The organism is Mycobacterium sp. ELW1 (assembly GCF_008329905.1).
Lineage (GTDB): Bacteria > Actinomycetota > Actinomycetes > Mycobacteriales > Mycobacteriaceae > Mycobacterium.
The window spans coordinates 4,742,781-4,800,035 of record NZ_CP032155.1; the positions used below are offsets into that span (position 1 = coordinate 4,742,781).

Below are 57,255 nucleotides of genomic sequence, written 5' to 3' on the forward strand. Positions count from 1 at the left end.
TGCCGGTTCCACACCCCCGGCGTACACAGCACATTGACCATGCCGGTCTCGTCCTCGATGTTCATGAACGTCACGCCCTGCGCGGTGGCCGGCCGCTGCCGGTGTGTCACCGCGCCCGCGATCAGCACCCGGCTGCCGTCGGGTACGTCCAACAGCCGGTCGGCAGTGACCACACCCATCGCGTCGAGGTCTTCGCGCAGGAACTGGGTGGGATAGCTGTCCGGTGAGATCCCGGTGGCCCACACGTCGGAAGCGGCCAATTCCACCTCGGTCATGCCGGGCAGGGCCGGCACGTGTGACGACGAGCCGACGCCGGGCAGCCGGTCTGGGCGCTGGGACGCCGCCGCCCCGGCCGCCCACAGCCCCTCCCGTCGGGTCATCGCGAAACAGCCCAGCGCGCCGGCGGTGGCCAGCGCCTCGGTCTGCGGAACCGAAAGCTGCACCCGCCCAGTCAGGTCCAGCAATGAGGAGTACGGTCCACCGGCATCGCGCTCCACGACGATCCGCTGAGCCAGCTCGTCACCGATGTGCCGCACCGCGCCCAATCCCAGCCGCACCTCCATCCCGGAGTTCTCCAGCGTGGGATGCGCCAAGCTGGCATTGATGTCGGGCCCGTGCACAGTCACCCCGTGTCTGCGGGCGTCGGCGACCAGTGACTGCGGCGAATAGAAACCCATCGGCTGGGCACGCAGCAGCGCGGCGCAGAACGCCGCGGGGTGGTGCAACTTGAACCACGAGGAGTAGTACACCAGCGAGGCGAAGCTCAGCGAATGGCTTTCCGGGAAGCCGAAATTGGCAAACGCTTCCAGCTTGTCGTAGATCCGTTCGGCGATCTCGCCGGTGATGCCGTGGCGCTGCGCCATCCCGGCATAGAACCGGTCTCGCAGCCGTCGCATCTTCTCGGTGGAACGCTTGGACCCCATGGCCCGGCGCAACTGGTCGGCCTCGGCGGCCGAAAAGCCCGCACAATCCACCGCCAGCTGCATGAGCTGCTCCTGGAACAGCGGAACCCCCAACGTCTTTCGCAGCGCAGGTTCCATCGACGGATGGTCGTAGGTGACCTCCTCGAGCCCGTTGCGCCGTTTGATGTAGGGATGCACCGAGCCGCCCTGGATGGGTCCGGGACGGATCAGTGCCACCTCCACCACCAGGTCGTAGAACACCCGCGGCTTCAGCCGCGGCAGGGTGGCCATCTGGGCGCGCGACTCCACCTGGAACACCCCGACCGAATCCGCCTTCTGCAGCATCTCGTACACCGCGGGTTCGGACAGATCCAGGCGGGCCAGGTCGACCTCGATGCCTTTGTGTTCGGCCACCAGATCGATGCAGTAGTGCAGCGCCGAGAGCATGCCGAGGCCGAGCATGTCGAACTTCACCAATCCGATTGCCGCGCAGTCATCTTTGTCCCACTGCAACACGCTGCGGTTCTCCATGCGCGCCCACTCCACCGGGCAGACGTCGGCGATCGGGCGGTCGCAGATCACCATGCCGCCGGAGTGGATACCCATGTGCCGGGGCAGGTTCTTGATCTGGACCGCCAAGTCGACCACCGGCTCGGGGATGCCCTCGAGGTCAGCCGAGTCGGCCCCGGAGTGCCAGTGACTGATCTGTTTACTCCAGGCATCCTGCTGCCCCTGCGAAAAACCGAGTGCACGTGCCATGTCGCGCACCGCACTCTTGCCCCGGTAGGTGATGACGTTGGCGACCTGCGCGGCATAGTCACGGCCGTAGCGGTCGTAGACGTACTGGATGGCCTTCTCCCGAAGGTCCGACTCGATGTCGATGTCGATGTCGGGCGGACCGTCGCGAGCCGGGGACAGGAACCGCTCGAAGAGCAGTTCGTTGGCGATCGGGTCGACGGCGGTGACACCCAGCGCGTAACACACCGCAGAATTGGCTGCTGATCCCCTTCCCTGACAGAGGATGTCGTTCTCCCGGCAGAACCGGGTGATGTCGTGAACCACCAGGAAGTACCCCGGGAACTTCAACGCGGCGATGACCTCGAGTTCACGCTCGAGTTGGGCGTAGGCCTCCGGCGCACCCGTGCGCGGCCCATAGCGCCGGGCGGCGCCGACCATCACCAGCTCGCGCAACCAGCTGTCCTCGGTGTGCCCGTCGGGCACGTCGAACGGGGGCAGCTGCGGGGCGATCAGCGCCAGCCCGAAAGCGCACTGCTCACCGAGATCGGCTGCGGCGCTGACGACTTCGGGATACTGAGCAAAGAGCCGGGCCATCTCGTCACCAGACCGCAGATGCGCACCACCCAGCGGTGCCAGCCAGCCGGCCGCCTCGTCCAGCGACTGGCGTGCCCGGATCGCTCCCATCGCCATGGCCAGCCGGCCGCGACTCGGCTCGGCGAAGTGCGCCCCGGTGGTGGCGACGATCCCCACCCCGAACCGGGGAGCCAGCGCGGCCAGCGCGGCATTGCGCTCGTCGTCGAACGGATCACCGTGGTGGCTCAACTCGATGCTGACCCGGTCCCGGCCGAAACGGTCCACCAGATCGGCCAGCGCCGCTTCCGCAGCCTGCGGGCCACCTTCGGAAAGAGCTTGCCGGACATGACCTTTACGGCATCCCGTCAGAATGTGCCAATGGCCGCCGGCAGCCTCGGTGAGCGAGTCGTAGTCGTAGCGCGGTTTGCCCTTCTCGCCGCCGGCCAGATGCGCGACGGACAACTGACGAGACAGCCGACGGTAGCCTTCCGGCCCGCGGGCCAGCACCAGCAGGTGCGGACCCGGCGGATCGGGCACCTCGGTGCGGGCGGTATTGCTCAACGACAGTTCGGCTCCGAAGACGGTGCGCATGTCCAGTTCTTTCGCAGCCTCGGCGAATCGCACCACACCATAGAGTCCGTCGTGGTCGGTCAGCGCGATGGCCCGCAGGTCCAGCCGCGACGCCTCCTCCACGAGTTCCTCGGGGGTACTGGCTCCGTCGAGGAAGCTGTAGGCCGAATGCGCATGCAGCTCGGCGTAGGGCACCGCCGAACGCAACGGTCGGTCGCCGATCGGTTCGTAGGGTTCCCGTCGACGCGACCACGCCGGGCTGTCTCCACCGTCCGCGTGCGGTTCGCCCAGCGACAGGCCGGGGCGGCGGGGCTTGCCGTTGAGCACCCGCTCCATCTCGCCCCAACTCGGCGGCCCGTTGAACCAGCGCACCCGACCCAGGGTAATCGAACATGTGTTCTATGTCTGGGCTGCCGGGAAAAGTAGACGAAGATGGTGGTCGATCCAAAGAAATGAGAGGCATGACGACGCAGGCACACGACCATGAGCTGGAGTCCGAGCGCGAATACCTGGCCGATCTCCATGACCGGCTCGACGCCAAGCGCAGGCGGGTCAAAGCCCAATACCGCGACGCACTCGCGGGACCGATCGACATCCAGGACGGCGGAACCCTGGTGGCCCGCGATGCCGAGGTGCGGGCACTGGCCCAATCGATGGCCCGATTGGACGTGGCTGACCACGGTCTGTGTTTCGGGCGGCTGGACGCTGTATCGGGCGAGCGACTCTACGTCGGCCGCATCGGCATCTTCGATGAGCACAACGACCACGAACCGCTGCTGATCGACTGGCGGGCACCGGCCGCCCGGGCTTTCTATGTAGCCACCGCCGCAAGCCCGGAGGGGATGCGGCGGCGGCGGCAGTTCCACTCCCTCGGGCGACGACTGGTCGATTTCACCGATGAAGTGTTCGGCCGCCCCGACCCCAACGCCGGTGACAACAGCCCGTTCAGCAGCGACGCGGCACTGCTCGCGGCAGTCAACGCTCCCCGCGGCGAGGGCATGCGCGACATCGTGGCCACAATCCAGGCCGAACAGGACGAGATCATCCGGCTCGATCACCCTGGCGTGCTGGTGATCGAGGGCGGCCCCGGCACCGGCAAGACCGTGGTGGCACTGCACCGCGTCGCGTACCTGCTCTACACCCAACGGCAGCGGATCGAACGCCACGGGGTGCTCGTCGTCGGGCCCAACCAGGCGTTCATGAACCACATCGGGCGCGTGCTGCCATCACTGGGCGAGTCGGAGGTGGTGTTCATGACGGTCGGCGATCTCCTCCCCGGTCTGCACGTCACCGCAGAGGACACCCCGGACATCGCCCGCATCAAGGGTTCTCGCGCGATGCTGACCGTCCTTGCGGCGGCGATCGCAGACCGCCAACGTGTGCCCGAGCACCCGTTGGAGATCCCGCTGGGCGATGTCACGATGCAGATCGCCGCCGACACCGCGGGGTGGGCCATCGACGAGGCGCGCGCAAGCGGACTGCCGCACAACGCGGCCCGTGCGGTGTTCCGAGACATCGTCACCTACGTACTGACCGAGCGCGGAATCGCCCGGATCGGCCGCGGCTGGCTGACCCGCGACAATCGCGACGCCTGGGAGAAGGTGCGTGCGGATCTGCTCACCGACCTCGAAGACAACGAGCGGTTCCTCGCGGCCCTCGACCAACTCTGGCCGGTCCTCGAGCCGCACGAACTGCTGGCCGAGCTGTATACCTCGCCCGAGCGGCTACGCGCCGCCGGCGCCGACCCGACGCTACTGCGAGAAGTCGGTGACGCCTGGACAACCTCGGATGTGCCGCTGCTCGACGAGTTGGTCGACCTGCTGGGCCGCGACAAGGCGGCCGACGATGCCGCCGCACAGGCACTCAAGGAGGAAACCGACTACGCCAGAGGCGTTTTGGAGAACATGGTCGCCCACGAAGACCTGATGGACGACGAAGACCACCTGCTCGCGCAGGACCTGATCGACGCCGAGGGCCTGGCCGAACGCTTCACCGAGGGCGACTACCGAGATCTGGCCGAACGCGCGGCCGCCGACCGGGACTGGACCTATCGGCACGTCGTCGTCGACGAGGCCCAGGAGCTCTCCGAGATGGACTGGCGGGTGCTGATGCGCCGCTGCCCGAGTCGGTCGTTCACGGTCGTCGGCGATCTCGCGCAGCGCCGCTCGATGGCCGGTGCGAGGTCGTGGGCGCAGATGCTGGAGCCGTACGTGCCCGGCCGGTGGGTGTACCGGTCGCTGTCGGTGAACTACCGCACCCCCGCCGAGATCATGACCGTCGCCGCCGCGGTGTTGGCCGATTTCGCGCCCGACGTCCGGCCCCCGGAGTCGGTGCGCGCGTGCGGTGTTCGCCCTTGGTCCCGGCGGGTCACCGCAGAGCAGATGCCGGGCGCCATCGAAGAATTCGTCGCGGCCGAGGCCGGTCACGACGGGACCAGCATCGTGATCGGACCGCCGGGCATGCCGGGTGTGGTGGCGCCGTCGGAAACCAAGGGCCTCGAATTCGACGCGGTGCTGGTCGTGGAGCCGGAACGCATTCTTGCCGACGGTCCGCGCGGCGCGGCCGAGCTCTACGTGGCGCTCACCCGGGCCACCCAGCGATTGGGTGTGCTGCATCAAGACCCATTGCCGCCGGCACTGGCCGGTCTGGTCGAGTACGACGGCTGATGCGCTCGGCGGATACTCGCTCGTGAGCCGGGCAACCGGCCCTTGTGGCAATTGACCCCATTCGGCATTCGGCTCATTACCGCAAATAATCGTGCGGCGACTGCATGGGACTGGGAAGCTGTTTCACGGCGGATTCCCAGCCGCGGAATTGAAGTCGACGAGCCTCGTCGACGCCGCCCCTGCGAGGGAGACACTCTCTGATGGAATTCGCCGCCCCGAGCCGCTCACTGCGTACCGTCGCCACCTTGACCACCGTCGGCGCGCTGGCGCTGACGCCCATCGCGGCCGCACCGCCCGAACTGCACTCAGCAGGCGTCGCGGCCGCCCGCGTTTCCACCCAAGCCGTCCAGCTCACCGACGCCTGGTCGGATCTACTGACCAACACTGTCAGTAACACGGTCCAGCTCGCCGGGCTGTTCCTCGGTCTGAACAGCGGCTCTACACTGCCGAATCCGACCATTCCACTCGCACCGGTCGCCACCCAGTTGGTGCTCAACCAACTGATCTACACCGTTCAACTGTTCACCGGCAACGGCGCCGACATCCCGGGTGAGATCGCCACCCATCTCGACAAGCTCGGCAACGTCGCCCAGGCCCTCGCCAACGACCTGCCGGGGATCGTGCTCGATCAGGTTCGGACACCGATCAAGGCGTTCGAGCTGACTGTCGATTCCGTGACCACCAGCGGCAACGTGCTCCTTGCGTTGCTAGAGGCGCCCGCAGTGTTCCTGGACGTCGCCCTCAACAGCCAATACGGCCTGCTCGGTCTCGCCGGTCCGATCGCGGTACCGATCATCGTCCGAAATTTCGTGGCCACGGCGCTCGAGACTCCGCTGCCCACGATCGTGCTGCCCTTCAAGAAACCGGCGGCTGCGGTGGCACCGAAGCCCGCGACCTCCGCTGCCGCAGTGTCGGACCCGTCGGATACAGCCTCCTCGGCCCGGTCGAAGAGCAAGTCCCCCTCGGCCGGCAGCAAGCGCAAGTCCACGCCGGCCAAGGCAGCCACCAAGCCGGCAGGAGTCGGACACGGCAAGCGTTAGGAGTCGCGGGCGCGCACAGCGCTACAGCAATGAATTCAATATTGCGATGTGCGCGTTTCCGCAAATAATGCTGCGCTGATGCAAGGTGCCTGGAAAACTAACCTCACAGCGGATTCCCAGTCAGGGAAGAGAAGCCGACGAGGCCTCGCCGGTGCCGCGTCATGAGGGAGAACTTTCCGATGGAATTCGCCGCCCGTCGCTGCGCACTCGCCGCCACCACACTCGCCGCTGCCGGTGCGCTCACGTTGACACCCGTCACGGTCGCGCCACCACAGCTGACCGCGACTCATATCTCCGCGCCCGCGGTTCAGCTGACCAATGTGTGGTCCGACCTGGCCGCTCACACCGTCACCAACGTGACCCAGCTCGCCGAACTGTTCCTGGGAACGGGCAATGCCGCTCCCCTGCCCTCACCGACACTTCCGCTCGCGCCGGTCGCCACCCAACTGGTGCTGAACCAATTGATTTATGTGGCGCAGGTATTCACCGGCCAGGGCGGGAAGATTCCGGGCGAAATCAGCACGCATCTCACCGAGGTCGGCACGCTGGCCGGCCAGGTATTCAATGCGGTGCCCGCGATCGTCGTCCAGCAGCTTTTGGTGCCGCTCTACGCCGCCCAAAAGACGGTCGAGTACGTCGCAGGCAGCGCGAACCCGGTCGGCGCGTTATTCGAAGCCCCGGCATTGTTTCTCGACCTCGCCCTGAACAGTGACGCCGGACTGCTCGGCTCCTACGGGCCGATCGGGCTACCCCTGTACATCCGAAACCTGTTGGCCGAGGCGATCTACACACCGCCGCCCACGATCGTGCTGCCGTTCAAGAAGCCCGCTGCGGCCTTGACACCGAAAGTCGCAGCCACCAAGACCGCCGCACCGAAGGCGCCGTCGGGAACCGCATCCTCGGCCAGGTCGAAGCCGAAGGCGGCGGCCAGCAGCAGCCGCAAGGCCGGCGCCGCAAAAACGAGCGGCACGAGCGGCGCCCACAGTAAGCGCGGATAACCAACGGGACCAACACATTTCAACAAGGAGCACATTCTGATGGACCACCCCGCTCGTCGCAGGATGCTCACCATCGCCGCGGTGACCGCCGGCACGCTGGCGCTTTCGCCGGTGATCGTCACGCCACACGAGGCGCCGGTACCGATTCGCGTGTCCGGCACCTCGGTTCAGCTCACTGACGCCTGGTCGCAGCTCGTCAACGACACCATCGTCAGCGCGTACCTGCTCGGCCAGCTGGCCGTCGGGGCGAACAGCACCTACCCGTTGCCGAATCCGATCTTCGTCGCACCCGTGGCGGCTCAACTCGTGATCAACCCGTTGATCTACGCCGTACAACTGCTCACCGGCCAGGGCGCACAGGTCCCCACGGAGATCATCGCTCATATCAACAATCTCGCCAATGTGGCGAAGGCTATCGGCAAGGACGTACCGCCCGCCATCGTCAAAGAGATCCAGGCACCACTGGTCGCCGCCAAGGATGCGATCGACTCGATTGCCGCAAGCGGCAATCCGCTGCTCGGCTTGTTGGAAGCGCCCGCCGTGTTCCTCAATGGGGCTTTGAACAGCCAATACGGGCTCATCGGAGTGAACGGTCCGATCGCACTGGGTTTCATCATCCGCAACGTGCTGGCGACCGCGCTCTACACCCCACCGCCCACGATCGTGCTGCCGTTCAAGAAGCCTGCCGCGGCCGTGACACCGAAAGTCGCAGCCACCGGGACGGCCGCACCGAAGGCGCCGTCGGGAACCGCGTCCTCGGCCCGGTCGAAGCCGAAGGCGGCGCCCAGCAGCAGCCGCAAGGCCGGCGCCGCGAAAACGAGCGGCACGAGCGGCGCCCACAGTAAGCGGGGCTGACACCACCGATGACTATCGGGGGCGGGACGAGTCCATCCTTGTGACGGAACCCGACAGCAAGGAGTCCCCATGTCCGCACTCCCTCCGGTGGTCGATCAGCAGGCCTGGCGCACCGCACTCGACGAACTGCGCGCCAGGGAGAAGGCCGCCACCCGTGAGCTCGACGCGATCGCCGCGCAACGCCGGCGGCTGCCGATGGTCGAGATGCCGAACTATGTCCTGACCGGACCACACGGCCCCGTCACGCTGGCCGAGGTGTTCGACGGACGTTCACAGCTGATCGTCTACAACCACATGTGGACCGACGGCGAAGAGTGGCAGTGCCCCGGCTGCACCGGATTCACCTCCCAGTTCACCCGGCTGGAATTTCTCGACAATTACGACGCCCGCTTCGTCATCGTCACCAATGGGCCGATCAGCGAAGCCTTGGCTTACAAGGCCAAGGTGGGCAACAAGATGGATTGGTATTCGTCAGCGGGCAGCTCGTTCGGCGCCGACGTCGACGCCGCCCCCGGCGAGGGCTTCGGAGTGAATGTCTTTCTGCGGGAGGGCGATACGGTGTACCGCACCTGGCACACCAACGGCCGTGGCACCGAGCAACTCAGCCACTCCTTCGCCCTTATCGACCTCTTGCCGTGGGGACGCCAGGAAGAGTGGCAGGACTCCCCCGACGGCTGGCCGCAGCGCCCGACATACTCCGGTTGGGCGGGCTCGGAAGACATCGCGCGCGCCTACGGCGAAAGTCCTACGCTGCACAGGTGACAAGCCCTCAGCTTCATCCGTCCGAACCCCACCACGACGCGTTCGGCAGCCGCCTGAACTGGTTGCGTGCCGGGGTCCTCGGCGCCAACGACGGCATCGTGTCGACCGCGGGCATCGTCGTCGGCGTCGCCGCGGCGACCGTCGAGCGCGCTCCCATCTTCACCGCAGGCATCGCGGCCCTGGCCGCCGGTGCCCTGTCGATGGCGGTCGGTGAATACGTGTCGGTCAGCACCCAACGCGATTCCGAGAAAGCGATGCTGAGCAAGGAGCGCCGCGAACTGGACACCGAGCCCGCCGCCGAGCTCGACGAGCTGGCCGCGCTCTACGAAGCCAAGGGCCTGTCCCCCGCCACCGCGCGCACAGTGGCCGAGGAGCTCACTGATCACGACGCATTCGCCGCCCACGTCGACATCGAACTGCGCATCGACCCCGACGAACTGACCAACCCGTGGCAGGCCGCGTTCTCTTCAGCCGTGTCGTTCACCGTCGGCGCGGTGCTGCCGCTGCTGGCAATCCTGTTGCCGCCGGCATCGATTCGCGTTCCGATCACATTCGTCGCCGTGCTGATCGCCCTGGGGGTCACCGGCTGGGTCAGCGCGCGCCTCGGCGGCGCCAATCCGCGGCGGGCGATCTACCGGGTGGTCATCGGGGGTGCGCTAGCGATGGCCATCACGTTCGGCATCGGCCACCTCGTCGGTGGCGCGGTCGGTTGACCGTCGGCGCGATGGCGCCGCGAAATCAGTCGACGTATTCGGCCGAGCCGTCGTCGAGCACCACCCGCGTGTTGGAACCGTCCGGCCCACTGGCCTCGGTGCGATACACCGCCCGACCCGGTTCGGTGCGCCAGATCGACGTCGTCAGGGTCTCACCCGGGAAAACCGGCGAGGTGAACCGTGCGCTGACCGCGGTCAGCTTCGCCGCGTCGTTGCCTGCGAGCTCGGCCAGCAGCGCCCGGCCGGCGAACCCATAGGTGCACAGCCCGTGCAGGATCGGCCTGTCGAAGCCGGCCATCTCGCGGGCGAACCACGGGTCGCTGTGCAACGGATTGCGGTCGCCCGACAGCCGGTAGATCAACGCCTGATCAGCGCGGGTCGAATAGGCGATACGGGCGTCCGGTTCGCGGTCGGGGACCGCAGGGGCCTGCGGACGCTGTCCCGGCTGCCCGCCGAACCCGCCCTCGCCGCGGATGACCGCGGTCGACAAGGTCTCGGCGATCAGCTCGCCGGTGGCCGGATCAGTGCCCTTGCCCCGCATCACGATGATGGCGTTCTTGCCCTCGCCCTTGTCCTGGATGTCGGCCACCTCGGAGACCACCGACAGCTGACCGGAGGCGGGCAGCGGTGCGTGCAAGCGGATCTCCTGCGAACCGTGCAGCAGCATGCCCCAGTTGAACGACCCGACCTTGGTGGCGGCGCCGAACGCCGGGCAGCAGATGACCGCGAACGTTGGCAACACCTGCTGTGTGATGTCGTGGCTGTTGTCGGTGGTGAAGGCCAAATCATCGGTACCCGCACCGACACCGAGCGCATACAGCATCGTGTCGCGATCGGTCCACTGGTAGGGCTGGGGGTCGGTGACCGCTCCGATTGCCGTGGGGTCGATGGCCATTGCCGCACTCCTGAGGTCGTGGATGGAGAAACTCCATAGTCGCACTGGCCAGAATCGCGCCCACCACAGCGGTGGACAAGGCACGCTAGGAGGATGCATCTTCTGCGCGCCCGGACCCTCGTCTCGCTGATCGCCGCATTCCTGGCGGCCGTGCTCCTCGCCAGCTGCAGTTCCGACACCCCGCACGATCGCACGATCACCCTGACGTTCATCCGTCATGCCGAGTCGGAAGCCAACGCGGCCGGGGTGATCGACACCTCCGTGCCCGGACCGTCGCTGACCGAGGCCGGCGAGCAACAGGCCACCGCGGCGGCCAACCGGTTGAAGAGCAATGGGTACGACGGCGTCTACGCCTCGGACATGGTGCGCACCCAGCAGACCGCCGCGCCGATGGCCAAGGCCCTCGGCAAGCAGGTCACCGTGCTGCCGGGCCTCAACGAAATCTCGGCAGGGTGGTTCAACGGCGGCAACGTGAAGAACGCCGCCGCGACGTACATGGTCGCCCCGGCCGACTGGCTGCGTGGCGACACCGACTTCAGCATCCCCGGCTCGGTCAGCGGGGCCGAGTTCAACGGCAAGTTCACCGGCGCAGTGCAGCGCATCTACGAGAGCGGCAACAACAAGCCCGTCGCATTCTCCAGCGCCGCGTCAATCATGTTGTGGACGTTGATGAATGCGCGTAACGCCAAGAACAGCCTGGCCACGGATCATCCGCTGCCCAACACCGGCCGGGTGGTGGTGACCGGCAATCCGGTGATGGGCTGGACGCTGGTGGACTGGGACGGCATCACCTCGTTCTGAGATCACCCAGATGAGGTTCGGCATGCCACTGCGCGTGCGGTACGTCGAATGCGACATGCAGGGCCGGGTTTTCAACGGCCACTATCTGACCTGGTTCGACATGGCCATCAACGAGGCCGTCCGCGAGATCTTCGGCGACTACCAGGTGCTGCTCGACGGGGGCATCGACTTCGTGGTGGCCGCGGCGGAGTTGCAGTTTCGCCAGCCCGCGCGGTTCGACGACGAGCTGGTGGTCGGCGTCGGCTTCGAACCCGTCGGCCGTACCTCGCTGAGCAGCCGCTACGCCATCCACCGCGATGAGGACCTGATCGCCGAAGCGACGATGATCCACGTCTGCGTCGACGCGGTGACGTTCGAGAAGCGGCCCTGGCCGGACTGGTTCCGCCAGCGAATGTCGTCAGCTGGTTGACCGCGACATGATCGGCGATCAATGATGACCCATGCGCTATGTCGTTACCGGCGGTACCGGGTTCATCGGGCGCCGGGTCGTAGCCCGACTGCTCGACAGTCGCGATGACGCTCAGGTGTGGCTGACCGTCGACGATCCGTCAGCCCAGGCCCGAGTGGCACTGCTCGCAGCGCAGTGGGGTGAGCGGGTGCACGCCCTGACGGGAGATACCCCGCCGGCCGCCGACCACATCGTCAACCTGCGCACAGCCGACACCGAATCGGCCGTGAGGCTCAGCCGGGACCTGAACGCCACGCTGCATCATCTGTCCTCGGTCGCGGTGGCCGGCGACTTCAGGGGCGAATTCACCGAGGACGATGTCGACGTCGGCCAGCAGCTGCCCACCCGCCGCCACCGGGCGGCCTTCGAGGCGGAGCAACTGGTGCGGTCCTCGGATGCGCGGTTCCGCATCTACCGGGCGGGAGTGGTGGTCGGCGACTCGCGCACCGGCGAGATCGACCGGATCACCGGCCCGTATCACCTCTTCGGGCTGCTGGCCCGGCTGGCGGCACTGCCGCCATTCACGCCGATACTTCTTCCGGACCTCGGCCGGATCAACATCGTCCCGGTCGACTATGTCGCCGCCGCGATGGTGGAACTCATCCACGCCGACGACCGCGACGGTCAGACGTTCCACCTGACCGCGGCCGAGTCGGTCGGCCTGCGCCAGATCTACCGAAGCGTGGCCCGCTGCGCCGGACTGCCGCCACTGCGCGGCGGTCTGCCCCGCCAAGTGGCGGAGCCGCTGCTCGCGGTGCACGGACGGGCGAAAGTGTTGCGGGACATGGCGGTAACACAAATCGGTGTGCCGCCGGAAGCCATCGACACATTGCAGACCAAGGCCGTGTTCGGTTCGGACACGACCCGAAAAGCGTTGCTCCCCAGCGGGATCGAGCCGCCGCCGTTCTCCGCCTATGCCCCGGTGTTGTGGCGGTACTGGGCTGCGCACCTCGACCCCGAGCGCACCGGCCCCGATTCCGGCGGTCCGCTGGCCGGCAGGCACGTGATCATCACCGGCGCATCCAGCGGCATCGGCCGCGCGTCGGCACTGGCGGTGGCTGCCCGCGGCGCCACTGTGTTCGCGTTGGCGCGCAACGGCGAAGCGCTCCAAGAGTTGGTCGACGACATCACCGCCGACGGCGGCCAGGCCTTCGCCTTCAGCTGCGACGTCACCGACACCGAGTCCGTCGACACCACGATCGCGGAGATACTGGGCCGATTCGGCCACGTCGACTATCTGGTGAACAACGCGGGCCGCTCGATCCGCCGGTCGGTGAACGCGTCGACCGACCGGCTCCACGACTACGAGCGGGTGATGGCGGTCAACTATTTCGGCTCGGTGCGAATGGTGTTGGCGCTGCTGCCGCACTGGCGGGCACGCCGGTTCGGCCACGTGGTCAACGTGTCCAGCGCCGGTGTGCAGGCCCGCAACCCCAAGTACAGCTCGTACCTGCCGACCAAAGCGGCCCTCGACGCGTTCACCGACGTGGTGGCCTCGGAGACGTTGTCGGACAACATCACCTTCACCACGATCCACATGCCGCTGGTGAAGACGCCGATGATCGCACCGTCGGGCCGGCTGAACCCGGTTCCGCCGATCAGCGCCGACCACGCGGCGGCGATGGTGGTGCGCGCACTGGTGGACAAGCCGGTCCGTATCGACACGCCGCTGGGGACGCTGGCCGACGCCGGCCAGTACTTCACCCCGAAGCTGGCCCGCCGGGTTCTGCACCAGCTTTATCTGGGCTACCCCGACTCGCCCGCCGCCCGAGGTGAGGGTCGGCGCCCGTCGGCCCCGGGCCCGCGCCTGCCGGTGATCCGGCTTCGCGCTCCGCGCCCGGTCAAACAAGTCGTGCGCCTGGTACCCGGCGTGCACTGGTGAACTCAGCCAGTTCATAGCGACATCCGGCGCCGGGCGCGGTGGGCACTTAGGCTGGCCGCATGCGGACGGGCTGGCAGCTACTGGAGCGGCCGGCCAAGCACGAGGTCATCAGGGCGGCGCTGGCCGACAGCGAAGCTTCCGGTGTGGTGATCACCGGTGCGGCCGGTGTCGGCAAGACGACATTGGCCCGGTCGGTCACCTCCTCACTGCCGGGCCGCGCCCGATGGGCCGCCTGCACCACATCGTCGAGCAGCATCCCGCTGGGCGCGTTCGCGCAATGGGTGACACCCACCGAAGCGCGAGACCCAATCGAGCTGCTGGTCTCGGCACGGCAGTCCCTGCTGGCCGACGGTCCTGCGGTGATCGGTGTGGACGACGCTCACCTGCTCGACCAGCTGTCGGCCACGCTGCTGCACCAGATCGCCGTCGAACGCTCCGGGTCGATCGTCGCGACGGTCCGCAGCGGAGAACCCGTCCCCGATTCGGTGATGACGCTGTGGAAGGACGGCTATCTGCATCGCGTCGATCTGGAACCGTTCAGCAGGCAGGAGTGCATCGCCCTGGTCGAGTCGGTGCTCGGCGGCACTCTGGAGGAGCTCAGCGCCAACGTCATCTGGTCACAGTCGGGCGGCAACCCGCTGTTCCTGCGCCACATGGTGGAGGCGGCGCTGGAGGCCGGCACCCTGAGCGAGGTCAAAGGCGTGTGGCAGTTGCGCGGGGCGACGACGGTGTCGTCCGGTCTCGCGACCCTGCTGGAAAGCCGCTTCGACCATGCCGACCCCGATGCGGTCACCGCGCTGCGACTGCTGTCGCTGTGCGAGCCGCTGGACCTCGACGCGCTGGTCGAACTGGCCGGTGAGCAGGCGATCGACGCGGCCGAAAAGGCGCAGCTGATCCGGATCGACCGGGACGGCCCGACACTTGCCGCACGCATCAGCCATCCGCTGTACGGGGATGTCATCCGTCGGCAGATCGGCACGGCATCGGCCCGTATGCTGCGCGGCCAGATCGTCACCGTGCTGAACCGGCGGAAGCCGACATCGGTGGCCGCGCGAATCAGGCTCGCGGAGCTGTATCTGGACAGCGACCAGACCGCCGATATCGGACTGTTGGTCGCCGCTGCCAAGGACGCGGTATCGCTGGCCAATGCGCCGCTGGGAGAACGCTTGGCGCGCAACGCATTCGAGCGCGAAGTCGGCATGCGACCCGCACACCTGCTGTCCCGGGCACTGATGTGGCAGGGCCGGCCCGCCGAGGCCGACGAGATCTTGGCCCGGTTCGACCCCGACGACCTCGACGAAGGTCAGCTGCTGCTGTGGGGTGTTCCGCGGGCGTCGATCGTGTTCTGGTCACTCGGTGAGGTCACGCGCGCCTACGAGGTGATGGAGTTGCTGCGGCGCCGGGTCACCCATCCGGTGCTGCGGCCGATGGTCGACGCGGCCGACGCCGCGTTCACGATCTTCGAGAACAAGCTGCCCGAGGGTCTGGCCAAAGCCGAGGCGGTGTTGTCCGATCCCGCGGCTCCCGAACAAGCGGTCGAGACCGCCGCCTTCGCGGCCGGGATGGCGATGCCGCTGGCCGGACGCGGCGATGAGTTCACCGCGATCGTGGCGCGCTGCTTCGACACCCAGAAGTCGACCGATGGTCTGATCCGCATGCTCGCCCGGTACGGCGAGGTGCTGGCGTTGGTGCACACCGGCGAACTCGACAAGGCCGAAACGCACGCCGCGAACTACGCCGAATTCTCTTCGTCGGGAGAGTTTCTCGGGTGGGCGATCGCCAAGACGATGGCCGGTTTGGTGGCGACCCACCGGGGCCGGTTCGCCGATGCGATTCCGACACTCGAGCAGGCGCTGGCTGCGTTCAATGCGGAGAACTCGCTGCCGTGGCGGTTGCCCGGCCGGCTGTTGCTGGCCCGCGCCTATGCCGGCCTGGGCAGAGCCGATGACGCCGAGCGGGTGCTGACCGAGGCCGCCGAGCACGTCGGCCCCTCGGTGGCACTGTTCGATCCTCAGGTGTTGGTGACCAAGGCATGGATCGCCGCGGCCCGCGGCGGGGGGCGGCGCGCCGTCGAACTGTCCCGCGCCGCCGCCGACGCCGCGCACCGCAGCGGGCAGCTGGCGGTGGAGGCCGAGGCATTGCACGACGCAGCCCGCTTCGGCGACCGCAGGCTGGCGAATCGGTTGCAGTCGCTGGTGGCGGGTGTCGATGGTCCACTGCCGCAGCTGTATGCCCGTCACGCCGCCGCGGTGGCGGACTCCGACGGCGATGCGCTGGACGCGGTCAGTCTCGAGTTCGAACGCGCCGGGCTGTTGCTGTCGGCCGCCGACGCCGCCGCGCAGGCGGCCGCGAGCCATCAGCAGCGCCATGACCGCCGCAGGGAGATCGAATCAGTAACGCGGGCAATGCGTCTGGTCGCCTTGTGCGGTGGCGCCTCCTCCCCCGCGATCCGGGCCGCGGCGCGACCACTGCCGGTGACCGCGCGTGAACTCGAGGTCGCCGAGCTGGTTGCGGCCGGGCTGTCCAACCGCGAAATCGCCCAGCAGCTGTCAGTTTCGGTGCGGACCGTGGAGGGACACGTCTACCGGGCGTGCCTGAAACTCGGTGTGTCCGATCGCGATGGGCTCGCCGCCATCATCCGCCCCCGCGGTACGCGCGGTCCGCAGAGTTGACGCCCGGGCAGGTATCGTTACCGCGGTGAGCGTCGGGGAAGACCAGCCTACGGCCCTGCCCGTTTTCGCCGATGTGGACACCGGCGTCGACGATGCGATGGCACTGGTATACCTGCTGGCAAGTGCCGATGCGGACCTCGTCGGCATCGCCTCCACCGGTGGCAATGTCGACGTGGATCAGGTGTGCCGCAACAACCTCGGGTTACTCGAGTTGTGCGGAGCGCCCGCGATCCCGGTGTCCCGTGGCGCGGATCAACCGCTGAGCGCCGCGATGCGCACCGCCGAAGACACCCATGGCCCGGCCGGCTTGGGCTATGCCGAATTGCCCCTGCATCAACGCGAACTCACCAGTTATGACGCGGCCGAGGCCTGGGTGCGCGCCGCGCACGCACGACCCGGCGAGCTCATCGGTCTGGTCACCGGGCCGATGACCAACCTCGCACTGGCTGTGCGTGATGAACCGAACCTGCCGTCGCTGTTGCGCCGGCTGGTGATCATGGGCGGGTCGTTCGACTACCGCGGCAACACCACTGCGGTTGCCGAGTGGAACATCAGCGTTGACCCGGAGGCCGCAGCCGAGGTGTTCGACGCCTGGGGCGGGCCGCGGATGCCGATACGATTGCCCCGCACCAGCTTCCGATCGTGTGCGGGCTGAACCTGACCGAGAACATCGCGCTGACACCGAAGATCCTGAGCCGCCTGGCCACCGCGGCGGACACCGCCACCACCGCGATGAGCGTGCTCGATGCGCGAGGCACCCGGTCGACGGCCGACAACGGTGTGATCCGCGCGCTCGAGGATGCGATGCGGTTCTACTTCGAGTTCCACTTCGACCAGGGCGAGGGCTATCTGGCGCATCTGCACGACCCACTGGCCGCGGCGGTGGCACTGGATCCCGGGCTGATCCAAACACGCGCGACAACCGTGGATGTCGAGCTCACCGGAACGCTGACCCGCGGCATGACCATCGCCGACTGGAGCCGACGCTGGGGCCGGGAGCCCAACGCGCACGTCGGCGTCGGGGTTGATCCCGAGGCGTTCTTCGACCGGTTCATCGACCGGGTGGGTCCGTTCGCCCGTCGGCTTGCTCATTCGTAGACGCCCTCCACATACCACCGGCGCTGCCGGTAACACAGCAGCAGCGCGGTTTCCGGCGCACCGGGTCGGCTGTCCACCAGCACCTGAGCGCGCGCAGTGCGGCCGACCCTGGACTGTTGGCTGTGATCCCACCACCGTTCGTCCACCGACCACGGGCCGGCCCACCAGCTCAGCGCACCCTGATAGTGGTGGCCCGCACCGTCCAATCGTGCAGGCTCGGCCGTGAACATCCCGCGGACGGTGACTCGGACCGGATTACCTTGGGCGTCAAGCAATTCCACCGGATCATCCAAGATCACCACCGGCGCGGGCTCAGGGAGCCGGCCTGGCCACGGCCGGTCGGGGGCGGCCCTGGGCACCAGCTCGTCGCCGAGCGGGGTCAACGTGATGCGCTCGGCGGGACCACGGCCACCGGACAACACCGGCAGCTGGACGGCTTCCTGGCCCAGCAAGCCCTGCACCCGAACCAGCGCCCGGCGCGCCCGCAGTCGGTCTTCTTCGCCGACGCCGCCCCATAGGGGTAGCTGAAGCGCTTCTGCGGAAACAACTTCCACCGGATGCAGTCGCAGCATCGTCACCGGCGAGTTCGGTCGATCGTCAGGTCGGCGTTGGTTGAGCCAGCCGTCGAGCTGCCAGCGCACCCGATCGGCGGTGGCGTCCTCGGTCAGCGGTTCGGCGCATCGCCACACCCGGGTCAGCTCACCGCCATTCGCAGTGACGGCATGGATGGCGAGCCTGGTGCATCCCACACCGGCCGCCTCCAGGCTGCGATGCAGGTCGCCGGCCAGCATCCGGCCGGCGAATGCCGCTGCATCAACCCGGTCGACCGGCGGGTCGCAATTCAGTACCGCATCCAGGTCGGCAGCCGGCTCACGACCGGATGGACCGCGTACCGGTTCCCGCGGGCGAAGCGGTGCGCGGCCACCGCATCGGCACCGAACCGGGAAGCCACGTCGCTGCGCGACAATGCCGCGAACTGACCGAGGTTGCGAATACCCATGCGCCACAACAGGTCGGCCAGCTCCTCCCGGCCAGGACCAGACAGGCTGGGCTCACCGGACAGCTGACGGATGGACAACGCCGACAGGAATCTGGCATCCCCACCGGGCTCGAGCACCCGGCCGGCACGGGCGGCGAAGACCGCCGTCGGCAGCTGATCGGCGATCCCCACCTGACATTCGGCACCGGCCGCGGCGACGGCGTCGACCAAGCGCTCAGCGGCGGCGGGTTCGGAGCCGAAGTAGCGGGCCGCGCCGCGAACCGGCAACACCAGCAGCCCCGGCCGCAGCACCTCGGCACGGGGCACCACCTCGTCGACCGCAGCCGTCACCCCTTCGAAGTAGCGGGCGTCGCGGGCCGGGTCGGCGGTGACCACATGCAGTTGCGGGCACCGGGCTTGCACCTCGCGCCGGCGCAGCGTGCGCCGCACCCCGGCGGCACGGGCGGCGGCCGAGCAGGCGATGACCCGGTTGGCCAGGGTGACCGCGACCGGGGCCGTCGCCGGCAGTCCGGCCGCCGCGGCCGCTGCGACCGCCGGCCAATCCATGCACCAGATCGCCAGCACCCGGCCGGCCATGTCAGCCCACCCTGGACCGGGCAGCGCGACCGTGCGCCCTGACCGACAGCCGCACCCGACCGATTCGGCCACAGCCCGACACCGGGGCCTCGCCGCGACCCGCAGTGATCTCATAACCGCGCACCCGCGCGTCAAGACGCATCGTCGCGCCGTGCCAGTCCCCCCGGGCCACCAGCAGGGTGCACCCTTTTTGCCTGGCCCGGGCCACCACCGCCCGCGCCCGGGTGGCGGTCACCGTCCGGCCGGCCAGCCCGAGCACAACCAGATCCATCCCGTCCATCAACACCGCGGCCACCTCGACGGGGTCGGTCCCCGGGTCCGGGATCATCGCGAGCCGGCTCAGGTCGGCACCCATCTCCACCGCGGCCAGCAGACCGAAATCCGGCAGTCCGACGACGGCCACATGTCCCCCACCTGCCGTGACCGCCGCCGCCATACTCACCGGAAGGGACAGCGCTCCCGACGCCACTGCGACAGCGCCGCGCGGCAACCCCGCCGGCAGCTGTTCGGCCAGCGATTCGGGGACCGGCAGCAAACTTTCAGAGGCAGGAATGACCTCATCCGCCACATCCGTAACAGGTCGGGTGACGCCCACCTTCCCGGACACGGCCGCCATCTTGCGCCGCAGCTGTTCTAGCTGCTCAACACGGTTAAGCTGATGTTTCTCCAGGGCAATAGCCGCTGTCATCGGCCACCTCCAACCGCGATCCCGATTCACTGTGTTCGAATGTATGTTCGATAGTCCGAGTAAACACCCACCCACCGACAGCGTCAAGCGCTGAATCTGCCGGCTGTGCACCCAAGCCGACGTTGGTGACGCGGCCGAAATCGCACCTGGCACGATGCAGGGCATGACGATCAACCGCGAACAAGCTGACAAGGTGGCCAACGGAGCCGGCTTCATTGCCGCGCTCGACCAGAGCGGCGGCAGCACCCCCAAGGCGCTCAAGCTCTATGGCATCGCCGAGGACGCCTACTCCGGTGACGAGCAGATGTTCGACCTGGTGCACGAGATGCGCACCCGGATCATCACCAGCCCGAGCTTCAACGGCGACCGGATCATCGCGGCCATCCTGTTCGAGATGACGATGGACCGCGAGGTCGAAGGCCGCCCCACGGCCGACTACCTGTGGAACGTCAAAAACGTCGTGCCGATCCTCAAGGTCGACAAGGGTCTGGCCGCCGAAGAGGACGGCGCCCAGGTGATGAAGCCCATCGACGGCCTGGACGCGCTGCTGTCCCGGGCGAGGAACAAGGGCATCTTCGGCACCAAGATGCGCTCCGTCATCAAGCTGCCCGGCGGCGGCCTGGACGCGGTGGTCGAGCAGCAGTTCGCGATCGCTCGCCAGATCCTGGACGCCGGACTCGTGCCGATCATCGAACCCGAGGTCGACATCCACAGCCCGGAGAAGTCCGCGGCCGAAAAGCAGCTCAAGTCCGCGATCATCAGCCACCTCGGCGCCCTCGGCGACGACCAGCAGGTGATGCTCAAGCTCACCCTGCCCGACACCGACGATCTCTACCACGAGTTGGTCGAGCACCCCAAGGTGATGCGGGTTGTCGCACTGTCCGGCGGCTACAACCGCACCGATGCCTGCGAGCGCCTGGCCCGCAACCACGGTGTCATCGCCAGCTTCTCCCGGGCGCTGACCGAGGGCCTGACCGCCCAGCAGAGCGACGACGAATTCGACAAGACCCTCGATGAGGCGATCGCCGAAATCGCCGCCGCCTCAAGGACTTAGTCGGACAACAGGGCCCGACGGAGTTACTCCCACTCGATGGTGCCGGGAGGCTTGCTCGTCACATCGAGCACCACCCGGTTCACCTCGGGCACCTCATTGGTGATGCGCGTCGAGATGCGCTCCAGCACCTCATAGGGCACCCGGGTCCAGTCCGCGGTCATCGCGTCCTCGCTGGACACCGGCCGCAGCACGATCGGGTGGCCGTAGGTACGTCCGTCGCCCTGCACGCCGACCGAGCGGACATCGGCCAGCAGCACCACCGGGCACTGCCAGATCTGGCCGTCCAGACCGGCCGACGTCAGCTCCTCGCGGGCGATCAGGTCGGCCCGGCGCAGGGTGTCCAGCCGGGACGCCGTCACCTCACCGACGATGCGGATACCCAGTCCCGGGCCCGGGAAAGGTTGGCGGCCAACGATGTCCTCCGGCAGGCCGAGCTCGCGACCCACCGCGCGCACCTCGTCCTTGAACAGCAGCCGCAGCGGCTCGACGAGCTTGAACTTCAGGTCGGCGGGCAGGCCGCCGACATTGTGGTGGCTCTTGATGTTTGCCGTTCCCGTTCCACCCCCGGACTCGACGACGTCGGGGTACAGCGTGCCCTGGACGAGGAAGTCGACCTCAGATCCACTATCCCCCACGATGTCTCGGACCGCGCCCTCAAAGGCGCGGATGAACTCGCGGCCGATGATCTTGCGCTTGCCTTCGGGGTCGGTCACGCCGGACAGCGCCGCCAGGAACCGATCGGCGACATCGACGGTGACCAGATTGGCACCGGTTGCGGCCACGAAATCCCTTTGCACCTGCGCTCGTTCGCCGGCTCGCAGCAATCCGTGATCGACGAACACGCACGTGAGCCGGTCACCGATGGCGCGTTGCACCAGTGCGGCGGCCACCGCGGAATCCACCCCGCCGGACAGACCGCAGATGGCGTGGGCGTCACCGACCTGCTCGCGCACCCGCTCGATCAGGCTCTCGGCGATGTTGGCCGGGGTCCAGCTCGCGCCGATGCCCGCGAAGTCGTGCAGGAAACGGCTGAGCACCTGCTGGCCGTGGGGGGTGTGCATGACCTCCGGGTGGTATTGCACCCCGGCCAGCCGACGGGCACGGTTCTCGAATGCGGCGACCGGCGCACCGGAGCTGACGGCCACCACCTCGAAGCCCTCCGGCGCCGAGGTGACCGCATCGCCGTGACTCATCCACACCGGCTGCGAACCGGGCAGGCCCGAATGCAGTTCCCCGCCAAGCACTTCCATCTCGGTGCGACCGTACTCACTGGTGCCCGTGTGAGCCACGGTGCCGCCGAGCACCTGGGCCATGGCCTGGAAGCCGTAGCAGATCCCGAATACCGGCACATCGAGGTCGAAGACAGCCGGATCGAGTTGCGGGGCTCCATCGGCATACACGCTGGCCGGTCCGCCGGAGAGCACGATGGCCTGGGGATCCCTGGCCTTGATCTCCTCGACGGTCGCGGTGTGCGGGATGACCTCGGAGAAAACCCGGGCTTCCCGGACCCGACGGGCGATCAGCTGGGCGTACTGGGCGCCGAAATCGATCACCAACACGGGACGAGGCGAGGGGGATGTCACGCATAGAGTCTAGTGCGCCGGATCGCCCGACCCGCTCGGCAGGCGCAGGTAGCGTTCCGCAGATGAAAGCCCTGCCGGCAGCACTGGCCGTCGCCGCCGCCGCGCTTGCGCTGCGGCGCTTCCGGTCGGTGCGTGGTGACCTCGCCGCGGTCCCCGCCGAGCTGCGCAGTCCACTCCTACCGCTGCTGACTCGTGACACCACCGCACGCTCATTGAAGGCCACGAGGCTTGCCGCCCGCGTCACCATTCCCCCAGGTCATGGGGTCACGCTGGCCAAACGCCGGGTCGAGGGGCGGCTGGTGCTCGTTCTGACACCACCGAACCGCGGCACGGCAGCCGTGCTCTACATCCACGGCGGGGGCATGGTGGTCGGCTCCCCGCACTCGGAGGTCAGAGGCAGCGCTGCGCTGGCTCGGGGGTTGGGCGTGCTCGTGGCATCGCCCGATTACCGGCTCGCGCCCGAGCATCCGTACCCGGCCGCCCTGGACGACTGCATGGCAACGCTGTACTGGATGCGCGACAACGCCGACGAACTCGGCATCGACGCCGACCGCATCGCGGTGACCGGGTCGAGCGCCGGCGGCGGGCTGGCCGCTGCCGTCGCCCAACGTGCGCACGACGAGGGCATCCGGTTGGTCGCGCAGGCGCTGGCGTATCCGATGCTCGACGACCGCACCGTGCTGCGAGACGAGCACAACGGTCACGGCCGGTTCCTGTGGACGCCCGAATCCAACCGGTTCGGCTGGACGGCCTACCTCGGCAGGCCACCGCAGACGACGGCGGCACCGCAGTACGCCGCGCCGGCCCGGCGCGAATCCCTGTCCGGCCTGGCGCCGGCCTGGATCGGGGTGGGTGACCTGGACTTGTTCTACGACGAGTCCGTCGACTACGCCAATCGGCTGCGCGCCGCCGGCGTGCCCTGCGAACTCGTGACGGTGCCGGGGATGTACCACGGCGCCGACGGGCTGGCCGCCAAAGTACCTGCAATGCAGGAGTTCCGCAGCAGCCTCGCGGATCACCTCCGGCGCCACCTCTAGCAGCATCGGACCGGGCCAGGAATGTTCTCGGGTAAGAACGGGAATGGACAGCGGGGGGATCAACAAAGGAGACCACGAGTGCTGGGACTGCCAGACGAGGTACATGCATGCTTGTTCGACCTCGACGGCGTCTTGACCGACACGGCCCGGGTACACACTCGCGCGTGGAAGGCGATGTTCGACAGCTACCTCGAGCGCCGGGCGCAGCGCGCTCACACCGCCTTCGTCCCGTTCGACCCTGCACAGGACTACCGCACCTACATCGACGGCAAGAAACGCCAGGACGGCGTGCGTTCATTCTTGGAGAGTCGCAACATCGATCTGCCCGACGGCGACGAGTCCGACCCGACCACCGCCGAGACGATCAACGGGTTGGGCAACCGCAAGAACGCGCTGTTCCAGCAGATCCTGCAGAAACAGGGTGTGGAGGTGTTCGACGGGTCGCGGCGCTACCTCGAGGCCGTACATGCGGCGGGGATTCCAGCGGCGGTGGTGTCGTCGAGCGCCAACACCGAACAGGTACTGCAGATGACCGGTCTGGACCGCTTTGTCCAGCAGCGGGTCGACGGAGTCACGATCCGTGACGAGAACCTGCGCGGCAAGCCCGCGCCCGATTCGTTCCTGCGCGGAGCCGAACTTCTCGACGTCAAACCGGCGAACGCGGCGGTATTCGAAGACGCCCAGGCCGGTGTCGCGGCCGGACGGGCCGGGAACTTCGGGTTCGTCGTCGGCGTCGACCGGCTGGGGCAGGCAGATGCGTTGCGGCGCAACGGTGCCGACATCGTCGTCACCGACCTCGCACAGTTGCTCGACTCGAAATGATCAGCGGCGAAGCGTTCCCGATCGAGCCTTGGCAGGTCCGGGAAACCCATCTGGATCTCGACCAATTGGCGCAATCGGAGTCACTGTTCGCATTGTCGAACGGACACATCGGGTTTCGCGGCAATCTCGACGAGGGTGAGCCGTTCGGGATCCCCGGGACGTATCTGAACTCGTTCTACGAGACCCGGCCGCTGCCCTATGCCGAATCCGGCTTCGGTTACCCCGAGGACGGCCAGACGATCGTCGATGTCACCAACGGCAAGATTCTGCGACTCTTGGTCGACGACGAGCCCCTCGACGTCCGATACGGCGACCTCGACGAGCATGAGCGGATCCTCGATCTGCGCGCGGGGACGCTGACTCGTCGGGTGCTCTGGCGATCACCGGCGGGCAAGCAGATCCGAATCGTCTCGACGCGGCTGGTGTCCCTGGTCCAGCGCTCGGTGGCGGCGATCGAGTACGTGGTCGAGGCGGTCGACGAATTCACCCGTGTCACTGTGCAATCCGAGCTGGTGGCCAACGAGGATCAACCGGAACAATCGGACGATCCGCGGGTGTCGGCGGTGTTGAAGCATCCGCTGGAGGCGATTCAGCACGAGGTCACCGAAGAGGGTTCGCTGCTGGTGCACCGCACCAAAGCGAGCAAGTTGATGATGGCTGCCGCGATGGATCATCTGGTCGAAGTCCCCGGCCGGGTGGAGATCGACTCCATCGCGCACCAGGACATCGCGCGCACCACCGTCATCTGCGGGCTCCGTCCCGGCCAAAAGCTGCGGATCGTGAAGTTCCTGGCCTACGGCTGGTCGAGTCTGCGGTCTCGCCCCGCGCTGCGCGACCAGGTGGCCGGCGCACTGGCCGGGGCGCGCTACACCGGCTGGGAAGGTCTGGTGGAGGCTCAGCGGGAGTATCTCGACGAGTTCTGGGACTGCGCCGATGTCGAAGTCGAGGGCGATCCCGACGTTCAGCAGGCGGTGCGGTTCGGCCTGTTCCACGTGATCCAGGCCAGCGCCCGCGCCGAACGCCGGGCGATCCCCGGTAAGGGCCTGACCGGTCCGGGCTACGACGGCCACGCATTCTGGGACACAGAGGGTTTCGTGCTGCCCGTGCTGACCTACACCAAACCCGAGGCTGCCGCCGACGCGCTGCGCTGGCGTTCCTCGATCCTCGGTCTGGCCAAGAAGCGTGCCGAACAGCTCGAACTCCGGGGTGCGGCATTCCCGTGGCGGACGATTCGCGGGGAGGAGTGTTCGGCCTACTGGCCTGCCGGTACCGCGGCGTGGCACGTCAACGCCGACATCGCCATGGCGTTCGAACGATATCGGACGGTCACCGGGGACAACTCACTCGAAAATGATTGCGGACTGGCGGTTCTCGTCGAGACCGCCCGGCTCTGGATGTCCCTCGGACATCACGACCGCGACGGTGTCTGGCACCTCGACGGCGTCACCGGCCCCGACGAGTACACCGCGGTGGTGCGCGACAACGTGTTCACCAATCTCATGGCCGCACACAACCTTCGGACTGCCGCCGACGCCTGCAACCGCAATGCCGAAACCGCGTACGAGATGGGTGTCAGCACCGAGGAGACGGCGGCGTGGCGAAATGCCGCCGACAGCGCCCACATTCCGTACGACGACCATCTGGGCGTACACCAGCAATGCGAAGGTTTCACCCGGCTGCGGGAGTGGGACTTCACCGACGACACCGTCTACCCGCTGCTGCTGCACCAACCGTACGTCCGGTTGTACCCGTCCCAGGTGATCAAGCAGGCCGACCTGGTGCTGGCCATGCAGTGGCAGAGCCACGCGTTCACCGATGCTCAAAAGGCCCGCAACGTAGACTATTACGAGCGGCGCACGGTGCGCGACTCGTCACTGTCGGCCTGCACTCAAGCCGTCATGTGCGCCGAGGTCGGCCACCTGGAGCTGGCCCACGATTACACCCAGGAAGCGGCGCTGATCGATCTTCGGGATCTGCACCACAACACCCGCGACGGTCTGCACATGGCGTCGCTGGCCGGAACCTGGACCGCGCTGGTCGCGGGGTTCGGCGGTCTTCGCGATGACGAACACATCTTGTCGCTGGATCCTGCTCTGCCGGATGAGATCTCCCGGCTGAAGTTCGGGTTGCATTGGCGCAAGTACCGGCTCACCGCCGATGTCAGCCACGACGAGGTCACCTATACGCTGCGCGACGGGCCCGACGGGCAACTCACCATCCGGCATGCCGGTGACGAGTTGACGTTGAACACCCGCAATACGACGACGGTGCCATTGCGGGCTCGTCGCGCCCTGCTGCCGACTCCTGAGCAGCCACCGGGCCGGGCGCCGCGCAGGCACATCACGGAATGAGCGCTACGCCCCGGTGTTGATCGGCTCGATCGGCAGGTTGCGCAGACCGCCGGGCGCATGGGTCGGCACCACCGGATTCTTCGGTGCGATCGGTGCGAGGCGCCGGTAGGGCTGTCCCTGCGCGGGGCGCAGGTCCTCTTCACCCTTGTTGGGCCACAACGACGTTGCCCGCTCGGCCTGAGCGGTGATGGACAGCGACGGGTTGACGCCGAGGTTGGCCGACACCGAGGCGCCGTCCATCACGTGCAGCGTCGGATAGTTGTACACCCGCTGATAGGGGTCGATGACACCGTTCTCGGGGCTTTCACTGATGGCCGCACCGCCGAGGAAGTGTGCGGTCAGCGGGATGTTGAACAACTCGCCCCAGGTGCCGCCGGCCACCCCGTCGATCTTCTCCGCGACGCGGCGAGTCACCTTGTTGCCCACCGGAATCCAGGTGGGGTTCGGCTCGCCGTGACCCTGCTTGCTGGTCATCCGCCGTCTGCCGAACGCACCGCGCTTGGTGTAGGTGGTGATCGAGTTGTCCAGGTGCTGCATGACCAACGAGATCATGGTGCGTTCGCTCCAGCGGCGCGGGCTGAGCATCCGGATCATGCCCTTCGGGTCCTCGCCGGCGTTGTCGAGCAACTGCTTCCAGCGGGGGACGTCGCTGCCTTCGGGTCCCGGACCCTCGGTCATCAAGGTCTGCAGCAGACCCATCGCGTTGGAGCCCTTGCCATACCGGCACGGCTCGACGTGGGTGTCGGGACTGGGATGGATCGAGGACGTGATCGCCACCCCGTGAGTGAGGTCGAGATCGGGCCGGGCCTCCAAACGTCCTGCGCCGACGATCGATTCGGAGTTGGTCCGGGTCAGCACCCCGAGCTTGTCCGAGAGCTTGGGCAGGGTACCGGTGTCGCGCATCTTGAACAGCAGTTTCTGGGTGCCCCAGGTGCCTGCCGCCAGGATGACCTGGTTGGCGGTGAACGTGCGGCGACCCTTGCGGGCCACCCGCCCGGTGCGCACGGTCTTGATCTCCCAGACACCGTCGGGGCGCTGAGCGAACCCGGTGACGGTCGTCATCGGGAAGACCTGGGCGCCAGCCCTTTCCGCCAAACCGAGGTAATTCTTGACCAGGGTGTTCTTGGCGCCGTGGCGGCAGCCGGTCATGCATTCGCCGCACTCGATGCACCCGGTGCGCGCCGGGCCGACGCCACCGAAGTACGGGTCGGGCACGGTCTTGCCCGGGGTCTTCTCGCCGTCGACCCCGAAGAACACCCCGACCGGGGTGGGCGTGAACGTGTCGCCGACTCCCATCTCGTCGGCCACTTCCTTCATGATCCGGTCGGCGTCGGTGAAGGTCGGGTTCTTGACCACGCCCAGCATCCGCTGCGCCTGGTCATAGTGCGGCATGAGCTCGGCGCGCCAGTCGGTGATGTTCTTCCACTGCGGGTCGTTGAAGAACGGGTCCGGCGGCACGTACAGGGTGTTGGCGTAGTTCAGCGATCCGCCGCCGACGCCGGCACCGGCCAGGATCATCACGTTGCGCAACAGGTGGATGCGCTGGATCCCGTAGCAGCCCAGCCGCGGCGCCCACAGGAACTCCCGCAGTCGCCATGATGTCTTGGCGAACTCGTGGTCGGCGTAGCGGCGGCCCGCCTCCAGGACGCCGACCTTGTAGCCCTTCTCGGTGAGGCGCAGCGCGCTGACGCTGCCGCCAAAACCCGAGCCGATGATGAGAATGTCGAAATCCGGCGCCATACAAACCAGTATGAACTTACCGGCGGGTAACAAGCTAGCGAGGTGCGCCTAAATCTTTGAGCGTCACCCTCGCGTCACGTTCGGCGCCGAGCGCGTCACTGGTGTGACGCTCGGCGCGACGAAGCTCAGCGGCCGACCGTCAGGCCGACCTTCTGGAACTCCTTGAGATCGCAATATCCGGCCTTGGCCATCGACCGGCGCAGGCCGCCGACCAGGTTGAGCGAACCGAACGGGTCGTCGGAGGGCCCGTTGAGCACCCGGTCCAGCGACGGCCGCTCCCCCGCGGCGATCTGCAGCAGGGCGCCGCGCGGCAGCGACGGGTGCGCCGCGGCCACCGGCCAGAACCAGCCGTCGCCCAGGGCCTCGGCGGACTCAGCCAGCGGGGTGCCGAGCACGACGGCGTCGGCGCCGCAGGCGATGGCCTTGGCGAGGTCGCCGGAGGTGTGGATGTCGCCGTCGGCCAGCACGTGGACGTAGCGTCCACCGGTTTCGTCGAGGTACTCGCGCCGAGCGGCGGCCGCGTCGGCGATGGCCGTCGCCATCGGCACGCTGATGCCCAGCACCTCGTCGCTGGTGGTCACCCCCAACGTCGAGCCGTAGCCCACGATCACGCCGGCCGCGCCGGTGCGCATCAGGTGCAGCGCCGTGCGGTGATCCAGCACACCGCCGGCCACCACCGGGATGTCCAGCTCGGAGATGAAGGTCTTGAGGTTCAGCGGCTCACCGTGGGAGTCGACCCGCTCGGCGGAGATGATCGTGCCCTGGATGACCAGGAGGTCGATACCGGCCTGCACCAGCGCCGGCGTCAGCGCCTGCGCGTTCTGCGGGCTCACCCGGACCGCGGTGGTGACGCCGGCGTCGCGGATGCGCGACACCGCCGCACCGAGCAGCTCAGGGTCCAGCGGCGCGGCGTGCAGCTGCTGCAGCAGGCGGATCGCCGCGGACGGCTCGGGCTCCTTGTCGGCGGCCTCGATCAGCTCCCTGATCTTGGACTCGACGTCGGCGTGGCGGCCGATCAGTCCTTCACCGTTGAGCACACCCAGCCCGCCGAGGCGGCCGAGTTCGATGGCGAACTCCACCGACACCAGCGCGTCGGTCGGATGGGCCACGACGGGGATCTCGAACCGGTAGGCGTCGAGCTGCCAGGCCGTCGAGACGTCCTGCGACGAGCGCGTCCGGCGGGACGGAACGATGTTGATCTCGTCGAGTTCGTAGGTCCGGCGGGCAGTTCTGCCCATGCCGATTTCAACCATGTCGCGCACAGTTTGACCCCTAGCGGGCGTAGTAGTTGGGGGCTTCGACCGTCATGGTGACGTCGTGCGGGTGGCTCTCCTTGAGACCCGCGGCGGTGATCCGCACGAACTGTGCTTGCTGCAGTCCTTCGATGCCGGACGCGCCCGTGTAGCCCATGGCGGCGCGCAGGCCACCGGTGAGCTGGTGGATGACGGTGGCCAGCGGACCACGGAACGGCACCCGCCCCTCGATGCCCTCGGGCACCAGCTTGTCCTCGGACAGCACGTCGTCCTGGAAGTAGCGGTCCTTGGAATAGCTGCGTCCAGTCGACCCGGCCGCACCCCGGCCCTGCATGGCGCCCAGCGACCCCATGCCGCGGTAGCTCTTGAACTGCTTGCCGTTGACGAAGATCAGATCGCCGGGGGCCTCGGCGGTGCCGGCCAGCAGGGAACCGAGCATGGCCGTCGACGCGCCCGCCGCCAGCGCTTTGGCGATGTCACCGGAGTACTGCAGACCGCCGTCGGCGATCACGGGCACGCCGGCCGGCCGGCACACCGCGGTGGCTTCCAGAATCGCCGTGATCTGTGGTGCTCCGACGCCGGCCACCACGCGGGTGGTGCAGATCGATCCGGGGCCGACACCGACCTTGACCGCGTCGGCGCCGGCCTCGACCAGCGCCGCGGCACCGCTGCGGGTGGCGACATTGCCGCCGACGATCTCGACCCGATGGCCCACCTCGGCCTTGAGCTTGCCGACGGTATCGAGCACCCGGCGGTTGTGGGCGTGCGCGGTATCGACGATCAGCACGTCCACTCCGGCGTCGACCAGGGCCATCGCCCGATCCCACGCGTCGTCACCGACGCCGACGGCCGCACCGACCAGCAGCCGGCCATCGCTGTCCTTGGTGGCAAGCGGGTGCTGCTCGGTCTTCACGAAGTCCTTGACGGTGATCAGCCCGGTCAGCCGGCCGTGCCCGTCGACGATCGGCAGCTTCTCAATCTTGTTGCGCCGCAACAGACCCAGTGCGGCGTCAGCGGTCACACCCTCCTGGGCGGTGATCAACGGGGTCTTGGTCATCACTTCGGCGACCGGCTTGTTCATGTCGACTTCGAAGCGCATGTCGCGGTTGGTGATGATGCCGACCAGCGAGCCCTTCGCGTCGACGACCGGCAGGCCCGAGATACGGAACCGGGCGCACATCGCGTCGACTTCGGCGAGCGTGTTGTCCGGCGAGCACGTCACCGGGTCGGTCACCATGCCGGCCTCGGACCGCTTGACCATCTCCACCTGTCCGGCCTGCTCGGTGATGGACAGGTTGCGGTGCAGCACGCCCATGCCGCCCTGGCGCGCCATCGCGATCGCCATCCGGGCCTCGGTCACGGTGTCCATCGCGGAGCTGACCAGCGGCACCTTGAGCCGGATCTTCTTGGTCAGCTGGCTCGACGTGTCGGCGGTGGCCGGCACCACGTCGGAGGCGGCGGGCAGCAGCAGCACATCGTCGAATGTCAGACCCAGCATCGCGATCTTGTTGGGGTCGTCGCCGCCGGTGGGAACCGATTCCCCCAGCAGGGCATTCAGATGCGCGGTCAAGCCGTCGATGCGGCCGGCGCTGCCTTCGGCAATGGTCATCGGTGGGGCCCCCATCAGTGGCGGATTGTGGACACCATCCTATCGGCTCACGGTCACGTTCCCTGGCGCGATACCCGCCGGGTTACGTAGTGTGGAGCCGTGCGCGACCACCTCCCACCAGGCCTGCCACCAGATCCGTTCGCCGACGACCCCGCCGACCCGTCGGCCGCGTTGGATGCGCTGGAACCGGGACAACCCTTGGATCCACAGGAGCGCGCCGCGGTCGAGGCCGATCTGGCAGATCTGGCTGTGTACGAGGCGCTGTTGGCGCACCGCGGCATCCGCGGCCTGGTCGTCTGCTGCGACGAATGCCAGCAGGACCACTACCACGACTGGGATATGTTGCGCGCCAACCTACTTCAGTTGTTGGTCGACGGAACCGTCCGCCCCCACGAGCCCGCATACGATCCCGAGCCGGACGCCTACGTCACGTGGGATTACTGCCGCGGCTACGCCGACGCCTCACTCAACGAGGCGACATCGGACTACGACGGGTTCCGCTGAACGCGGCGTCCAGTTCCGCCGAGCGCGAAAACCTCTGATCTAGCCGCCGAAGCTGGGCAGCTTCGGCAATTGCGGTAGCGCAGGCGCCTGCGGCATCGGGAACATCATCGTGGTGGTCATCACACCACCCGGTGACTGCATCCGCGGGGTCTGGATGACCGTCGACGGAATCGACGCAATGGTCTGAGGCACCGTCGCGGTCGCGGTCGCCGTCGCGGTCGCCGCTACGGACGGGGCCGTCGACGCCGAGGACTGCTCCACGACGGCCGACGACGTCGCCGCCGCGGCCGGAGACTGCGGGGCTGCCGGGGTCGTCGTCGCCGCCGGCGACTGGGCAGCCGAACTGGGGCTGGACGTCGTACCGGCCAACGTGGTGGTGGTTGTGGTCGTCGTCGGCAACCTGGTCGTGGTCGTCGTCGCGCTCGTCGGTGTCGTGGGTTCCGTCGTCGTCGGTTGCGTCGTCGTTGTCGGTGCGACGGTCGTCGTCGAGGGGACCGTGGTGGTGGTCGCCGGATCGGTCTGCTCGACCGGCGAGGTCGGGGTCTCCGATGTCGAGGGGCCGACCGTGCCGGTTCCGTCGGGTGTCGTCGAGATCGTGATCGACGGCAGCCCCGGAACGCTGGTCGGCGGCACCTCGGGTCCGTCGGTCGGGGTGATCACCGCCGGGACGAGATCAGTGGCCGACGCCGGAACCGTGTAGGTGATGCCCGGTGGCACGGTGGCCTCCGGATCCTTCTGCACGACCTTCGCCGACAGCTGGTTCCACTGGTCCAGGACCTGCTGCTTCTCCGGCTGGTCAGCCACTGCGCTGACCTGGCTGTTGACCTCGACCAGCTTGGCCTGGGCCTGCTGCCAGTCGCCCTGGGCGACCAACTGCTGCACTTGCTGGAGCTGCTCCTTGGCCGACGCCAGGGCCACCTGATCGTCGCGGACCTGGGTGGGGGCACCGAACAGCCAGGTGCGTAGTCCGTACAGGGCGTCGCCCGGTCCGGCACCGGCCACAACCGCGCCGAAACCGCCGAGGGCCAGCACACCGGCGGCTGCGGCACCCACGATGCTCAAACCGCGCCGGCTGCGTCCGCTGCTCTGCTTTTCCGCCAGCCCGGCGCGCAGTGCGGTCACCGCGTCCCGCTCGGTGATCAGTCCGGTCGCCGGCGGCCAGCGCATCTCGTCGCGCCACCCGCCCAGCAGGTCGGCCAGCTCGGCGTCGGCACGATCGTGCGGGGCCACCGGATGACCGGACGCCAGGGCGTCGATGAAGCGCTCGCTGGCCAGGATGGCGTCCAGCGACGGGTCGTCGTTGCGGGAAGAACGTCCGAAGTCAGGCATAGCCGTTACCTGCCGCGGTGATCTCGGTCTTGAGCTTGGCCAACGCGCGGTGCTGGGCGACTCGCACTGCCCCGGGTGTGCTGCCGACGGCGTCGGCGGTCTCCTCCGCGGACAACCCGACCACGATGCGCAGCATGAGGATTTCGCGCTGCTTCTCGGGCAGGATCTCCAGCAACTTGGTCATCCGCGCGGCGGAATCCGACTGCATCGCCATCTGCTCGGGCCCTGCGTCGAGCGAGAACCGCTCCGGCACCACATCGGTGGGATCGGATCGGTTACGGGCCGCGGCGCGATGCGCGTCGGCGACCTTATGGGCAGCGATGCCGTACACGAAGGCCAGGAAGGGGCGACCCTGATCCTGGTAGCGCGGCAGCGCCTGGATGGCGGCCAAGCAAACCTCCTGAGCGACGTCGTCGGCGGAGAGACCGACCCGCTCCGTGGCGCCCAGGCGAGCCCGGACATAACGGACCACGATGGGGCGGATGGTCTCCACAACTTCCCGGAGGGCATCCCGGCTGCCGGCCACTGCCTCAGCAACGGCGGCGTCGAGACGTTCTCCTGGAATTGTCATCGACGGCGATATCTCCAACGTTACGTACGGGACGCTTCCCGGCAGCCATTCAGCTAGACAATATCGGCCCAAACTGCCGATCGGGCGTTAGCGGCCGCTCCATCGGCCGCCGCGCCGTGTGATAAGGCCAGCACAATCGTCTCGGATGGCTGAGACCTGCTGTGACGTAAGCGATGCACAACCGATATCGGCCAGCAGACACGCCAGCGCCCAGCGCAGCGGAACCAGACCGTAGGTCTCGGTGTCGCGCAAGGCGGCATCGGCGACCGCACGGGCGGGCTCGATGGCCCCGGCGCAACACAGCGCCGCGGCGAGCACCACGTCGCTCTTGACCCGATGGCGTCGCAAGGCGGGCGTCGCGCTCTCGGCAATCTCGACCCCGCGCCGCGCGTGCATCACGGCTTCCTCGCCACGGCCGCCGGCCATCGCCAGTTCCGCGCTCACCCACTCCAGGCGGATGGCCAGGCGCGGGACCCCGGACCCGCGCGTCAGCTCGCCGGCCCGCTCGAGCAGTCGCGCCGAGGCGGCAAGCCGACCGACACCGAGCGCGTCGGCGGCCAAACCTACGACCGCGTCGGCACGGGCCTGCACGGCCATCGAATGATCGCCGGAGGTCTGCGTCAGCGCCAGCGCGCGGCCATCCCAGCCGGCCGCCGGCCGGTGTCCCCCGAGCTGGCGCAGCAACGACGCCTCGGTACTCAGCGACAGCGATGCGAACGTCCCGGCGGGGTCCCGTCGGCGCAGCGCCGCAAGGTCGGCGCGGGCACTGCTGTATCGGCCCTGGCCGGCGGCGGCGACTGCCCGATGCCAGAGCTGTTCGGGCGTGTGTGCGGCGGGCAGGGGCCAGCAGCCGGGGTGGTCGCCGAAGGCGGCGGCGGTCAGTGCGGAGACGTCCATCTGACCCGGCACGCTATCAACCGCGGACGAAAAAGATCTCAGTTAACAGTTGATGGTCGCCGTGTTACGGCTGTGTTTACTACCTATTGAGCACCAGAAATTCTGGTGCCGCTGCGAGGGGCGCCGTACTGCGCAAATCACGAAACCATCACGATCGACGCGCGCCGAATAGCACGCCACCCGGCGGCGGTGGGTCGCAATGATGAACGTGATGTAAATTCTCGAGCTGCGATTATGTGATTCCGCACATGGCACGGCTATTGACGCGCTTTGCGACGCGCCCCTAATTTGTGAGCACGAGTAGTCACCGGCGACAGTGCTCAGATCGGTTCCACAACTCACGCATATTGAAAGATGTGCGGAGAGAGGGGTTTTCCAATGCCACAGCCGCAGCAGCTACCTGGCCCGAACGCAGACATCTGGGATTGGCAGATGCAAGGCCTTTGCCGAGGTGTCGATTCGTCGATGTTCTTCCACCCCGACGGGGAACGTGGCCGCGCCCGCGCCCAGCGTGAGATGCGCGCCAAGGAAATGTGCCGGAGTTGCCCGGTGATCGCCCAATGCCGTTCACACGCTCTGGCTGTCGCCGAGCCCTACGGCATCTGGGGCGGATTGAGCGAAGCGGAACGCGAGTTGTTGCTCAAGCGCGGAATTCGCCGGACCGCCTGATTCCCAGCAAACGTGTGAAGAGGCCCACCCCGATCCGGGGCGGGCCTCTTTCTCACTGAGCGCCCGCTGCCAGCCACTGTTCGAACGTCGTCGGGGCGATCCGCGCACCGTCGCCAGGCAGCAGGACATTGCCGGCGAACTCGACTCCCTGCGGTCCGTCCCACGTCGGCACCAACGTCACCGACTTGCCTTGCACGGCGTGCGTCCGCCGCGCCATGTCAACCAGGTCCTGGGTCTCGGGGCCGGCCACGTCGACGTATCTGCCCTGCGGCGCGCCGACCGCGATCTCGGCCAGTACGTCGGCGATGTCGTTGGGTGCGATCGGTTGCAGCAGCAACGGCGGGATGAGCGCGACGCCGCCCTGCTCGGTCCAGCCGGCGACCGTGGCCGCGAAGTCGTGGAACTGCGTGGCCGGGACGATCGTCCACGGCACCGGACCTGCCTCGATGAGGCTTTCCTGTGCCACTTTGCCTACGTGGTGGGCGGTTCCGGCGTCGAGCCGGTGAATACCGACGATCGACAGCAGAACGTGATGGCGGACGCCGGCGCGTTGCTCGGCTGCAAGCAAGTTTGTCGTCGTCGTTGCGAAGTACTCACGGGTCTCGTCCACGCCCATCGGCGGCGCGCTGATGGCGTCGACCACGGCGTCGACACCCGTGAGCGCCGCATCCAAGCCATCCCCGCTGATCAGGTCGACACCCGCCGAGCGGCTGATCCGCACGACCTCGTGCCCGTCGCGCTCGAGAGCCGCGACGGTGCGAGCACCGATGTTGCCGGTTGCGCCTGCTACCGCGATACGCATGGAAGACCTCCACATTCAAGAACGGATACCTGTTGGCTCGAACGCCGCCGTGTTCGCATCCTCATCCCGCTATCACCGGAACCGTGAGCGCCGAGGCGCCCGGCCCCCAATGCACGACCGCACTCCCCCGCCGGCTCGGTGTATATCGCGCGGGAAGGTGGCCGAACAGAGGGTTGAACGGTTCGAGATACCGCCCGGCTATCAGCAACCGCAGCTCGTCGCCGGCCCGAAACAGCGTCGAGGAGGCGCTCAACGTGATGTCGGCGTCGACAACCTCGCCCGGTTGCAGCGGCGTGAGCGCGTCCAGGGAGTCCCGCAGAGCCAGCCGCAGCCGCCCGTCGGCGATCCGGTCCCGGCCATAACCGTAGGACCCCTCGAACGGCACGTACTGCCCGTCGCTCCACTTTTCGACGCCGACGAACAGGTGCGCGTCGTCGGCGCCGTCCAGCGAGATCCGCAGCCGCAGGCTCATCGGACCGGTGAGTTCGACGTCACGGTCGAAGCGGTGGGAGAACGCTACCGCTTGTCGACGCAGCCGAAACGTCGCGGCTCCGCGCGTGCTCGGCGCCCGCTCGGCCAGCGATCCACTATCGCCGAGATACAGTGCGGTCCAGCGTGTCCGGTCCAGCGGCCACTCGTTCTCGGTGCGCACCGCGACCACGGCGTCACGGCGTTCGCGGACTTCCAGGCGTACCCGCGGCAGCGCGGGTACGTCGAGGTTGCGCAGATGACGGTCGAAGAACGCCGTCTGCGCACGCTGGGCCTCGTCGCTGTAGAAGACGGCCCATTTCCCGCCGCGGTGCGTGTAGGCGCTGCGTTCGGGCGAGCCCGCCTGTTCGATCAGTCGCCAGGAGCCCTGGCTGTGCAGATTGTGGTCGGAGAAGCTGGCGCAGGCCAGGATTGGCACCTCGATGCGCGCGAGGTCGGGGGTGATGGATTGCCACCACGCGTCGCGCAGCGGATGCCGGCGGCGCTGCTCGCCGATGTCGACTGACAGGCGGGCGACCCGGCGAGTCAGGGTCTGCCAGATCACCGAGAAGCCGCGCTCGGGGACTCCGCCCGGTGTCATGAAGTCGCGGTATGCGTCAGTGAACCCTTCCCAGGGGCAGATCGCCGCGAGGTGCGGCGGACGCAAGGCTGCCGACTTATATTGCGAGAGAGCCAGATACGAGACGCCTAGCATTCCCACCCGACCGTTGGACCATGGCTGCGTCCCGGCCCACTCGATCAGGTCATAGGTGTCGCGGGCCTCGTCGTCGGACAGCAGCGAACCGGTCCCGCCGGAGGTGCCCGCACCGCGCGCATCGGCGTTGATCACGACGTAGCCCCGCGCGACCCAGGCCACCGGGTCCGGCGCCTCCCACCCGGTTTCACTCGAAATCTGAAAGGGTGCAGGTTGATTCATGATCCGGAACTGCAAGTTGAGCCGCCACCCTCGGCGCGTCCGGCGCGGCAGGGCATCCTTGCCGTAGGGATGCACCGAGAGGATGACCGGGAACGGACCCTCCCCGGGAGGACGATAGACGTTGACGCGCAACGTGACTCCGTCACGCATCCGGACGGCCACGTCGCGGTCCTTGATCAGGTCGTCCGGCGCGGGCACAACGGTGACCGGAGGACGCAGGAAGGCCCGGATCCGGCGGCAGGCATAGGCCGCTGCGCCGGGCCGTCGCCAGGGCCGGTCGTATCGGGGGGCCATGTCAGCTGGGCGGGGCTTCGTCCTGCTCGGGAGCGCCGACCGTCGCGGGTTGTGGAGGCAGCCCGGGTTGAGGCTGCGGCTGGCGGGCTTTCGCGAAGCGCACGATGAGGTAGACGATCACACCGGCGACCGCCAGTACAGCCAGCCAGGGCAGCAGCAGACCGAACAGCAGCACCAGGTTGCCGGCCACGGAAACCATTGTGTCCCAACCACGTTCGATCTGACCGAAGAATCCCCGATACTCGGTGGGCGCGGGCCCGCCGATCTCCTGGGCGATGAAGGTGACGTCGACGGTGCTGTAGTCGATCTGGTCGCCGAGCGCCTGCCGTTGGGCCCGCAGACTGTCGAGGTCGGCCTGGCGTTCCGACAGAGCACTTTCGGCTTTGATGAGTGAGTCGGGATCCTTGGCGTCGCGCATGATGCCGAGCAGCCGGTCGACCGATGTCTGTAATGCCGTGATCCGGGCGTCGAGGTCGACGCGCTGGGCGGTGACGTCGTCGGCGCTGACCTGGACGTGCTCGACGGTGCCCAGCGTCTTGAGTTCCCGCAGCGTCTCGTCGAGCTTGGCGGCGGGTACCCGCAAAACCACCGTCGAGCGAGCTCGTCCGGTACCGGATCCCGCGTCCTCGGAGCGGCTGTCGACGCGGCCCTTCGCGTCCTCGACGATGACCGCGGCTTTGTCCGCGGCCTCCGCCGGGTGGGCCACCGAGATGGACATCGATGCTGTCTTGACCACATCCCGCTTGGCCATCGGCGGTTGGCCCGGCGCGTCCTGCGGCATCGGCGCCCCAGCACCCTCCGCCGAACCGACCGCCGGTGCAGGCGCGGTCGGAGAGTGCGGATTGGATCCGGCACACGCCGTCAGCGGGCTCAGCGCGACAATGCCCGCGACGGCCAGGACCACCAGGCGACCTCTCGAGGTACGCACCGGCTAGGCCGGCCCTGATTGCATGGACCCGAGGAAGTACGTCTCGCGCCCGGTCGGGTAGCCGCCGCCGTCGGTGGCGATGTGAACGTGGTCGAAGTGGTTGGCGGTTTCGTTGCCGTAATCGGCGGTCCAGCTGGGTGCCCCGATCCCGGGGTAGAAGCCTTGGCGCCAGATCACGTGCAGCACGCCCCATCGCTTGGCGTTCGCCAGGGCGAAGCCGGCGATCTGGTTGCCGAGCTCGATGCCCTCCGGCGTGTGGTAGTTCGGGATCATCACGTCAATGGCCAAGCCGTTGGGATGCCACTTCAGCGGATCCTGCCGGTAGCCGCCGATCGTCTTGATCTCCAGGAACATCACGCTGATGGCGCGAGCCACCCAGATGGTGTGGATCTGCAGACCTTGCTCGGGTGCGATCCCGCGTGGCATGGCCAACTGGAAGTTGCCACCGGTGACCGGGGCGCTGGCCGCCAGCAGCTCTGCTTCGGTGGGCTGGGCGATGCGGGGCACGTCGGCAGCGGGTGCCGTCTGGGCGGCCGGCGAAACCGTCGGCGCCGCAACACAACACTTGGTTTCGGTGCTTTGGGCATAAAACATCGCCCCGGCAACGGTCACCGAGGCCACCACGGCCAGCCAGCGACCTCGAGCGCCGGCGAACACGTTGACCACGAGCAGCACTTTACTGCGGCCTGCGCTGCGATGGGGCAACCTTCGCCGACCCGTTATGTCAGGGCGCGATCAGCACCTTGAGCGCTTCGCGATCGGCCATCGCACGGTAGCCGTCGGGTGTCTCGTCGAGTCCGATCACGCGATCGAAAACCCGGCCGGGCTCGATGACGCCCTCGAGGATGTCGGGCATCAGCTCCTCGATGTAGGCGCGGGCGGGTGCGGCACCACCGGTGAGGGTGATGTTGCGCATCATGGTGTCGAATCCCAGTGGGACGTTGCGGTATTGGGAGACACCGAGTCTGCTGACGGCGCCACCGGCCCGGACGGCGCCGAGGGCGGTGACGAGCGACTGTTCGGTACCGACGCATTCGATGACGGCATGGGTGCCGTCACCACCGGTGAGTTCCCGAATCTTCTCGACGGCCTCGTCGCCGCGTTCGGCCACGACATCGGTGGCGCCGAAGTCGCGACCCAGATCGGTGCGGGTGGTGTGGCGGCCGTTGAGGATGATCTGCTCGGCGCCGAGGCGCTTGGCGGCCAGCACCGCGCACAGCCCGACGGCACCGTCGCCGATGACCGTCACCGACGATCCGGGCCGCACCCGGGCGGTCACCACGCCGTGGTGGCCGGTGCAGAACACGTCGGACAACGTCAGCAGCGATGGCATCAGCGAAGAGTCCTCGGCGACGGGAAGCTTCACCAGCGTGCCCTGCGCCTGGGGAACACGCACCGCCTCGCCCTGCCCGGCGTCGACCCCGCGAGCGCCCCAACCACCACCATGGCGACACGACGTCTGCAGGCCCTCGCGACAAAAATCGCAGGTGTTGTCCGCCCAGACGAACGGCGCGACGACCAGATCACCGCGCTGCAGACCCCCGACGTCGGCGCCGACGTCCTCGACGATGCCGATGAATTCATGGCCCATCCGGCGGCCGCCGTCCTTGTGCGGCATGGACTGGTACGGCCACAGGTCGCTGCCACAGATGCACGAGCGGGTGACCCGCACGATGGCGTCGGTGGGATCTTTCAGGACAGGATCCGGTACATCCTCGACGCGGACATCGCCGGCCTCGTACATCAGGGTTGCGCGCATGTTTCGACACTATGCGCCGCGAGATTTCGCTCGCCTAGTTGTACTGACCACGGACGTTAGGGACGGCGTGGCGTGGTGACATGACGAAGACCTCCGAGTTCGCGGCGCGCGCGCGGGACGGCGTTGCGCGTCGGGCGGGGGGGGACGGGGGACATGACGAAGACCTCCGAGTGAAGTGCGAGCTGTCTAGGAACGCACCAACTCATCTCGGAGGTCTTCGTGTCCCACCGTAACGCCCCGTTGTCTGAAACCGGACGCCTGCGACTGGCCCGTTGCGTCGTCGAGGACGGTTGGAGTCTTCGACGCGCTGCTGACCGATTCCAGGTAGCAGTGACTACCGCCAGTCGCTGGGCGAGCCGCTACCGCGAATATGGTCCGGCCGGCATGGTCGACCGCAGCTCACGGCCTCACCGCTGCCCCAATCAGACTCCAACACGTACCGAGCGGCGCATCATCAAGGTGCGTGTCATTCGCCGTTGGGGACCGGCGCGCATCGGTTATCTGCTGGGCCTGCACCCCTCGACGGTGCACCGGGTCCTCACTCGTTACGGCATGGCCAAACTGCGCTGGCTGGACCGCGGCACTGGCTGCGTGATCCGACGCATGCAACCCGCCGAGTGCGGCGAAATGGTCCACATCGACGTCAAGAAGCTGGGCAAAATTCCTGCCGGCGGCGGCTGGCGGATGCTGGGTCGCTCGGTGGGTAACCGCAATCACCAAGCCGACAAAAGCAGTGGACAGACCAACAAACGTCGACAACCGGTACGCGGCTATCACTTCCTGCACACCGCAATCGACGGCTATTCCCGGCTGGCCTACAGCGAGATACTCAGCGATGAACGCAAAGACACGGCCGCCGCCTTCTGGCTACGAGCCAACACCTGGTTCGCCCAACATGGCATCAACGTTCGAAAAGTGTTGACCGACAATGGATCATGCTATCGATCACATCCCTTCCGGGACGCACTGGGCACCATCGAGCATCGCCGAACCCGGCCCTATCGGCCACAGACAAATGGCAAAGTAGAGCGGTTCCACCGCACGCTGGCCGAAGAATGGGCCTACGCCCGGCTCTACCGCAGCGACACCGAACGCTGCGACGAGTTCATCACCTGGCTGCACACCTACAATTACCACCGCGGCCACACCGCACTCGGCGGCCAACCACCCGCCGCCCGCGTACCTAACCTCTCAGGTCAGTACACCTAGTGATCGAGCGGATTGGCCCTGATCCGCGCTGCCCCATCACTCGCGAGGGACGCCGCCGCGGCCCCATCCGGTTTGCGCCGGGCCTGATCGTCGAAGCAGGCCAGAAACTCTTCGCCGAATGCGAGCCGAGGATATTGCTCGAGCACCTCCGCGCGGGCCTGGGCACCGAACTCCTCGGGCCGCCGTCCCGCGACATCCCACGCGGTCGCGACCTGCAGGAGGTGGGACTCGGGATCAGTGTTCGCGGGGACGTCATCGCGCATGTGCAGGACGATGATCTCCTCGGCCCGGGCTGCCCGCTCGGCGGGCCAGCCGGCTGCCATCCCGAACACCCACGCGAGGTCGCCGCCGGCCTCCTCGAAGGCCACGCGGTGGCTGTCGAAGGGGTCGGTGAGTGCCAGATCGTGCAGCATCGCCGAGACGAAATAGAGCTCGTCGTCGAAGCTGATGTCGTGTGCGACGGCGTATTTCACGCCCCAGACGTATGACCGCGCGCAATGGTTGAACAGTGCCGGCGTGTAGAACCGGGTCGCCACAGAAGCCGCGGCCGTGGCCGCTGTCGTGGTGGGGAACATGAAGTCAGATTGTCCCCCGCTCCAGGCCTACTTCGGAAGGTTGTAGGCGAAAGGCTGATCGATCAGCACTCACACGCGAGACCGTCGCTGTCGCGGTCTTGGCCCGGCGTGTACAGCGGGCTGTCGGTGGGGATATCGCAGTACCCAGCGGCCTTCGCGGCGGTGCAGTTCTTGAATGGTGCGGTTGGTTGTGCGTGTGCGGGTGCGGCGACGCCCATGGCGATGACGCTGAATACCGACGCCGCGAGCAGTGCGACAGGTTTGATCACGATGAGTTTCCTTACGGTCGATTACCGAACGGGAGAGTATTTTGAACGGCGGGTTCATTGACCAAAACGTCAGAATTGTGACCTGGACTTTTGCCTATTCATGTAATTCCGGCGCCCCATTGACCGACTACATTCAGTGAGGCCAGGAGGGTTTACATGACGACCGAGTGCCGCCGTGCACTGATCACCGTCGCCGCAGCGCTTGCCGCGTTGGCGCTGTCCGCTGCTCCCGCGCACGCGGACCCGCTGCCCGTTGCCTGCACGCCGGCCAACGTCGTCGACAACGTCTGCACCGCGCGGCTGACGTCAGTGACGGCCGACGCCGTCAACGGCACCATCACCGGCGCACCTGTCGGTGGCGGGGCGGCGATAACGCTTGCGGGACAGGGCGATGCTTATCTGAAGTCGGTGGGCTTCGGCGACTCCGCACCTGAAAATATTCAGCGCTGGGATTCCACCATCGACAGCGTCAGCCGGCTCAGCGTCGACCAGTTCGATCCCAGTTGGTACGCCAATGCGAAGACCAAAGTGTTCATGCCCAGGACGCTGAATGACCTTGCTACGCAGTTCCCGCCGGATGTGCTGGTGGTCCGATTCACGACTGACGACGCCCAGCCGGGCGCGTTCCGCCTGGTGTCGATTCAGCCGACACCGCCGGGCAATCCGATCAGCTGAGTCTGCCGATCGGCGTTGGCCACACGCGATCCGTCACTGAGAGAGCTGAACCCTGAAGTACCCCCACAACGCCGCGACGAGTGCGCCGGCGAGAAATCCTATGCCGCCGGCCACGATCGACAGAGCTAAGGAAACGGCCAACGGCAGGAACAGATCGGCGATATTCCTGAAGTAGATCGCAAGCCCGATACCTCCGAAGATGAAGCCGACGATGCACGCGACACCGGCGTCTTTCCCCTTGGCCGACGGCATATTCCGCATCGCCTTCTCAACAGCATCAATCATTTCCTGCTCCTTTGACCATCGACGGAACTGCTGACGAGGTAAGCGTGAGCGACGCGCTGTGCGCAGACGCGAGTAGCCGCATACCTCATTTTCGATGGGCAACAGGAGCCCGAGCCTCTTTCGGTGGTGTTGGATGGCAGCCATGACGGCAGACATCTCCGATGGCCACGCGGCTTCACTTGAGGGCACTGTGACGGTGACCGAAACCGGCACGGGCACCTACACACAGACCATCACCGCCGGTAAGCATCAGCTGTCCGCAGACGAACCGCTGCCGTTCGGCGACGATGCCGGGCCCACGCCGTATGACTTGTTGTTGGCAGGCCTGGGAGCGTGCACGTCGATGACGGTGCGGATGTACGCCAACAAGAAGGGCTGGCCGCTCGAGCGCGTGGAAGTGTCGCTGCGGCACACGCGGATTCACGCCGAAGACTGCGCCGAGTGCGAGACCAAGAAAGGCTGGGTCAGCCACATCGACCGGACCATCACCGTGGTCGGCGACCTCGACGACACCCAACGCGAGCGGCTGTTGGCGATCGCCGAGCGTTGCCCCGTGCACCAGACACTGACGTCCGAGGTGGACATCGCGACATCGCTGGCGGTCCTCAGCTGACCCGAGTCCACGGTTGGCAGTTGTGCGACTCGAACGCCCGCACCGTGGAATTGATCGCCGCATTCATCGGACCGATGGACATATTCGTGGCGACGACGTGATCTTTGTTCGCATCCGGCGTGCTGTAGGTGAACCACACGCACATCGAGTCCTGTGTCGGCACGTCGTTGATGTACACCGCGAACGGTGCTGCCGACCCGGTTGTGTTGTACAGCCCCGGCGCAATGTCACGTCCGACGAGGAAGAAGCCCTCGCCGGGAATCGGGTCCAGCGAATCGGCGCAGGCGGGCGCGGCAGCCGCGATGGCGGATGCAGTGGCGATGGCCAACGCCCAGGGCACAATCGGCGGCGGCATCGCTCCTCCTTCAATGGGCGTGAGATCGACACGCATCAGTCAGTGCATAGGCACGGGGCCGCTACCGATCCCAACAATTCAGGTTGTCGCAGGGTTGAGACCGAAGACCTTGGTGGGCGTCGACTTTCCCTTCAGTGCGTACGCGCCGCGGTCAACCAACCCTGCCGGCAGAGCTCGGAAGGCGTCGACGGTCTGCGCAGTGAGAAGGATGACGTCACCGGTCGTCTTGGTCAATTGCTCGACGCGGGCCGCGACGTTCGTGGTGTCTCCGATCAACGTGAATTCGAGATGACTTCCCGCACCGATGGTTCCGGCGATCACCTTGCCTGTGTTGATACCGATACCGATACGAAGCTCGCCGCCGAATCGCTCGGCGACGCGCCGGTGAATCAGCAGCGCCGTTGCCGCCGCGGCATCGGCATGATCGGTCAGGTCGTTGGGGGCGCCGAACACAACCATTGCGCCGTCACCGAGGAACTTGTTGATGTGCCCGCCGGCGTCGACCACGGCAGGAACCACGAGCTCGAACAGGGCATTGAGTCGCGCGACCGTGTCCTCGGCTGAGTGCGCCTCGGCAAACGGGGTGAAATCACGAATGTCGATGAACATCACCGTCACCTCACGTCGCTCACCGGTGAAGATGTCATCACCTTGCTCCAGCAGCCGAGCCGCCAAGACAGGGTCGACATACGTGCCGAATGCTGCCTGAAGTCGTTGCCGCTCGGTCAAACCCGCCTGCATCCGATTGAACGACGCCGCCAGCACACCGAGGTCGTCATCTTGTACCACCGGCAGGCGTTGACTGAAGTCACCGTGGGCAACTCGCATCGTTGCAGCGGTCAGATCGTGAATGGGTTGCAGGAGTGGCGAATACGCGGCCCAGAGCGATGGACCGACCACGAGCACCAGCACACCACCGATCAGCATGGCCAGTAGTGGGCCATGCCTGGCCACGTCAAACACCGCTCCCAGAATCGCGCCAACGACGGCGAACGCGAATCCCACTCCGAGTATGGCCGCGTTGGTCCAGGTGGAGAAGGCCGGGCGAGAGCGTGGAAGGTAATCGCCGATCTCGGTATTCGAGGTGATCGCAGCCCTGGCGGGCCTCAGCGTCGACTCGACGTAGCTGTGGTTGGTGATCAGCTGACCGGCGGTCCCGGCGAGAGCACCGACAATTGCGTACTGGATGAGCCGTGATCCGCCGGCTCCGGCGATCATCCCGACCGCGACGAACTGCGCAGCAACCCACGGGAAGGTGAACAACATTCCCCTGACGATGAGTTTGCGGCCGTAGTCGTAGGTGGCGCACAGTGCGGTCTCCCGGTCAACGCCCTCTCCGGCGGCCCAACGCTCGATGATGCGCGGATCCTCACTGCCGGGAATGACCACCGAGAACAGGTACCCGAGCACCACGACCGCGGTCACCGCAGCGGCCGCGGCGTAGCGATCGGACCGTTCGAAGGCGACGATGGCCAACGACCAGGCGACGTACACCGGATACGCCAGAAGGAACGTGAGGAGCCACGCCGCCCATGAAAACCTGGACCTGAACCGATCCCACGCCCATTGCCAGATGCGTTCCATGCCGATAACGAAAACACCCCCGGCCTGGTGACCGGGTGGGTGTTTCGTACTGACGAACTACTAGTGCGCGTGCCCGTGATGACCGTGGCCATGGCCGGCATGCTCGTCGGCATCAACCGGCTTCTCCACGATCGCGGTCTCCGTGGTGAGCACCATGCGGGCCACCGACGCGGCGTTGAGCACCGCGGAGCGGGTCACCTTCACCGGATCGATCACACCGTCGGCGATCAGATCGCCGTAGGTCAGCGTCGCGGCATTGAAGCCGTGCCCGGTGGACAGCTCGCCGACCTTGTTGACCACGACCGCCCCGTCGAAGCCGGCGTTGGTGGCGATCCAGAACAGCGGGGCCGACAACGACGAGGCGAACACCTCGACGCCGAGTGCCTCGTCACCGGACACCTCTGCCCGCAGGGCGTCGAGCGCCTTGTTGGCCTGCACCAGAGCACTGCCACCGCCGGCGACAATGCCCTCCTCGACCGCAGCCTTGGCCGCCGACACGGCGTCCTCGACCCGGTGCTTGCGCTCCTTGAGCGCGGTCTCGGTGGCCGCGCCGACCTTGATCACCGCGACGCCGCCGGCCAGCTTGGCCAGCCGCTCCTGCAGCTTCTCGCGGTCCCAGTCGGATTCGCTCGCCTCGATCTCGCTCTTGAGCTGCTTGACGCGGCCCTCGATCGCATCGGCGGCACCGCCGCCGTCGACGATCACGGTGGCGTCCTTGCTGACCACGACGCGGCGCGCGGTGCCCAGCACCTCGATGCCGACCTCACGCAACAGCAGGCCGACGTCGGGGTTGACCACCTGGCCACCGGTCACGACGGCCAGGTCATCGAGGAACGCCTTGCGGCGGTCACCGAAGAACGGCGCCTTGACCGCAACGGCCTTGAGCGTCTTGCGAATTGCGTTGACGACCAGCGTCGACAGCGCCTCACCCTCGACGTCCTCGGCCACGATCAGCAGCGGCTTCCCGGCCTGTGCGACCTTCTCCAGCAGCGGCAGCAGGTCGGGCAAGGAGCTGACCTTGTCGCGGTGCAGCAGTACCAGCGCGTCCTCGAGGACGGCCTCCTGCAGATCGAAATCGGTGACGAAGTAGGCCGAGATGAAGCCCTTGTCGAAGCCGACACCGTCGGTGATCTCCAGTTCGGTGTTCATCGTCGAGGACTCCTCGACGCTGACCACACCGTCGGTGCCGACCTTGGTCATCGCCTCGCCGACCAGCTCGCCAACTTCCTCGTCGCGCGAGGAGACAGTGGCGATCTGGGCGATACCGGTCTTGCCTGCCACCGGCGTGGCCGAAGCCAACAGCGCCTCGGACACGGCATCAGCCGCCCGGCCGATGCCCGAGCCCAGAGCGATCGGGTTCGCACCGGCGGCCACATTGCGCAGGCCGTTCTTGATGATGGCCTGGGCCAGGACGGTGGCCGTCGTGGTTCCGTCGCCGGCTACGTCGTTGGTCTTGGTGGCCACCGACTTCACCAGCTGCGCGCCCAGATTCTCGAAGGGATCTTCCAACTCGATCTCACGCGCGATGGTCACGCCGTCGTTGGTGACCGTCGGGCCACCGAACGACTTGGCCAGCACCACATGGCGACCGCGCGGACCCAGGGTCACCTTCACGGCGTCGGCGAGCTTGTCGACGCCGATCTCCATGGCCCGGCGTGCGGTCTCGTCGAACTCAATCAATTTGCTCATATGTCAGTCCTGATTTCGCTTAAGCGCGTTCCGCCCCGGAAACCACCCGCACGAAACACGGGGATCTCCGGGGCGGTTCACGGTTGCTACTTGTTGACGACCGCCAGCACGTCGCGGGCCGACAGGATCAGGTACTCCTCGCCGTTGTACTTGATCTCGGTGCCGCCGTACTTGCTGTAGATGACAGTGTCGCCTTCAGCGACGTCCAGCGGAATCCGCTTCTCGCCGTCCTCGTCCCAGCGGCCGGGGCCGACGGCAACGACGGTGCCTTCCTGCGGCTTCTCCTTGGCGGTGTCCGGGATGACCAGACCCGACGCGGTGGTCGTCTCGGCCTCATTGGCCTGTACGAGGATCTTGTCCTCGAGTGGCTTGATGTTCACGGCCACGATGGAGTCCTCCACTTAGTTAACTTGTTGCCGGGGCGAGTGCGCCCGGACCAGTCGGAATTACCAGGTGTTCGGCATACGTCCGTCCTCGCGTCGTCGTCGCGGGTGCCGACGCAGGGGTGATGTCCGTAAGCCACCTAGCACTCTATACATGCGAGTGCTAGCACTCAAGGGTGGCCTGCTGCCTATTCGCCCAGAGCGGACGCCGCGGGTCAGTCAGAAAGCTCGTGACGGACGCGTAAGTCCCCGAAAAATGCGCTGACCAGTGCATTGAACAGATCGGCGCGCTCCCACTGCAGGAAGTGCCCGGCGCCCGGCAGCACAACAGGTCCGGTCCGGTCGGTGAAGGCGACCTCGCAGAAGTGCACGAACTCCGGACCGACGACGTGATCGTCCATCCCGTAGAGGATCAGAGTCGGCACATCGACCGTGCGGTCCATGATCGGCGGCTCACTGACCGGGCGGCCATGAGCCAACTGGTAGACGGCCCACCCGGCCCTCAGCCGCTCCTCGCTGCCGAACGGCTCGGTCATGAAGTCGACGTCGGGCGAACTGAACGTGCCCGGCGAGGCCCACATCCGGTGGCCGTACATCTCGCCGACGTAGCGCCGCCGCTTGTCGACGGTGTCCAGCTCGGCGGCCAGCTCGTCCGGGGTGGCGCCCTGCCGCTGGCGGTAGTCCCCGGTCGGGCCGTCACTGAGGATGGCCATCGGGTCCAGACCCGCCGCAACATAGTCGTCGAACAGCAGCGGCGGCACGGTGTCGAAGAACACCAGCTTGTCGACGAAGCCGGGATAGCGGTGCAGCAGATCCACCGCGACCACCCCGCCGACATCGCCGCCGACGACCCCGCAGCGTTCGTGTCCCAGGACGTCGTGCACCAACAGATACACGTCACGGCTGTAGGCCGCGATGTCGTACACGTCGTCCTGCGACACGTCGGAGTCGCCGTGCCCGCGCAGGTCTGGGGCGATCACCTCATAGCCGGCCCCGGCGAGCGCGGCGATGTTGCGCCACCAGATCCGCTTGGTCTCGGGGTAGCCGTGCAAGAGCAGCAGCGGGTAACCACCCACCCCCTCACGGACAAAGGCCAGTGACAGCCCGTCACGGCCCGGGCTTGCCGGTACCTCGCGGCGGTGGATGGTGAACGCGTCCGGGGCCGGGGTCTCGGGCTGCGCCGGGCGCAGCCGCAGGTCGTAATGCACGGGAGGAAGTCTCGCCCGTGCGCGACTCCGACGTGATGGTTACGCGTAGAACTCGCGGAACTTAGGTGCCACGGCCTTGGCCCGGTCGCTCACGCCACCTGACCTTTCAGCACCGGCAGACCCGGATCGCTGCGCGCATCCAGCGGCGACGGCGCCGCACCGGCTGCGATCAGATGCGCGGCAAACGAGGCGATCATCGCCCCGTTGTCGGTGCACAACCGCGGTCGCGGCACCCGAAGCGTCAAACCCGCTTCCGCGCAACGCTCTTCGGCCAGCTCGCGCAGCCGCGAGTTGGCTGCCACCCCGCCGGCGATCAACAGTGTCGACACTCCGAGCTCGCGAGCCGCCCGCACCGCCTTGGCGGTGAGCACATCGGCGACGGCTTCCTGGAATCCCGCCGCGACGTCGGCGGTCGGCGCGCCGGGATGGCGTTCGACGTAGCGTGCGACGGCCGTCTTGAGCCCGGAGAATGAGAATGCGAACGGTTCGTCGCGGGAGCCGGTCATGCCGCGCGGGAAGGTGATTGCGGTGCGATCCCCGGTGCGCGCCAGCTCGTCGAGCGGTCGGCCGCCGGGATAGCCGAGACCGAGCAGCCGGGCAACCTTGTCGTAGGCCTCCCCCGCCGCATCGTCGACCGTGCTGCCCAGCTCGACGATCGGCTCGCCCAGCGAGCGCACATGCAGCAGATGGGTGTGCCCACCGGATACCAGCAGGCCAACGCATTCGGGCAGCGGGCCGTGGTCGTAGACATCAGCTGCGAGATGCCCGCCCAGGTGGTTGACGGCATAGAACGGCACACCCCACGCGGCGGCGTACGCCTTGGCGGCGGCCACCCCGACCAGCAGGGCACCGGCCAGCCCGGGCCCGATCGTGGCAGCGACGACGTCCGGCTTGTTTATGCCGGCGGCCTGCATTGCCCGACGCATGGTGGGCCCGAGTGCTTCGAGGTGGGCGCGGGACGCGATCTCGGGGACGACTCCGCCGAACCGGGCGTGCTCGTCGACGCTGGAGGCCACCTCGTCGGCCAGCAGAGTGACGGTGCCGTCGAGGTCGAGCCGCGCGATGCCGACTCCTGTTTCGTCACAAGAGCTTTCAATGGCCAGGATGATCATGCCGGGTCCCGTCGCATGGTGTAGGCGTCAGCGCCGCTGACCCGGTAGTAGCGTTTGCGCACACCGACCTTTGTGAAGCCGAGGCTGGTATACAGCGCGATCGCCGGCTCGTTGTCGGTGCGCACCTCCAGGAACACCGTCGACTTCGGGCCGACCTCGCTGAGCAGTTCGTCCATCATCTGCCGACCGATCCCCTGCCCCTGATACGCGGGATCGACGCCGACGGTGTGGATCTCGTATTCGAACGGCGGGATGCGGCCCAACCTGGCGATGCCGGCGTACCCGACCAGCTTGTCGTCCACCCGGGCGGCGATGTATCGGTTGTGCGGGGCAGCCAGTTCACGCACGAACGCGAAATCCGGCCAGGGATCGTCGCCGTCGAAGAGCAGGTTCTCCAATTCGGCGCAGCGGGCGGCGTCGGCTTTGTCCAACGGGCCGTAGCGAATGTTCATCGCAGAACTCCACGTTCGGCGAGCGTCTTCGCATCCGGGCGGCGCAGGTACAGCGGGACCAGCGGCGCGGGCGCACCATCCCAATCCGACACGGCAGCAACCAGTCCCGTCGCTGTCGGGTACGCGGGCCCGATCACCGGGAGGCCGAACACCGCGGCATGATCCGGCGATCCCGCCACGCCCGTGGCATCACCGACCGATACGTCGGCGGCAGCGGCGACGTCCGGACCGTCGACCCGGACCCCGTCGGCGTACCGCGCCCAGTACACCTCGCGGCGGCGGGCATCGGTGACCACCAGGACCGCACCGGTGGTCTGCGTGCCGATGCCGTCCAGGCTGCACACCCCGAACACCGGCCGATCCAGCGCGTGCCCGTAGGCGGCAGCGGTTGCCATCCCGACCCGCAGGCCGGTGAAAGGGCCTGGGCCGCAACCCACCACGACGGCATCGAGATCGGACATGGTCAAACCGGCGTCCGACACCGCGGCGACCACATTGGGGGTCAGCGTCTCGGCATGGGCGCGTGCGTCGAGGGTGATCCGCTGCGCGGCCACTGTCGGGTTGCCGGAGTCGTCGCGCACCACCACCGCGGCGGTGACGGCCGGCGTGGCGGTGTCGATGACCAGGATGGTGCGGATCATCGGTGGGTCCATCGCCATGTCGCGGTGCGCACGTCGTTCTCGGCGCTGCGCTCCAGCCTGACGTCGAGATGGTTCTCCGACAGCCGCTCGGCCAGACCTTCGCCCCATTCGACCACCACGACGGCGTCCTCGAGGTCGGCGTCGAGGTCCAGCGAATCGAGTTCGGCCAGCAGATCGGCACCGGTGTGTTCGAGGAGCCGGTAGACGTCGACATGCACGAGTTCCGGGCTTCCCGGCCGCCGTGCCCGATGCACGCGGGCCAGCACGAACGTCGGTGAGGTCACCGGACCCTCCACATCCATGCCGAGCGCAATTCCCTTGGTGAAAGCGGTCTTTCCGGCACCCAGCGGCCCGGACAACACAACGACGTCACCGGCCCGCAGTTGCCGGCCGAACTGCTCGCCGAGCGCGATGGTGTCCTCGACGGTGGGCAGTTCGCGGGTGCCGTCCTGCACCTTCGTGCTATCCACGGTTCCGGTCCTTGAGTCGTCGGGCGAAGGCCACCAGTTTCGACGGGGTCGCACGCTCGACCAGGCTCACCAGCGCGTCGTTGATCAGCTCGGGCTGCTCCAGCTGCACGAGGTGTCCGGCACCGGCCACGATCAGCAATTCGCTGTTGGGCAGCACCGCCGCCATCTCCTCGGAATGCACCATCGGCGTGAGTACGTCGTGATCACCGCAGGCGATCAGGGTCGGGATTCGGGCCAGCACGGGCAGCGCGGCGCTCTCGTCGTGGACTTCCAGGGCGTGCAGGAACTCCACCAGTGTCGCGATCGGCGTGTCGTGAATCATCTTCTCGGAGAACGCGACAACGCTCGGGCTCATATGGTCGTCCCCGTAGGACGCGGAACGCAGGATGGGGCGGAGCACCGAGCGCGCCGCACCGCGGGTGCGGTGGACCAGCTTGGGCGCGTACCGGGCGGCGAAGCGCACCGCCTCCAGCGCGGGGTTCTGCAGGATCTCGCCCAGCGGTGAGCGGGAGAGCCCTTCGGCGGCCGACGAGATCAGCGCCGCCCCGACGATGCGGCTGCCGTAATGCTTGGGGAACTGGCGGGCGTGCGACAACACGGTCATGCCGCCCATCGAGTGTCCCACGAGTACCACCGGCCCACGCGGAACCATCACTTGCAGAATGGTTTCCAGGTCTTTGCCCAATTGGTCCACCGTATAGGTGTCCACGGGCGCGGCGCTGGACTGGCCGTGGCCGCGCTGGTCGTAGAACACCATCCGGACCTGATCACCCCACCGGGATGCCAGTGCCGCACGCTGAAAATGGAACGATCCCATCTGCAGGCAGAATCCGTGCGCGAACACCACGGTCAAGGGAGCGGTGGTGGGTCCGACCTCGCGCACCACCAGCGGGATACCGTCCGGGGTGGTCACCACACAACCACGGTCGGCGTCGAGCAGCCCGAAATCCTCACGCTGATAGACATCTTCGGCACCGGACCGCTGCCCGAACGAACGAGCCGCCGAGACGCCGGCGACCGTGCCGACGGCGCCGAGACCGGCGACGCCGGCCAGCAGACCGGCGCGCTTGCCGACACCGAGGCCCGGATGGTCTGCCTTGCGCGCCAACCGCGCAGCGCTCTTCTCGGCGCGGCGGGCCAGCCGCTGATCGATGCCGCGCGGCTTGGGACTCTTCTCCCCGTCACTGCCCATCTGCGCCGGGCTCCCGATATGTGCGCACCACGCGTCCGCGCGGGCTGGTCACCACCTCGTAGTGGATGGTGCCGAGCAGGTCGGCCCAATCCTGGGCGGTCTGTTCACCGGATGTGCCCGGGCCGAACAGGATCGCCTCGTCCCCGGCGGCAGCTCCGGGATCGCCGGGACCGAGATCGACGACGAACTGGTCCATGCAGACCCGCCCGACACTGCGCCGCAGCCGCCCGTTGATCAGGATGTCGATGCGGCCGCCGAGTGTGCGATACAGCCCGTCGGCGTACCCGATGGGCAGCAACGCCAGATTGGTGTCCCGCTCCGCGATCCAGGTGTGGCCGTAGGACACACCGTCACCGGCCTTGACCGGCTTGACCATTGCCACGGTGCAGCGAAGCGTCATCGCTGGGCGCAAGCCCATGTCGCCGCGCTCCGGGATGGGGCTCAGCCCGTACACCGCGATGCCGGGGCGGACCATGTCGAAACCCAAGTCCGGCCTGGTCATCGCCGACGGCGAGTTGGACAGGTGCGCGACGTCGAATTCGATTCCGCGCGAACGCGCTTCGGCGATCATCGCGGTAAAGCGCTGCGCCTGAAGGTCGTTGAGTGGATCGTCGGGTACGTCACCGTTGGCAAGGTGCGACATGATGCCCCGCAGCCGGATCGCGTCGGCGGCCGCAGCGCGCTGGAGTTCGGCCAGCAGGGCCGGGTAGTCGGCGGCGCTGACCCCGTTGCGGTTGAGTCCGGTGTCGACCTTGACGGTGACCTCCGCCGTACGCCCGGTGCGTTCGACGGCGTCCAGCACCGCACCGACCTGATGCACCGATGACACGGCGACCCCGACGTCGGCGGTCAGCGCCGGGGCGAAGTCGGTGCCCGGCGGGTGCAACCACGCCAGAACCGGCGCCGTGATGCCACCCTGACGCAACGTCAACGCCTCGTCGATCGTGGCCACTCCCAATTCGGCGGCACCGGCGCCCACCGCCGCACGGCCGGCCGCAACAGCGCCGTGGCCATAGGCGTCGGCTTTGACGACCGCCATCACCTGGGGGGAGCCCGCATGCTCGCGCAGAACGCGCACATTGTGGGCGATCGCCTCCAGATCGACGATCGCTTCGGCGCCGGGGCGCCAAACCTGGGTGTGCGTCGACGGAGTCAACGAAGTCGTGTGCATAGTCATGTCACCGCCGCCAATTGTCCCAGAAACCGACACGGGAGCCCGCATAGGGCGCTGACCTGTCATTTCGCGCCGGAAGGAGCGGTAGAGTCGGCCGAATGCGGGTGCTGTCGATGGACGACGCCGTCCTGGCCGAACGTCCCGACCTGAGCGGGCCGTCCGAGCAGCCGGCCCACGCCCGGATCGCCGTCTGGCTGGAGAAACTGATCGTGTCCGGGATGCTGGCGCCCGGCGACAAGCTGCCTGCCGAGGTCGAGATCGCCGGTGCGCTCGGCGTGAGCCGGATGACGCTGCGCCAGGCGCTGGCGGCCATCGAAGCCAAAGGGCTCATCCGGCGCAGCCGGGGACGCTTCGGGGGCAACTTCGTCGAGACGCCGCGGCTGGAGTTCGACCACATCGGCCTGCCCGGGTTCACCGAGCAGTTGCGCAGGCTGGATATGGCCGCGGGCGCACGGGTGATCGGTGCGGCGACCCGCCCCGCGACCGCTGTGGTGCGCCAGGCCCTCGGGCTCAAGCGCGGCGCCCAGGTACACAAGATCGTCCGGATGCGCTCGGCCAACAACACGCCGGTATTGATCGAGGAGACGTACCTTCCTGCGGCCCGGTTTCCCGGACTGCTGTCCGCCGACCTGACCGGCTCGATGTACGCGCTGATGGCCGACGCATTCGACACCCCGCTGCGGTCGGCGGACGAGCACATCGAGGCGGTGCCGGCCAGCGAGTCGTCGGCCGGGCTGCTGGGCGTTGCGATCGGCGATCCGTTGCTTCTGGTGACGCGAACGGCCTACGACCGCAACGATGTTCCGGTCGAATTCTCCTACGACTATTTCCGCTCCGATCGCACCCGGATCCGAGTCAAGTCCGGCGTCGACCGCGGACCCGACGCCGCAGTGGAGACCTCGCCCGCGTCCTAACGCCGCAGCGACGGCAGCACGTGCTCGACGATGTCGACGGACAGTCGCGGAACCATGGCCGGCGCCACCACGGCGAGCTCGTCACTGGGTTCGACAGCGACCGCGATGCAGCCCATCCCGGCGGCGAGCGCACCGCGCACTCCCGGTACCGAGTCTTCGAAAACGACGATTTGATCTGGTGCACAGCCGATGTGGGCGGCACCGGAGAGGAAACCCTCCGGGTCCGGCTTGCCGCGGGCCACGTCCTCTTCGGCGACGACCACCCGAATCAGTTCTCCGACCGGGCTGGTGGACAACACCGCCTGGACGTCGTCGCGCTGCGCTCCGGTGACGATGGCCATCGGCACCTCGTGTTCGGCCAGCAGCTGCACCAGCCGCACCGTGTCGGGCCGGATCGGGTTGTCATCGGCGACAAGATCGCGGTAACGGTGCTTACGTAGATCGAGGAGCGCGTCGACGTCGTGGCCTTCGGCGCCGGTGATCTCCAGGGCCTTCTCGACGATCTCGCGGTCACTGTGGCCCAGCAGGTGCCGGTCATAGTCCTGCTGGGTCAAGTCCCAGTTCAGGTGCTCACCGAAGAGCTCGCTGAAGATGCGGAACAGGATCGGCTCATCATCGGACAACGTGCCGTTGAAGTCGAAGATCACCGCGGGCTGCGGGGCGGCCGCCCAGCCGGTGATTATCTCGCGGGCCAGACGGGCATCCGGATAGATCGGCACGGCCGAGTCAAGCACTGGCACAGCGACAAGTCAATAGTCTAGTCTTTTACGCGCGACACACTTTCTGCGCAAGGATGCCCTCATGCCGTTCATTTCCGACCCGGAACTGGACGCGCTGCTGGACCAGCTGCCGGCGCTGGCCGGGCAACCGCGCCAGATCGAAGAACTCCACGGCGGCCTCACCAACCGCAACATCAAGATCACCACGCCGACAGCGACTTACGTCGCGCGCTGCAGCGTCACGTCCACCGACCTGCTCGGCATCGATCGGGACAACGAGTACTACAACAGCTCCGCGGCCGAGAAGGCCGGCGTCGGGGCGCCGGTGATCGACTATCGGCCCGACCTCGGCATCCTGCTGGTCGGCTTTCTCGAGGGCGTCACGCTGACCAACGCAGACTTTCAGCGCCCGGACGTCCTGGCCAGGGTCGCCGAGGGATGCCGCACTCTGCACGCCGGTCCGCGCTTCCGCGACCGCTTCGACATGTTCGAGCTGCAGCCCGGCTACGTGAAAGTCGTCCTGGAGCGCGGGTTCCGGATACCGACCGACTATCTGTACTTCACCCGCGAGTTCCAGGCGATGAAGCGCATCCTCGACATCGGCGAACACGCGACCGTTCCGTGCAACAACGATCTGCTCGCCGGAAACTTCGTGGACAACGGCAGCAAGGTGTGGCTGATCGACTACGAGTACTCCGGCAACAACGATCCCTGCTTCGAACTCGGCAACATCTGGGCCGAGTGCGGATTGTCCACCGACCAGCTCGACGAACTGGTCAGCGCGTACTACGGCCGTCGGCTACGACACAAGACAGCACGATCCCGCCTGCAGGGGATCGTCGGCAAGTACGGCTGGACATTGTGGGGATGCATCCAGAATGCCACCAGCACACTGGATTTCGACTTCTGGGAATGGGCGATGGAACGCTACGAGTCGGCGGTTGCCGAGTTCCGCGGGCCCGATTTCCCGCGCCTGCTCGCCGATGCCCAGGCACCCGACTGACGACCGATAGGAACACATGTCGACCCCATCATTGCCCGATCGTGCGCAGATCGTCATCGTCGGCGGCGGCGTCATCGGCACCAGCGTCGCCTACCACCTGACCAAACTCGGCCACACCGACGTGGTGCTGCTCGAACAAGGCCAGCTGTCGTGCGGAACCACCTGGCATGCAGCCGGTTTGGTCGGGCAGCTGCGCGCATCCGAGAGCGGCACCAGGCTGGTCCAGTACTCCACCCAGCTGTACGCAGA

52 protein-coding genes and 2 pseudogenes (2 of these 54 running past the window's edge) are annotated in these 57,255 nt (G+C 67.4%); 23 read left to right on the forward strand and 31 right to left on the reverse strand.

The annotated features are described in order from the left end of the window. Positions 1–3,155, reverse strand: the 5' portion of a protein-coding gene (locus D3H54_RS22585) for an error-prone DNA polymerase (protein WP_149381341.1). 139 nt of this gene lie to the left of the window's left edge; only the first 3,155 of its 3,294 coding nucleotides appear in the window; the start codon lies at positions 3,153–3,155; its stop codon lies beyond the left edge, outside the window. Positions 3,156–3,244: 89 nt separating this feature from the next. Between D3H54_RS22585 and helR the strand changes: the two genes are divergently transcribed. The 6 genes from helR (at position 3,245) to D3H54_RS22615 (ending at position 9,817) form a co-directional block, all read left to right on the forward strand. Beyond that, a complete protein-coding gene (gene helR / locus D3H54_RS22590; RefSeq protein WP_149381343.1) occupies positions 3,245–5,449 on the forward strand; it encodes an RNA polymerase recycling motor ATPase HelR in 2,205 nt (734 codons plus the stop codon). 200 nt (positions 5,450–5,649) lie between these two features. Then, positions 5,650–6,489 (forward strand): hypothetical protein, encoded by an 840-nt coding sequence (locus tag D3H54_RS22595; protein WP_149381345.1) that lies wholly within the window; start codon positions 5,650–5,652, stop codon positions 6,487–6,489. Between the two features lie 161 nt (positions 6,490–6,650). Beyond that, a complete protein-coding gene (locus D3H54_RS22600; RefSeq protein WP_286198976.1) occupies positions 6,651–7,487 on the forward strand; it encodes a hypothetical protein in 837 nt (278 codons plus the stop codon). Positions 7,488–7,526: 39 nt separating this feature from the next. Continuing rightward, positions 7,527–8,342: a hypothetical protein gene (locus D3H54_RS22605; RefSeq protein ID WP_168214946.1), complete on the forward strand. Its 816-nt coding sequence runs from the start codon at positions 7,527–7,529 to the stop codon at positions 8,340–8,342. Between the two features lie 69 nt (positions 8,343–8,411). Next, a complete protein-coding gene (locus D3H54_RS22610) occupies positions 8,412–9,104 on the forward strand; it encodes a DUF899 domain-containing protein (RefSeq protein WP_149381347.1) in 693 nt (230 codons plus the stop codon). Further along, positions 9,101–9,817 (forward strand): VIT1/CCC1 transporter family protein, encoded by a 717-nt coding sequence (locus tag D3H54_RS22615; protein WP_149381349.1) that lies wholly within the window; start codon positions 9,101–9,103, stop codon positions 9,815–9,817. The genes D3H54_RS22610 and D3H54_RS22615 overlap by 4 nt, the downstream gene beginning before the upstream one ends. Positions 9,818–9,842: 25 nt before the next feature. Here D3H54_RS22615 and D3H54_RS22620 read toward each other — a convergent pair whose 3' ends face one another. Beyond that, positions 9,843–10,712: a MaoC family dehydratase gene (locus tag D3H54_RS22620; protein WP_149381351.1), complete on the reverse strand. Its 870-nt coding sequence runs from the start codon at positions 10,710–10,712 to the stop codon at positions 9,843–9,845. Between the two features lie 93 nt (positions 10,713–10,805). On the opposite strand from D3H54_RS22620, the gene D3H54_RS22625 reads away from it, so the two are divergent. From D3H54_RS22625 to D3H54_RS22645, 5 genes and pseudogenes are all read left to right on the forward strand, one after another. Then, entirely contained in the window at positions 10,806–11,513 is a 708-nt protein-coding gene (locus D3H54_RS22625; RefSeq protein ID WP_149381353.1) for a histidine phosphatase family protein, read from the forward strand. 22 nt (positions 11,514–11,535) lie between these two features. After that, entirely contained in the window at positions 11,536–11,922 is a 387-nt protein-coding gene (locus D3H54_RS22630; protein ID WP_210419582.1) for an acyl-CoA thioesterase, read from the forward strand. Positions 11,923–11,953: 31 nt separating this feature from the next. Then, on the forward strand, positions 11,954–13,843 hold the full coding sequence (locus D3H54_RS22635; RefSeq protein WP_149381357.1) for an SDR family oxidoreductase: 1,890 nt from the start codon (positions 11,954–11,956) through the stop codon (positions 13,841–13,843). 59 nt (positions 13,844–13,902) lie between these two features. After that, a complete protein-coding gene (locus D3H54_RS22640; RefSeq protein WP_149381359.1) occupies positions 13,903–16,515 on the forward strand; it encodes a LuxR family transcriptional regulator in 2,613 nt (870 codons plus the stop codon). 97 nt (positions 16,516–16,612) lie between these two features. Next, positions 16,613–17,613: pseudogene (locus D3H54_RS22645) on the forward strand (nucleoside hydrolase). Here the strand turns inward: D3H54_RS22645 and D3H54_RS22650 are convergent. Together D3H54_RS22650 and imuA' are read right to left on the reverse strand one after the other, a co-directional pair. Continuing rightward, positions 17,604–19,189 (reverse strand): annotated as a pseudogene (locus tag D3H54_RS22650) (DNA polymerase Y family protein). The pseudogenes D3H54_RS22645 and D3H54_RS22650 overlap by 10 nt on opposite strands. A 1-nt stretch (position 19,190) precedes the next feature. Then, positions 19,191–19,877 (reverse strand): DnaE2-dependent mutagenesis accessory factor ImuA', encoded by a 687-nt coding sequence (imuA', locus tag D3H54_RS22655; RefSeq protein WP_149381361.1) that lies wholly within the window; start codon positions 19,875–19,877, stop codon positions 19,191–19,193. Between the two features lie 154 nt (positions 19,878–20,031). Between imuA' and D3H54_RS22660 the strand changes: the two genes are divergently transcribed. Beyond that, complete coding sequence (locus tag D3H54_RS22660; protein WP_432246383.1) at positions 20,032–20,931, forward strand: fructose bisphosphate aldolase; 900 nt, start codon at positions 20,032–20,034, stop codon at positions 20,929–20,931. 23 nt (positions 20,932–20,954) lie between these two features. On the opposite strand, the gene guaA is transcribed toward D3H54_RS22660, so the two are convergent. Further along, positions 20,955–22,514 (reverse strand): glutamine-hydrolyzing GMP synthase, encoded by a 1,560-nt coding sequence (guaA, locus tag D3H54_RS22665; protein WP_149381363.1) that lies wholly within the window; start codon positions 22,512–22,514, stop codon positions 20,955–20,957. A gap of 62 nt (positions 22,515–22,576) precedes the next feature. Between guaA and D3H54_RS22670 the strand changes: the two genes are divergently transcribed. Genes D3H54_RS22670 through D3H54_RS22680 form a run of 3 tightly spaced genes read left to right on the forward strand, consistent with a single transcriptional unit; the run spans position 22,577 to position 26,724 of the window. Next, positions 22,577–23,551 carry an alpha/beta hydrolase gene (locus D3H54_RS22670; protein ID WP_149381365.1) on the forward strand — a complete coding sequence of 325 codons (975 nt, stop codon included), beginning with the start codon at positions 22,577–22,579 and terminating at the stop codon, positions 23,549–23,551. Between the two features lie 21 nt (positions 23,552–23,572). Beyond that, positions 23,573–24,373, forward strand: a complete 801-nt coding sequence (locus tag D3H54_RS22675; protein ID WP_149381367.1) for a beta-phosphoglucomutase family hydrolase — start codon at positions 23,573–23,575, stop codon at positions 24,371–24,373. Beyond that, entirely contained in the window at positions 24,370–26,724 is a 2,355-nt protein-coding gene (locus D3H54_RS22680; protein WP_149381369.1) for a glycoside hydrolase family 65 protein, read from the forward strand. Before D3H54_RS22675 ends, D3H54_RS22680 begins: the two co-directional genes overlap by 4 nt. Positions 26,725–26,727: 3 nt before the next feature. Here the strand turns inward: D3H54_RS22680 and D3H54_RS22685 are convergent, their stop codons facing one another. The 3 genes from D3H54_RS22685 to guaB all read right to left on the reverse strand — a co-directional run bounded on the left by D3H54_RS22685 (position 26,728) and on the right by guaB (position 31,326). Next, a complete protein-coding gene (locus D3H54_RS22685) occupies positions 26,728–28,464 on the reverse strand; it encodes a GMC family oxidoreductase (RefSeq protein WP_149381371.1) in 1,737 nt (578 codons plus the stop codon). A gap of 125 nt (positions 28,465–28,589) precedes the next feature. After that, positions 28,590–29,717, reverse strand: a complete 1,128-nt coding sequence (locus D3H54_RS22690) for a GuaB3 family IMP dehydrogenase-related protein (RefSeq protein WP_149381373.1) — start codon at positions 29,715–29,717, stop codon at positions 28,590–28,592. A 19-nt stretch (positions 29,718–29,736) separates the two neighbouring features. Continuing rightward, positions 29,737–31,326 carry an IMP dehydrogenase gene (gene guaB, locus D3H54_RS22695; protein WP_432246616.1) on the reverse strand — a complete coding sequence of 530 codons (1,590 nt, stop codon included), beginning with the start codon at positions 31,324–31,326 and terminating at the stop codon, positions 29,737–29,739. A gap of 99 nt (positions 31,327–31,425) precedes the next feature. On the opposite strand from guaB, the gene D3H54_RS22700 reads away from it, so the two are divergent. Further along, entirely contained in the window at positions 31,426–31,830 is a 405-nt protein-coding gene (locus tag D3H54_RS22700; protein WP_036340680.1) for a DUF5319 domain-containing protein, read from the forward strand. Positions 31,831–31,869: 39 nt separating this feature from the next. On the opposite strand, the gene D3H54_RS22705 is transcribed toward D3H54_RS22700, so the two are convergent. The 3 genes from D3H54_RS22705 to D3H54_RS22715 form a co-directional block, all read right to left on the reverse strand. Beyond that, entirely contained in the window at positions 31,870–33,159 is a 1,290-nt protein-coding gene (locus D3H54_RS22705; protein ID WP_149381375.1) for an anti-sigma-D factor RsdA, read from the reverse strand. Then, a complete protein-coding gene (locus D3H54_RS22710) occupies positions 33,152–33,730 on the reverse strand; it encodes a sigma-70 family RNA polymerase sigma factor (RefSeq protein WP_115316836.1) in 579 nt (192 codons plus the stop codon). Before D3H54_RS22710 ends, D3H54_RS22705 begins: the two co-directional genes overlap by 8 nt. An 87-nt stretch (positions 33,731–33,817) precedes the next feature. Next, positions 33,818–34,627 (reverse strand): hypothetical protein, encoded by an 810-nt coding sequence (locus tag D3H54_RS22715; RefSeq protein ID WP_149381377.1) that lies wholly within the window; start codon positions 34,625–34,627, stop codon positions 33,818–33,820. Between the two features lie 378 nt (positions 34,628–35,005). Between D3H54_RS22715 and D3H54_RS22720 the strand changes: the two genes are divergently transcribed. Further along, positions 35,006–35,296, forward strand: coding sequence for a WhiB family transcriptional regulator (locus tag D3H54_RS22720; RefSeq protein ID WP_149381379.1), 291 nt, complete (start codon positions 35,006–35,008; stop codon positions 35,294–35,296). Between the two features lie 52 nt (positions 35,297–35,348). Here D3H54_RS22720 and D3H54_RS22725 read toward each other — a convergent pair whose 3' ends face one another. The 5 genes from D3H54_RS22725 to D3H54_RS22745 all read right to left on the reverse strand — a co-directional run bounded on the left by D3H54_RS22725 (position 35,349) and on the right by D3H54_RS22745 (position 40,484). Beyond that, on the reverse strand, positions 35,349–36,098 hold the full coding sequence (locus tag D3H54_RS22725; protein WP_149381381.1) for an SDR family oxidoreductase: 750 nt from the start codon (positions 36,096–36,098) through the stop codon (positions 35,349–35,351). Positions 36,099–36,159: 61 nt separating this feature from the next. Continuing rightward, positions 36,160–37,797, reverse strand: coding sequence for a CocE/NonD family hydrolase (locus D3H54_RS22730; protein WP_149381383.1), 1,638 nt, complete (start codon positions 37,795–37,797; stop codon positions 36,160–36,162). Between the two features lies 1 nt (position 37,798). Next, complete coding sequence (locus tag D3H54_RS22735; protein ID WP_286198978.1) at positions 37,799–38,701, reverse strand: DUF4349 domain-containing protein; 903 nt, start codon at positions 38,699–38,701, stop codon at positions 37,799–37,801. Positions 38,702–38,728: 27 nt separating this feature from the next. Continuing rightward, on the reverse strand, positions 38,729–39,430 hold the full coding sequence (locus D3H54_RS22740; protein WP_353620034.1) for a VldE C-terminal domain-containing protein: 702 nt from the start codon (positions 39,428–39,430) through the stop codon (positions 38,729–38,731). Between the two features lie 19 nt (positions 39,431–39,449). Beyond that, complete coding sequence (locus D3H54_RS22745) at positions 39,450–40,484, reverse strand: zinc-binding dehydrogenase (protein ID WP_149381390.1); 1,035 nt, start codon at positions 40,482–40,484, stop codon at positions 39,450–39,452. 219 nt (positions 40,485–40,703) lie between these two features. Here D3H54_RS22745 and D3H54_RS22750 point away from each other — a divergent pair, with 219 nt between their 5' ends. Continuing rightward, entirely contained in the window at positions 40,704–41,693 is a 990-nt protein-coding gene (locus tag D3H54_RS22750) for an IS481 family transposase (protein ID WP_149381392.1), read from the forward strand. Here D3H54_RS22750 and D3H54_RS22755 read toward each other — a convergent pair. After that, positions 41,690–42,268 (reverse strand): HD domain-containing protein, encoded by a 579-nt coding sequence (locus tag D3H54_RS22755; RefSeq protein ID WP_149381394.1) that lies wholly within the window; start codon positions 42,266–42,268, stop codon positions 41,690–41,692. The genes D3H54_RS22750 and D3H54_RS22755 overlap by 4 nt on opposite strands. A gap of 62 nt (positions 42,269–42,330) precedes the next feature. Then, entirely contained in the window at positions 42,331–42,537 is a 207-nt protein-coding gene (locus D3H54_RS22760; protein WP_286198979.1) for an excalibur calcium-binding domain-containing protein, read from the reverse strand. Positions 42,538–42,693: 156 nt separating this feature from the next. Between D3H54_RS22760 and D3H54_RS22765 the strand changes: the two genes are divergently transcribed. Continuing rightward, positions 42,694–43,212 (forward strand): hypothetical protein, encoded by a 519-nt coding sequence (locus tag D3H54_RS22765; protein ID WP_149381396.1) that lies wholly within the window; start codon positions 42,694–42,696, stop codon positions 43,210–43,212. Positions 43,213–43,245: 33 nt separating this feature from the next. Here the strand turns inward: D3H54_RS22765 and D3H54_RS22770 are convergent, their stop codons facing one another. Further along, a complete protein-coding gene (locus D3H54_RS22770) occupies positions 43,246–43,497 on the reverse strand; it encodes a hypothetical protein (protein ID WP_149381398.1) in 252 nt (83 codons plus the stop codon). Between the two features lie 142 nt (positions 43,498–43,639). Between D3H54_RS22770 and D3H54_RS22775 the strand changes: the two genes are divergently transcribed. Beyond that, positions 43,640–44,110, forward strand: coding sequence for an OsmC family protein (locus D3H54_RS22775; RefSeq protein ID WP_149381400.1), 471 nt, complete (start codon positions 43,640–43,642; stop codon positions 44,108–44,110). Here the strand turns inward: D3H54_RS22775 and D3H54_RS22780 are convergent. The 11 genes from D3H54_RS22780 to alr all read right to left on the reverse strand — a co-directional run bounded on the left by D3H54_RS22780 (position 44,103) and on the right by alr (position 54,373). Continuing rightward, entirely contained in the window at positions 44,103–44,465 is a 363-nt protein-coding gene (locus tag D3H54_RS22780) for an Rv1352/Rv1906c domain-containing protein (protein ID WP_168214947.1), read from the reverse strand. The two genes, D3H54_RS22775 and D3H54_RS22780, sit on opposite strands and share 8 nt — an antisense overlap. Before the next feature lie 78 nt (positions 44,466–44,543). Continuing rightward, a complete protein-coding gene (locus tag D3H54_RS22785; protein ID WP_149381403.1) occupies positions 44,544–46,049 on the reverse strand; it encodes an adenylate/guanylate cyclase domain-containing protein in 1,506 nt (501 codons plus the stop codon). A gap of 60 nt (positions 46,050–46,109) precedes the next feature. Then, positions 46,110–47,738, reverse strand: coding sequence for a chaperonin GroEL (groL, locus tag D3H54_RS22790; RefSeq protein WP_149381405.1), 1,629 nt, complete (start codon positions 47,736–47,738; stop codon positions 46,110–46,112). An 86-nt stretch (positions 47,739–47,824) separates the two neighbouring features. Continuing rightward, positions 47,825–48,127: a co-chaperone GroES gene (gene groES, locus D3H54_RS22795; protein ID WP_036346100.1), complete on the reverse strand. Its 303-nt coding sequence runs from the start codon at positions 48,125–48,127 to the stop codon at positions 47,825–47,827. A gap of 209 nt (positions 48,128–48,336) precedes the next feature. After that, positions 48,337–49,329: an alpha/beta fold hydrolase gene (locus D3H54_RS22800; protein ID WP_149381407.1), complete on the reverse strand. Its 993-nt coding sequence runs from the start codon at positions 49,327–49,329 to the stop codon at positions 48,337–48,339. 89 nt (positions 49,330–49,418) lie between these two features. After that, the gene (gene tsaD / locus D3H54_RS22805) at positions 49,419–50,441 is read right to left on the reverse strand and encodes a tRNA (adenosine(37)-N6)-threonylcarbamoyltransferase complex transferase subunit TsaD (protein ID WP_149381409.1); all 1,023 of its coding nucleotides are present in this window, start codon (positions 50,439–50,441) and stop codon (positions 49,419–49,421) included. Further along, the gene (gene rimI, locus D3H54_RS22810; RefSeq protein ID WP_149381411.1) at positions 50,438–50,893 is read right to left on the reverse strand and encodes a ribosomal protein S18-alanine N-acetyltransferase; all 456 of its coding nucleotides are present in this window, start codon (positions 50,891–50,893) and stop codon (positions 50,438–50,440) included. The genes tsaD and rimI overlap by 4 nt, the downstream gene beginning before the upstream one ends. Next, positions 50,890–51,534 carry a tRNA (adenosine(37)-N6)-threonylcarbamoyltransferase complex dimerization subunit type 1 TsaB gene (tsaB, locus tag D3H54_RS22815; RefSeq protein ID WP_210419583.1) on the reverse strand — a complete coding sequence of 215 codons (645 nt, stop codon included), beginning with the start codon at positions 51,532–51,534 and terminating at the stop codon, positions 50,890–50,892. Before tsaB ends, rimI begins: the two co-directional genes overlap by 4 nt. Then, the gene (tsaE, locus tag D3H54_RS22820) at positions 51,531–52,004 is read right to left on the reverse strand and encodes a tRNA (adenosine(37)-N6)-threonylcarbamoyltransferase complex ATPase subunit type 1 TsaE (protein ID WP_149381413.1); all 474 of its coding nucleotides are present in this window, start codon (positions 52,002–52,004) and stop codon (positions 51,531–51,533) included. Before tsaE ends, tsaB begins: the two co-directional genes overlap by 4 nt. Then, positions 51,997–53,196, reverse strand: coding sequence for an alpha/beta fold hydrolase (locus tag D3H54_RS22825; RefSeq protein WP_149381415.1), 1,200 nt, complete (start codon positions 53,194–53,196; stop codon positions 51,997–51,999). Before D3H54_RS22825 ends, tsaE begins: the two co-directional genes overlap by 8 nt. After that, a complete protein-coding gene (gene alr, locus D3H54_RS22830; protein WP_149381417.1) occupies positions 53,186–54,373 on the reverse strand; it encodes an alanine racemase in 1,188 nt (395 codons plus the stop codon). Before alr ends, D3H54_RS22825 begins: the two co-directional genes overlap by 11 nt. A 95-nt stretch (positions 54,374–54,468) precedes the next feature. Here alr and D3H54_RS22835 point away from each other — a divergent pair, with 95 nt between their 5' ends. Beyond that, positions 54,469–55,284: a GntR family transcriptional regulator gene (locus D3H54_RS22835; protein ID WP_149381419.1), complete on the forward strand. Its 816-nt coding sequence runs from the start codon at positions 54,469–54,471 to the stop codon at positions 55,282–55,284. On the opposite strand, the gene D3H54_RS22840 is transcribed toward D3H54_RS22835, so the two are convergent. Beyond that, positions 55,281–56,024, reverse strand: a complete 744-nt coding sequence (locus tag D3H54_RS22840) for an HAD family hydrolase (protein ID WP_286198980.1) — start codon at positions 56,022–56,024, stop codon at positions 55,281–55,283. The genes D3H54_RS22835 and D3H54_RS22840 overlap by 4 nt on opposite strands. 61 nt (positions 56,025–56,085) lie before the next feature. Here D3H54_RS22840 and D3H54_RS22845 point away from each other — a divergent pair, with 61 nt between their 5' ends. After that, positions 56,086–57,006 (forward strand): choline/ethanolamine kinase family protein, encoded by a 921-nt coding sequence (locus D3H54_RS22845; RefSeq protein ID WP_149381421.1) that lies wholly within the window; start codon positions 56,086–56,088, stop codon positions 57,004–57,006. Positions 57,007–57,022: 16 nt separating this feature from the next. Then, a protein-coding gene (locus D3H54_RS22850) for a GcvT family protein (protein ID WP_149381423.1) crosses the window boundary here: on the forward strand, positions 57,023–57,255 show its beginning. The gene runs 2,224 nt beyond the window's last position; the window shows 233 of its 2,457 coding nt (coding positions 1–233); the start codon lies at positions 57,023–57,025; the stop codon falls past the right edge of the window.

Excerpts from the sequence above, each read along its gene's own strand:
- tsaD (WP_149381409.1), bottom strand. The coding sequence starts at position 50,441 with ATGATCATCCTGGCCATTGAAAGCTCTTGTGACGAAACAGGAGTCGGC.
- D3H54_RS22845 (WP_149381421.1), top strand. The coding sequence starts at position 56,086 with ATGCCGTTCATTTCCGACCCGGAACTGGACGCGCTGCTGGACCAGCTG.
- D3H54_RS22685 (WP_149381371.1), bottom strand. The coding sequence starts at position 28,464 with ATGGCGCCGGATTTCGACATTCTCATCATCGGCTCGGGTTTTGGCGGC.
- D3H54_RS22675 (WP_149381367.1), top strand. The coding sequence starts at position 23,573 with ATGTTCTCGGGTAAGAACGGGAATGGACAGCGGGGGGATCAACAAAGG.
- D3H54_RS22745 (WP_149381390.1), bottom strand. The coding sequence starts at position 40,484 with ATGCGCGCAACCCTGATGTACGAGGCCGGCGATGTCCGCGTCGAGGAT.
- D3H54_RS22775 (WP_149381400.1), top strand. The coding sequence starts at position 43,640 with ATGACGGCAGACATCTCCGATGGCCACGCGGCTTCACTTGAGGGCACT.
- D3H54_RS22600 (WP_286198976.1), top strand. The coding sequence starts at position 6,651 with ATGAGGGAGAACTTTCCGATGGAATTCGCCGCCCGTCGCTGCGCACTC.
- D3H54_RS22835 (WP_149381419.1), top strand. The coding sequence starts at position 54,469 with ATGCGGGTGCTGTCGATGGACGACGCCGTCCTGGCCGAACGTCCCGAC.
- D3H54_RS22825 (WP_149381415.1), bottom strand. The coding sequence starts at position 53,196 with ATGGGCAGTGACGGGGAGAAGAGTCCCAAGCCGCGCGGCATCGATCAG.
- D3H54_RS22610 (WP_149381347.1), top strand. The coding sequence starts at position 8,412 with ATGTCCGCACTCCCTCCGGTGGTCGATCAGCAGGCCTGGCGCACCGCA.
- D3H54_RS22770 (WP_149381398.1), bottom strand. The coding sequence starts at position 43,497 with ATGATTGATGCTGTTGAGAAGGCGATGCGGAATATGCCGTCGGCCAAG.
- D3H54_RS22690 (WP_149381373.1), bottom strand. The coding sequence starts at position 29,717 with ATGGTTGAAATCGGCATGGGCAGAACTGCCCGCCGGACCTACGAACTC.
- D3H54_RS22705 (WP_149381375.1), bottom strand. The coding sequence starts at position 33,159 with ATGCCTGACTTCGGACGTTCTTCCCGCAACGACGACCCGTCGCTGGAC.
- D3H54_RS22670 (WP_149381365.1), top strand. The coding sequence starts at position 22,577 with ATGAAAGCCCTGCCGGCAGCACTGGCCGTCGCCGCCGCCGCGCTTGCG.
- D3H54_RS22715 (WP_149381377.1), bottom strand. The coding sequence starts at position 34,627 with ATGGACGTCTCCGCACTGACCGCCGCCGCCTTCGGCGACCACCCCGGC.
- D3H54_RS22785 (WP_149381403.1), bottom strand. The coding sequence starts at position 46,049 with ATGGAACGCATCTGGCAATGGGCGTGGGATCGGTTCAGGTCCAGGTTT.
- D3H54_RS22635 (WP_149381357.1), top strand. The coding sequence starts at position 11,954 with ATGCGCTATGTCGTTACCGGCGGTACCGGGTTCATCGGGCGCCGGGTC.
- helR (WP_149381343.1), top strand. The coding sequence starts at position 3,245 with ATGACGACGCAGGCACACGACCATGAGCTGGAGTCCGAGCGCGAATAC.
- D3H54_RS22640 (WP_149381359.1), top strand. The coding sequence starts at position 13,903 with ATGCGGACGGGCTGGCAGCTACTGGAGCGGCCGGCCAAGCACGAGGTC.
- D3H54_RS22595 (WP_149381345.1), top strand. The coding sequence starts at position 5,650 with ATGGAATTCGCCGCCCCGAGCCGCTCACTGCGTACCGTCGCCACCTTG.
- D3H54_RS22620 (WP_149381351.1), bottom strand. The coding sequence starts at position 10,712 with ATGGCCATCGACCCCACGGCAATCGGAGCGGTCACCGACCCCCAGCCC.
- imuA' (WP_149381361.1), bottom strand. The coding sequence starts at position 19,877 with ATGACAGCGGCTATTGCCCTGGAGAAACATCAGCTTAACCGTGTTGAG.
- D3H54_RS22720 (WP_149381379.1), top strand. The coding sequence starts at position 35,006 with ATGCCACAGCCGCAGCAGCTACCTGGCCCGAACGCAGACATCTGGGAT.
- groL (WP_149381405.1), bottom strand. The coding sequence starts at position 47,738 with ATGAGCAAATTGATTGAGTTCGACGAGACCGCACGCCGGGCCATGGAG.
- D3H54_RS22730 (WP_149381383.1), bottom strand. The coding sequence starts at position 37,797 with ATGGCCCCCCGATACGACCGGCCCTGGCGACGGCCCGGCGCAGCGGCC.
- guaB (WP_432246616.1), bottom strand. The coding sequence starts at position 31,326 with ATGACCATTGCCGAAGGCAGCGCCGGCCGCATCGACGGCTTGACCGCG.
- D3H54_RS22625 (WP_149381353.1), top strand. The coding sequence starts at position 10,806 with ATGCATCTTCTGCGCGCCCGGACCCTCGTCTCGCTGATCGCCGCATTC.
- alr (WP_149381417.1), bottom strand. The coding sequence starts at position 54,373 with ATGACTATGCACACGACTTCGTTGACTCCGTCGACGCACACCCAGGTT.
- D3H54_RS22605 (WP_168214946.1), top strand. The coding sequence starts at position 7,527 with ATGGACCACCCCGCTCGTCGCAGGATGCTCACCATCGCCGCGGTGACC.
- D3H54_RS22755 (WP_149381394.1), bottom strand. The coding sequence starts at position 42,268 with ATGTTCCCCACCACGACAGCGGCCACGGCCGCGGCTTCTGTGGCGACC.
- D3H54_RS22630 (WP_210419582.1), top strand. The coding sequence starts at position 11,536 with ATGCCACTGCGCGTGCGGTACGTCGAATGCGACATGCAGGGCCGGGTT.
- D3H54_RS22660 (WP_432246383.1), top strand. The coding sequence starts at position 20,032 with ATGCAGGGCATGACGATCAACCGCGAACAAGCTGACAAGGTGGCCAAC.
- D3H54_RS22680 (WP_149381369.1), top strand. The coding sequence starts at position 24,370 with ATGATCAGCGGCGAAGCGTTCCCGATCGAGCCTTGGCAGGTCCGGGAA.
- rimI (WP_149381411.1), bottom strand. The coding sequence starts at position 50,893 with ATGAACATTCGCTACGGCCCGTTGGACAAAGCCGACGCCGCCCGCTGC.
- tsaB (WP_210419583.1), bottom strand. The coding sequence starts at position 51,534 with ATGATCCGCACCATCCTGGTCATCGACACCGCCACGCCGGCCGTCACC.
- D3H54_RS22765 (WP_149381396.1), top strand. The coding sequence starts at position 42,694 with ATGACGACCGAGTGCCGCCGTGCACTGATCACCGTCGCCGCAGCGCTT.
- D3H54_RS22780 (WP_168214947.1), bottom strand. The coding sequence starts at position 44,465 with ATGCCGCCGCCGATTGTGCCCTGGGCGTTGGCCATCGCCACTGCATCC.
- D3H54_RS22710 (WP_115316836.1), bottom strand. The coding sequence starts at position 33,730 with ATGACAATTCCAGGAGAACGTCTCGACGCCGCCGTTGCTGAGGCAGTG.
- D3H54_RS22725 (WP_149381381.1), bottom strand. The coding sequence starts at position 36,098 with ATGCGTATCGCGGTAGCAGGCGCAACCGGCAACATCGGTGCTCGCACC.